Origin of the sequence: Cobetia crustatorum, assembly GCF_000591415.1 — a bacterium.
GTDB classification, from domain to species: Bacteria; Pseudomonadota; Gammaproteobacteria; order Pseudomonadales; family Halomonadaceae; genus Cobetia; species Cobetia crustatorum.
The window spans coordinates 115,344-166,339 of the sequence record NZ_JEMF01000039.1 but is presented as its reverse complement, the minus strand read 5'-3'; the positions used below and the strand labels follow the sequence as shown (position 1 = coordinate 166,339).

46 protein-coding genes and 2 pseudogenes (1 of these 48 only partly in view) are annotated in these 50,996 nt (G+C 59.1%); 34 read left to right on the top strand and 14 right to left on the bottom strand.

Annotated features, from left to right (window positions below; genetic code table 11):
* Nucleotides 1-278, top strand: a pseudogene (locus BF12_RS22215) (IS3 family transposase); the annotation flags it as partial.
* 268 nt (nt 279-546) lie between these two features.
* Here the strand turns inward: BF12_RS22215 and BF12_RS19535 are convergent.
* Nucleotides 547-1,365, bottom strand: coding sequence for an RIO1 family regulatory kinase/ATPase domain-containing protein (locus BF12_RS19535; protein ID WP_024952132.1), 819 nt, complete (start codon nt 1,363-1,365; stop codon nt 547-549).
* Nucleotides 1,366-1,633: 268 nt separating this feature from the next.
* Here BF12_RS19535 and BF12_RS0109835 point away from each other — a divergent pair, with 268 nt between their 5' ends.
* Both BF12_RS0109835 and coq7 read left to right on the top strand, forming a co-directional pair.
* Nucleotides 1,634-1,975: a histidine triad nucleotide-binding protein gene (locus tag BF12_RS0109835; RefSeq protein ID WP_024952131.1), complete on the top strand. Its 342-nt coding sequence runs from the start codon at nt 1,634-1,636 to the stop codon at nt 1,973-1,975.
* Nucleotides 1,976-2,204: 229 nt separating this feature from the next.
* On the top strand, nt 2,205-2,870 hold the full coding sequence (coq7, locus tag BF12_RS0109830) for a 2-polyprenyl-3-methyl-6-methoxy-1,4-benzoquinone monooxygenase (protein WP_035159739.1): 666 nt from the start codon (nt 2,205-2,207) through the stop codon (nt 2,868-2,870).
* 141 nt (nt 2,871-3,011) lie between these two features.
* Here the strand turns inward: coq7 and BF12_RS0109825 are convergent, their stop codons facing one another.
* Complete coding sequence (locus BF12_RS0109825) at nt 3,012-3,365, bottom strand: ABC transporter ATP-binding protein (protein WP_024952129.1); 354 nt, start codon at nt 3,363-3,365, stop codon at nt 3,012-3,014.
* A 304-nt stretch (nt 3,366-3,669) separates the two neighbouring features.
* The gene (locus BF12_RS0109820) at nt 3,670-4,449 is read right to left on the bottom strand and encodes a hypothetical protein (RefSeq protein ID WP_024952128.1); all 780 of its coding nucleotides are present in this window, start codon (nt 4,447-4,449) and stop codon (nt 3,670-3,672) included.
* 231 nt (nt 4,450-4,680) lie between these two features.
* Here BF12_RS0109820 and BF12_RS21160 point away from each other — a divergent pair, with 231 nt between their 5' ends.
* From BF12_RS21160 to BF12_RS0109790, 6 genes are all read left to right on the top strand, one after another.
* Nucleotides 4,681-5,169 carry a PepSY domain-containing protein gene (locus tag BF12_RS21160; protein ID WP_024952127.1) on the top strand — a complete coding sequence of 163 codons (489 nt, stop codon included), beginning with the start codon at nt 4,681-4,683 and terminating at the stop codon, nt 5,167-5,169.
* A 90-nt stretch (nt 5,170-5,259) separates the two neighbouring features.
* Nucleotides 5,260-5,967, top strand: a complete 708-nt coding sequence (locus BF12_RS0109810) for a response regulator transcription factor (protein ID WP_024952126.1) — start codon at nt 5,260-5,262, stop codon at nt 5,965-5,967.
* Complete coding sequence (locus BF12_RS0109805) at nt 5,964-7,328, top strand: sensor histidine kinase (protein WP_024952125.1); 1,365 nt, start codon at nt 5,964-5,966, stop codon at nt 7,326-7,328. Before BF12_RS0109810 ends, BF12_RS0109805 begins: the two co-directional genes overlap by 4 nt.
* 291 nt (nt 7,329-7,619) lie before the next feature.
* Nucleotides 7,620-8,267 carry an ankyrin repeat domain-containing protein gene (locus BF12_RS0109800; RefSeq protein WP_024952124.1) on the top strand — a complete coding sequence of 216 codons (648 nt, stop codon included), beginning with the start codon at nt 7,620-7,622 and terminating at the stop codon, nt 8,265-8,267.
* A gap of 26 nt (nt 8,268-8,293) precedes the next feature.
* Nucleotides 8,294-8,791, top strand: a complete 498-nt coding sequence (locus tag BF12_RS0109795; protein WP_024952123.1) for a hypothetical protein — start codon at nt 8,294-8,296, stop codon at nt 8,789-8,791.
* Nucleotides 8,788-9,348 (top strand): retropepsin-like aspartic protease family protein, encoded by a 561-nt coding sequence (locus BF12_RS0109790; RefSeq protein ID WP_024952122.1) that lies wholly within the window; start codon nt 8,788-8,790, stop codon nt 9,346-9,348. Before BF12_RS0109795 ends, BF12_RS0109790 begins: the two co-directional genes overlap by 4 nt.
* A 113-nt stretch (nt 9,349-9,461) precedes the next feature.
* Here the strand turns inward: BF12_RS0109790 and gnd are convergent, their stop codons facing one another.
* The 3 genes from gnd to BF12_RS0109775 form a co-directional block, all read right to left on the bottom strand.
* Nucleotides 9,462-10,445, bottom strand: a complete 984-nt coding sequence (gene gnd, locus BF12_RS0109785) for a phosphogluconate dehydrogenase (NAD(+)-dependent, decarboxylating) (RefSeq protein ID WP_024952121.1) — start codon at nt 10,443-10,445, stop codon at nt 9,462-9,464.
* A 156-nt stretch (nt 10,446-10,601) separates the two neighbouring features.
* Nucleotides 10,602-11,834, bottom strand: a complete 1,233-nt coding sequence (locus BF12_RS0109780) for a ribonucleotide-diphosphate reductase subunit beta (RefSeq protein WP_024952120.1) — start codon at nt 11,832-11,834, stop codon at nt 10,602-10,604.
* Nucleotides 11,835-12,082: 248 nt separating this feature from the next.
* The gene (locus BF12_RS0109775) at nt 12,083-14,986 is read right to left on the bottom strand and encodes a ribonucleoside-diphosphate reductase subunit alpha (RefSeq protein WP_024952119.1); all 2,904 of its coding nucleotides are present in this window, start codon (nt 14,984-14,986) and stop codon (nt 12,083-12,085) included.
* Between the two features lie 433 nt (nt 14,987-15,419).
* Here BF12_RS0109775 and BF12_RS0109770 point away from each other — a divergent pair, with 433 nt between their 5' ends.
* The 4 genes from BF12_RS0109770 (at nt 15,420) to BF12_RS0109755 (ending at nt 18,667) form a co-directional block, all read left to right on the top strand.
* The gene (locus BF12_RS0109770) at nt 15,420-16,124 is read left to right on the top strand and encodes a winged helix-turn-helix domain-containing protein (protein ID WP_024952118.1); all 705 of its coding nucleotides are present in this window, start codon (nt 15,420-15,422) and stop codon (nt 16,122-16,124) included.
* A 3-nt stretch (nt 16,125-16,127) separates the two neighbouring features.
* Nucleotides 16,128-17,789 carry an ATP-binding protein gene (locus BF12_RS0109765; RefSeq protein WP_024952117.1) on the top strand — a complete coding sequence of 554 codons (1,662 nt, stop codon included), beginning with the start codon at nt 16,128-16,130 and terminating at the stop codon, nt 17,787-17,789.
* The gene (locus BF12_RS0109760) at nt 17,786-18,244 is read left to right on the top strand and encodes a lipocalin-like domain-containing protein (RefSeq protein ID WP_024952116.1); all 459 of its coding nucleotides are present in this window, start codon (nt 17,786-17,788) and stop codon (nt 18,242-18,244) included. The genes BF12_RS0109765 and BF12_RS0109760 overlap by 4 nt, the downstream gene beginning before the upstream one ends.
* 216 nt (nt 18,245-18,460) lie before the next feature.
* Nucleotides 18,461-18,667: a cold-shock protein gene (locus BF12_RS0109755; protein WP_024952115.1), complete on the top strand. Its 207-nt coding sequence runs from the start codon at nt 18,461-18,463 to the stop codon at nt 18,665-18,667.
* 233 nt (nt 18,668-18,900) lie between these two features.
* Here the strand turns inward: BF12_RS0109755 and BF12_RS0109750 are convergent, their stop codons facing one another.
* Nucleotides 18,901-19,812: a LysR family transcriptional regulator gene (locus tag BF12_RS0109750; protein ID WP_024952114.1), complete on the bottom strand. Its 912-nt coding sequence runs from the start codon at nt 19,810-19,812 to the stop codon at nt 18,901-18,903.
* A 507-nt stretch (nt 19,813-20,319) separates the two neighbouring features.
* Between BF12_RS0109750 and BF12_RS0109740 the strand changes: the two genes are divergently transcribed.
* A complete protein-coding gene (locus tag BF12_RS0109740; protein ID WP_024952112.1) occupies nt 20,320-21,540 on the top strand; it encodes a hypothetical protein in 1,221 nt (406 codons plus the stop codon).
* 181 nt (nt 21,541-21,721) lie between these two features.
* Complete coding sequence (locus BF12_RS0109735) at nt 21,722-22,342, top strand: FMN-dependent NADH-azoreductase (RefSeq protein ID WP_024952111.1); 621 nt, start codon at nt 21,722-21,724, stop codon at nt 22,340-22,342.
* A 108-nt stretch (nt 22,343-22,450) separates the two neighbouring features.
* Here the strand turns inward: BF12_RS0109735 and BF12_RS0109730 are convergent, their stop codons facing one another.
* Nucleotides 22,451-23,077: an IMPACT family protein gene (locus BF12_RS0109730; RefSeq protein ID WP_024952110.1), complete on the bottom strand. Its 627-nt coding sequence runs from the start codon at nt 23,075-23,077 to the stop codon at nt 22,451-22,453.
* 44 nt (nt 23,078-23,121) lie between these two features.
* Nucleotides 23,122-23,598 (bottom strand): LexA family protein, encoded by a 477-nt coding sequence (locus tag BF12_RS0109725; RefSeq protein WP_024952109.1) that lies wholly within the window; start codon nt 23,596-23,598, stop codon nt 23,122-23,124.
* Nucleotides 23,599-24,113: 515 nt separating this feature from the next.
* Here BF12_RS0109725 and ccmA point away from each other — a divergent pair.
* The 13 genes and pseudogenes from ccmA to BF12_RS19520 all read left to right on the top strand — a co-directional run bounded on the left by ccmA (nt 24,114) and on the right by BF12_RS19520 (nt 39,810).
* Nucleotides 24,114-24,833 carry a cytochrome c biogenesis heme-transporting ATPase CcmA gene (ccmA, locus tag BF12_RS0109720; protein ID WP_024952108.1) on the top strand — a complete coding sequence of 240 codons (720 nt, stop codon included), beginning with the start codon at nt 24,114-24,116 and terminating at the stop codon, nt 24,831-24,833.
* The gene (gene ccmB / locus BF12_RS0109715; RefSeq protein ID WP_024952107.1) at nt 24,830-25,558 is read left to right on the top strand and encodes a heme exporter protein CcmB; all 729 of its coding nucleotides are present in this window, start codon (nt 24,830-24,832) and stop codon (nt 25,556-25,558) included. The genes ccmA and ccmB overlap by 4 nt, the downstream gene beginning before the upstream one ends.
* A 208-nt stretch (nt 25,559-25,766) precedes the next feature.
* Nucleotides 25,767-26,540 (top strand): heme ABC transporter permease, encoded by a 774-nt coding sequence (locus BF12_RS0109710; RefSeq protein ID WP_439644505.1) that lies wholly within the window; start codon nt 25,767-25,769, stop codon nt 26,538-26,540.
* The gene (gene ccmD / locus BF12_RS0109705; RefSeq protein ID WP_246116440.1) at nt 26,541-26,723 is read left to right on the top strand and encodes a heme exporter protein CcmD; all 183 of its coding nucleotides are present in this window, start codon (nt 26,541-26,543) and stop codon (nt 26,721-26,723) included.
* A gap of 91 nt (nt 26,724-26,814) precedes the next feature.
* Nucleotides 26,815-27,365, top strand: a pseudogene (gene ccmE / locus BF12_RS19525) (cytochrome c maturation protein CcmE).
* On the top strand, nt 27,365-29,356 hold the full coding sequence (locus BF12_RS0109695; RefSeq protein ID WP_024952104.1) for a heme lyase CcmF/NrfE family subunit: 1,992 nt from the start codon (nt 27,365-27,367) through the stop codon (nt 29,354-29,356). Before ccmE ends, BF12_RS0109695 begins: the two are co-directional and overlap by 1 nt.
* Complete coding sequence (locus BF12_RS0109690) at nt 29,353-29,961, top strand: DsbE family thiol:disulfide interchange protein (RefSeq protein WP_024952103.1); 609 nt, start codon at nt 29,353-29,355, stop codon at nt 29,959-29,961. The genes BF12_RS0109695 and BF12_RS0109690 overlap by 4 nt, the downstream gene beginning before the upstream one ends.
* A complete protein-coding gene (locus tag BF12_RS0109685; protein ID WP_024952102.1) occupies nt 29,958-30,488 on the top strand; it encodes a cytochrome c-type biogenesis protein in 531 nt (176 codons plus the stop codon). Before BF12_RS0109690 ends, BF12_RS0109685 begins: the two co-directional genes overlap by 4 nt.
* The gene (gene ccmI / locus BF12_RS0109680) at nt 30,485-31,825 is read left to right on the top strand and encodes a c-type cytochrome biogenesis protein CcmI (RefSeq protein WP_024952101.1); all 1,341 of its coding nucleotides are present in this window, start codon (nt 30,485-30,487) and stop codon (nt 31,823-31,825) included. Before BF12_RS0109685 ends, ccmI begins: the two co-directional genes overlap by 4 nt.
* Nucleotides 31,826-32,037: 212 nt before the next feature.
* A complete protein-coding gene (smc, locus tag BF12_RS0109675) occupies nt 32,038-35,562 on the top strand; it encodes a chromosome segregation protein SMC (RefSeq protein WP_024952100.1) in 3,525 nt (1,174 codons plus the stop codon).
* Nucleotides 35,563-35,821: 259 nt separating this feature from the next.
* A complete protein-coding gene (locus BF12_RS0109670; RefSeq protein ID WP_024952099.1) occupies nt 35,822-37,069 on the top strand; it encodes a cell division protein ZipA in 1,248 nt (415 codons plus the stop codon).
* A 267-nt stretch (nt 37,070-37,336) separates the two neighbouring features.
* Entirely contained in the window at nt 37,337-39,430 is a 2,094-nt protein-coding gene (gene ligA, locus BF12_RS0109665) for an NAD-dependent DNA ligase LigA (protein WP_051510910.1), read from the top strand.
* A 101-nt stretch (nt 39,431-39,531) separates the two neighbouring features.
* Nucleotides 39,532-39,810, top strand: coding sequence for a YheU family protein (locus tag BF12_RS19520; protein ID WP_035159774.1), 279 nt, complete (start codon nt 39,532-39,534; stop codon nt 39,808-39,810).
* 142 nt (nt 39,811-39,952) lie between these two features.
* Here the strand turns inward: BF12_RS19520 and BF12_RS0109655 are convergent, their stop codons facing one another.
* Nucleotides 39,953-41,203: a 2-hydroxycarboxylate transporter family protein gene (locus BF12_RS0109655; protein WP_246116457.1), complete on the bottom strand. Its 1,251-nt coding sequence runs from the start codon at nt 41,201-41,203 to the stop codon at nt 39,953-39,955.
* A gap of 256 nt (nt 41,204-41,459) precedes the next feature.
* Here BF12_RS0109655 and BF12_RS21155 point away from each other — a divergent pair, with 256 nt between their 5' ends.
* From BF12_RS21155 to BF12_RS0109645, 3 genes are all read left to right on the top strand, one after another.
* The gene (locus BF12_RS21155; protein WP_051510902.1) at nt 41,460-42,038 is read left to right on the top strand and encodes a sensor histidine kinase; all 579 of its coding nucleotides are present in this window, start codon (nt 41,460-41,462) and stop codon (nt 42,036-42,038) included.
* Nucleotides 42,039-42,118: 80 nt separating this feature from the next.
* Nucleotides 42,119-43,312, top strand: coding sequence for a sensor histidine kinase (locus BF12_RS19515; protein WP_051510900.1), 1,194 nt, complete (start codon nt 42,119-42,121; stop codon nt 43,310-43,312).
* Between the two features lie 4 nt (nt 43,313-43,316).
* Entirely contained in the window at nt 43,317-44,048 is a 732-nt protein-coding gene (locus tag BF12_RS0109645) for a response regulator (RefSeq protein ID WP_024952095.1), read from the top strand.
* Between the two features lie 38 nt (nt 44,049-44,086).
* Here BF12_RS0109645 and mnmC1 read toward each other — a convergent pair whose 3' ends face one another.
* From mnmC1 to BF12_RS0109630, 3 genes are all read right to left on the bottom strand, one after another.
* Nucleotides 44,087-46,303, bottom strand: coding sequence for an FAD-dependent 5-carboxymethylaminomethyl-2-thiouridine(34) oxidoreductase MnmC1 (gene mnmC1 / locus BF12_RS0109640; RefSeq protein WP_024952094.1), 2,217 nt, complete (start codon nt 46,301-46,303; stop codon nt 44,087-44,089).
* 184 nt (nt 46,304-46,487) lie between these two features.
* Nucleotides 46,488-46,787 carry a YciI family protein gene (locus tag BF12_RS0109635; protein WP_024952093.1) on the bottom strand — a complete coding sequence of 100 codons (300 nt, stop codon included), beginning with the start codon at nt 46,785-46,787 and terminating at the stop codon, nt 46,488-46,490.
* On the bottom strand, nt 46,787-47,371 hold the full coding sequence (locus BF12_RS0109630) for a septation protein A (RefSeq protein ID WP_024952092.1): 585 nt from the start codon (nt 47,369-47,371) through the stop codon (nt 46,787-46,789). The genes BF12_RS0109635 and BF12_RS0109630 overlap by 1 nt, the downstream gene beginning before the upstream one ends.
* Nucleotides 47,372-47,625: 254 nt before the next feature.
* Here BF12_RS0109630 and BF12_RS0109625 point away from each other — a divergent pair, with 254 nt between their 5' ends.
* The 3 genes from BF12_RS0109625 (at nt 47,626) to BF12_RS0109615 (ending at nt 50,357) form a co-directional block, all read left to right on the top strand.
* Nucleotides 47,626-48,648 (top strand): PHP domain-containing protein, encoded by a 1,023-nt coding sequence (locus tag BF12_RS0109625; protein ID WP_422615157.1) that lies wholly within the window; start codon nt 47,626-47,628, stop codon nt 48,646-48,648.
* A 66-nt stretch (nt 48,649-48,714) separates the two neighbouring features.
* Nucleotides 48,715-49,338, top strand: coding sequence for an L-threonylcarbamoyladenylate synthase (locus BF12_RS0109620; RefSeq protein ID WP_024952090.1), 624 nt, complete (start codon nt 48,715-48,717; stop codon nt 49,336-49,338).
* 227 nt (nt 49,339-49,565) lie between these two features.
* The gene (locus BF12_RS0109615; RefSeq protein ID WP_035159737.1) at nt 49,566-50,357 is read left to right on the top strand and encodes a 5'-nucleotidase, lipoprotein e(P4) family; all 792 of its coding nucleotides are present in this window, start codon (nt 49,566-49,568) and stop codon (nt 50,355-50,357) included.
* A gap of 159 nt (nt 50,358-50,516) precedes the next feature.
* Here the strand turns inward: BF12_RS0109615 and BF12_RS0109610 are convergent, their stop codons facing one another.
* Nucleotides 50,517-50,996 carry the 3' end of an ion transporter gene (locus tag BF12_RS0109610; RefSeq protein WP_024952088.1) on the bottom strand. The gene runs 531 nt beyond the window's last position, so the window shows 480 of its 1,011 coding nt (coding positions 532-1,011); its start codon lies beyond the right edge, outside the window; it ends in the stop codon at nt 50,517-50,519.

Here is a 50,996-nt window from a genome sequence, read left to right as displayed (position 1 = left end):
TGTCAGCGGCGCAGCAGTGGGTGACGCGCTTCGTGCAGTGGTACAACCACGAACACCGCCACAGCGCCATACGGTTCGTCACCCCGGGGGAGCGGCATGCCGGCCTGGATAACGAGGTGCTGGCAAGGCGAGACGCCATCTATGCCGAGGCGAAACGGCAACATCCCGGGCGGTGGAGCAGTGCCACCCGCAACTGGACACCGCGCCGGACAGTCTGGCTGAACCCCGACCAGGAAGACCCGCTGGTTCAACAGGATCAGCGATTAGAAGCCGCCTGATTACAGGTTCCAACAAGCTTGACAGACATCGCTGGGTCGTTACGACAAGTTGGGGAAAAAGGCGGCTGCATTGATCCCGGATGCCGAATTGTTCGAGCTGGACAACCTGGGACATTTACCGCAGATCGAGGATTTCGAACGATTTAAAGTGGAATTGAAAAAAGCGCTCATGGCACAGCCCAAGGCGTGAGTGAAGCGACGACAATATCAGGATGAGAAAACCGGCAAGAAGCCTGTTTTCAGGTTCTCTCATCCTCAATATTCAGGGCTACCTGCCTTTGAGGCGCGGCAGAATCTGCTTCTTCCACAGCCGTAGTACGCCATTAAAGCGCTTGCTACGCATGACCAACCGAGCTTCACGGGTGCTGAGTGGCCGCCCCAGTGTACGCTGTTTGAGTTTGAGCGAGTGGCGCAGATCAAAGCAGCGCATCATGCGCGCGAGAGTGGCGGTGCCCGGCAAGCGCGGTAGTCGCACTGCAGAGGTGAAGTCGATCAATACCGGTACGCCATCACGCAGCACCACGTTGGAGCCGCGAATATCGTTATGAGCCATTTGCTGCTGATGAAGTTGCTGCACGATGCGTATCAGCTGCTGGCTCAGCGTGGCATCAGACGTCGATGCGACATCGCTGAGCAGTGGGCCGGGGATATATTCCATTGCCAGTGCCAGTGGTGACAAGCGTGCAATCGCCTGTGGAGCATGTGTCCAGCCACCGAGTTGCTCCAGCATTTTCAGTTCGTGCCGCACCAGCCAGCGCGCCACGAGTGCTGCTGGTGTGCCGGCATAGCGGCGATAGTCCTTGCAGACCACTGATTGGCCGTTGAATTGGGTCAGGTAGACCTCGGCTTTCAGGAAGCCCTTCGCGCGCTGTAGAAAGTGGGCGGACATCTGCCCCGAATATTCATTCTCTAGTGTGCTGGCATCTGAAGTCGCATGAACCGAAGTGGCGGTAAGCCTCTCTGCTGCTGTCTGGGGTGTCTCGTCAGGGGTGAGAGGGGCAGCCGGAGTGGAGGAGCAGGCAAGGCCGGCTTCCAGAGGATGGTGACTCTTGTGCAGGGCGGAGCCAGGACGATTGAGCAGACGCATGGTGGAAGGCTTCTTGTTAGCTGGATAACAATGATTATCCTATCGTTTTCCCATGCCGCCCAGCGGTATGCATGAATCAGTCTGTTGCTCATCGAGCGACATTCGCTCAAGCGCGTCACTATTCATACTGTTCAGGCACCCTATCAAGCACTTGCTCAAGTGCTTGATAGGGTGCCTTTCTCTGCGCACTCTTGGCCCGATCGCCCTTGGGCGCTACGCTTGAAAGCCGCGCTGCCGCAGGCAGCACCATCGTCGAGGGAGAATGTCCATGGACTGTCTGTTCTGCAAGATCATCAACCGCGAGATTCCAGCCGATATCGTCTATGAAGATGATGAGGTACTGGCGTTCAATGACATTAGTCCTCAGGCACCGACGCATGTGCTGATCATTCCCAAGCAGCACATCGCCACGCTGAACGACATTGAGGAATCCCAGTTAGCGACCATCGGCCGACTTCAATTCGTGGCTGCCAACCTGGCGCGTGAGCGTGGGTTTGCTGAGGATGGCTATCGTGTCGTGATGAACTGTAATGAAGATGGCGGCCAGACGGTCTATCATATTCATATGCACCTGATGGGTGGTCGCCGCTTTACCTGGCCGGCTGGCTGAGCCGGTAAAGAGCAGGCGCCTGTACCAGTGGCTGATGGGCAGGTAGCGGCTAGCGATTGAAAGCGTGCGGCACACAGGCGCATACCGGCGGCGACACCTTGGTGTCGTCGCCGGTTTTCGATGGTCGAGAGAAAATAGTTATCTCATCCAGAGCGACATCCTGCCCCTTACTGTCAGGCGATGGCTTGCGTAAGATGAGGGTATTGCTTATGTCGCGCAGGAGCTTCACATGTCGCACCACGATGCTATTCCGGCTCCGCGCCGTCACAGTCGCGCTGATCAGTTGATTCAGCAGTTTGATACCGTGCTGCGCACTCTCGTGCCTCACGCTGCCCAGCCGTCCAGGCCGTCGCCTGCCGGTGATACTCGCGATGACGAGATCAGTGATGAAGAGCGTCAGCACGCTGCTGGCCTGATGCGTATCAATCATACCGGTGAGGTGTGTGCTCAGGCGTTGTATCAGGGACAGGGCTTCACTGCTCGGCTGCCGGAGATTCGCCACCAGATGGAGCTTGCTGCGCAAGAGGAAGTGGACCACCTCGCGTGGTGCGATGCGCGTCTGGTGGAGTTGGATGCCAATACCAGCTTGCTCAATCCGCTGTTTTACATGACGAGCTTTGCACTGGGGGCGGCAGCGGGTGCCATCAATGACAAGGTGAGCCTTGGCTTTGTGGCAGCGACCGAAGAGTTGGTCGGCGAGCACCTTTCAGCACACCAGCAGACTCTGCCGCAGGGCGACCAGCGTTCGCGCGCGGTGCTACGTCAGATGGAAATTGACGAGGCACATCATGAGCAGTGGGCGTTGGAGGCTGGAGGTCATCGTTTCCCCGCTCCACTCAAGAGTGCCATGCGTCTGATGTCGAAGGTGATGACGGCCAGTGTTTATCGGGTATAGGGCATGCAGGTAAAAATCATGCGGGCCTGAGCATCAGTCGCAGGTCTTGGGCATGAAGAAGGCCGCCCTTGTGGGGCGGCCTTCTTGTCTTCAAGTCGAGCGTTTTTAGATAGCATCAAGGGCAGGAATCAACCTCAAGGGTCAATCCTTGACCTGATACTCTCCGTCCAGCGTTGTAGCGTCACTGCCATCTTCGCGGGTTTCAGGGCGTGAATAGTTCTGTCGACCATTGGCCTTGTCCTGAGCTTCTTGCATACGCTGCTGCATCTCACTCATGCGCTTCTTCATGCGGCGACGGATGAAGGGCAGCATGATGATGCCGAGTACCATCATGATCAGCGCTGCAAACAGGCTGAAGACCATGACGATACTGCCAACAATCCATGCTGCGACAAGTTTGAACCCGGACAGACCATTGGAAGGGCGTTGGTTGCCTGCATTGGCCTGCCACTGACGTGCCTGGTTCCATAATGTGTTGTGTTGTTGACCTTGCATATTGATTCTCCGCTATAGATGCCGGGCTGCTAGGCCGGGCAAGGATGACCCGATAGGTGAAAGTGGATGGTCGGGGGTATCGGGCCGGAATTGGGGTCTACTCAGGCTTGTTCATGACTTGGCCATACTGACTGCTGTCTTATGCTATCAGCATCGAAGCTGGCATCGTTGTCGTCAAGGCTGTCCGGCGTTGATGTGTCGGTTTGCGCAGCATCTCTTGTGGTACCTGTCGCGCCGCCTATCATGCTCTCTCTTTACATCAGTCTTGATCAGAATCTGCTGCTCGCCTGCGCTGGCCATTAATCTACCGGTAGCCGGGATAAAGAGACAGCGCACTTGCCAAGCCAATGTTACCGATTGGCAGTGGCATGTTCAGTGACATCTGCTGAGGTTGTCCCTGATGGTCCAAGCCTTTTATCAAGATGCCATCTGCATCAACTTCCACTGTCTGTATGCTTTTAATGCCGTCGCTGGCAGCAAAATTCAAGGTCTCGCGCATGTTATCGCGATCAAGCGCGGCATCATCAGTCGGGGAGGATGCCTTGCGCAGTGCCTCGCTGAGAAGTTCTCCGTCAGCAAGGTTGATGGATAATTCCATCTCCCAGCCACTTCTTCCCCATCCGGTGAACTGCACGTGATCATGGCGGATGTCCATGGTACTGAACTGCAGCATGCCTTGGCGACTGGCGTGCATCATCATCTGTGTCAGCAGCTCCGGCGCGAGTCCAGCGGATAGGGTAGTGCCGTCAGCGTGGCTTGCGGCATCGGCGGAGAGCCATGTAGCGTCACCGTGAGCATGAACGTTATTTTCGCTAGCCCCCTCGCTGTCGGCGGTATTCATCTGAATCGTGTTGCCGGCGCCTTGCGTGCCTGGCATGAGTCCAGAGGCGTTCAGCTGATGGCGGGCCGGAAGGTCCTCTATACCATTGGCATAGGCGGGAGTTGAACCCAGCATCAGTCCAAGAGCGCCAACGCCAAGCCCATGACGCAAGCTCTGTGCTGACTGGCTGTCTAGCCAGAAATAGGCGGCCCGCGACCGAGCGTTTTTTGGCCGAGCAGCACGCGATGCAGAAAGTGTGGACATGAACTCCTCCTCAGGGATGGCTGAGCATGTCACGTAGCATGGCAGAGGCGACCTTGCGCAAGACTGAGAGCTGAATTCATCTGAGGTTCATTGCATCCTGTCAGTCTTTGCGTCATATGGGTGGCTGTCAGTGAATATCTTTCTCTCTGTCTCCTACCTGCCGCTTATCTTTCGCCCGGCACCTCTTTCCCGGCGCGCAGCATGCATAGCCGCATTCCAAGAGGCCCCTTCATGCAGACTTCCCGCAAGGCCCCTGATATTTCCCGGGCATCGTGCTTGGGTCGATTCCGGCATCGACGTACCTGGTTATGTATCGGCTTGGGAAGCTTGCTGGTTGGCTCACTGGCACTTCCGCAGCTGGCGATGTGTGACAGCGAACGCTGGCGCAGTCTGCATGATGAGGTGGCAGCAGGGCGTGTGATTTCATTGTCTCAGCTACTTGATGGCCTCGAGCGTGACTGGTTGGGGCAAGTGGTCGAGGTGGAATTGGACGAAAGTCATGGTGAGCTGATCTATGAAGTCGAGATGCTCGGCCCGCAGGGGCAGATGGCCAAGTTCACCGTGCGTGCCTCTGATGGCAGCCTGCGCGAAGTCCGTGGCATCAATCTTGGAGACATGCGGCGCCATGCTGACGGCACGCTATCTGATGGCAATGTCATGGACGATAACAGTGTCATGGATGATGACAGGGTTATCGATGAGGGTGCCGGGCCACCCTGATGGGCGGTATGCTAGAAGTACTTCCCACGTTGAGCGCAGCGATGCCGTGCCGGCGTCAGGACACCGATTGCGTCAGGAGCCTGAGAGCTGATGAAAATATTGCTGGTTGAAGATGATATGCCGCTAGCCGAGGCGCTGATGGCACGCCTAAGCGAAGCGGATGTGCTGGTCGAGCACGCTACCACCGGGGGTGATGCAGACTTTCTGGTGCAGACTGAGCGCTATGACGCGGTGGTGCTGGATTTAGGTCTGCCGGACGGCGATGGCACCCGCTGGTTGGCACAATGGCGTGAAGTCGGTATCGAAGTGCCGGTACTGGTGCTGACGGCACGTGAGCGTTGGTCTGACAAGGCGGCTGGTTTCTCTGCCGGTGCTGATGATTATGTCACCAAGCCTTTCGAGACTGCCGAAGTTATCTTCCGTCTGCGCGCGCTAGTGCGCCGCTCTCGCGGCCATGCACATCCGGTGCTCAAGTTGGGTGACCTGGCCTGTGATACCCATGGCGGCACTGTCAGTTTGGCCGGACGTCCGGTCTCGTTAACCGCACAGGAAACCCGCCTGCTGATGCATTTGATGCATGCCGTGCCTGGCGTGGTCAGCCGCTCTGAACTGGTCGAGCACGTCTACGATCGCGACCATGAGCCTGATTCCAATGTCATCGATGTGCAGATCAGTCGTTTGCGTCGCAAGCTGGGTGCTGAGCGCATCGAGACCCTGCGCGGTCGCGGTTATCGTCTGCGTGACCCTGATGCCGAGTCGGAAGCAAGCGCGTCACACGATGATGGCGACGACGCATGAAGCCATTATCAGTCGGCCGCCGATTGCTCGGTGGCTCGCTGGTCATTGCACTGATTGTCATGCCACTGACCGGTCTTGGGCTGGCATGGAGTTTCCGTGATGCCGTTACCACTGCTTTCGATCAGCGGCTGCTGTCGTTGTCGAAGGTGCTGATTGCGGCTATCCAGTTTGACCGTGAAAAAGGCCGCCCCGGATTGACTCGCTCGCTGGGTGATCCGCGCTTTGATCAGGCCTATTCTGGCTGGTACTGGCAGATATCCGATCGCAACGGCAACGTACTGACATCACGCTCGCTGTGGGATCAACGGCTGCCTCCGTTGGAAGACATGAGTAATGGCATCGTACAAAGTCGCGATATCAAGGGGCCGCGACATCAGGTACTGCGTGCTATCGAGCGCGATATTCGCCTGCCTGGACGCAACCAGCCACTGCATGTGATGGTCGCTGCCAGCCGTAGCGAGGTAGATGCTGAGGTCGCGCGCTTCGAGTGGCTATTGGCAGGCGCGCTGGCCGCGCTGGCTTCATTGTTGGCCTGTGGTTCTGCAGCGCAGATCAGCTGGGGCTTGGCGCCACTCAGGCGCTTGCGCTCGCGGCTCAAGCGGGTCGCTGACGGAGAGGCCGAGCGCCTTGAAGAGACACGCTTGCCGCCGGAACTTACTGAGCTGACCCGCGCAATCAATGCCGTGCTCGAGCGTGATCAACGCCTGATCGAGCGTGGACGTGCGGCAGCCGGTAATCTGGCTCATGCGCTGAAAACGCCGGTCAGCGTACTCAAGGCGCAGTCTGAACGCTTTGACGGAGATGATCGTGCACGTATCGATGCTGAGCTACGGCGGATCGATGAGGCTGTCCGACATCACCTGGCGCGTGCCAGTGCTGCCGGTGGCGCACACTTGAGTGGGCGTATCAGCTTGCGTGACGCTGCTGGACCCGTGTTTGAAGGCTTGGGTCGTCTCGCTGGCCGGCGTGGTATCACGCTCAGTCTGGCGCTTGAGGATGATGCCAGTGTGCGTGTTGACCCGCAGGACCTGCAGGAGATGGTCGGCAATCTGCTTGAGAACGCACTGCAGTGGGCACAGAAAGAAGTCCGAGTGAGCAGTGAGACTCGCGATGGCGGCGTGTTGCTGATCATCGAGGATGATGGCCCGGGCATGACGGATGAAGAAGGGGCTGCTGCACTCGGCCGTGGAGCGCGCCTCGATGAAGGGCGTTCCGGCTCTGGGCTGGGGCTTGCGATCGTGGATGACCTGATGGCGCTCTACGGTGGTGAGCTGTGTCTGATGCGCTCATCGCTGGGAGGGCTGGCCGCGCGAGTCTGGCTGCCCAGTTCGCCGCTGGTCGGTGCGCATCCGACGGCCTGATCTTACATAGTCACTGGCTATGATAATGATCTTTATAGATGATTGGTCGCTATTATGGTGGCAGCGTACTCTGTGATTGTCCGGCTGGCAGCCGGACGGGCTTCGTTTCTGAGTCTCGTCTGCCGCGCCCTGCGGTGATGACGAACTGGCGCTCCTTCGGGAGCGCCTTTTTTATACCTGTAGAGCGCCACCGTAGAAGGTCTTCCCCTCGCGAACGCTAACAGTCATGCTCAAGATCGCATAGGCTATCAGTCAGGTGTCATGTGACACGTCGGGCGTCAGGAGGTTGTGATGAAGGACATGACAATGTGTGCTCAACATGGCGATCTAGCGGGGCTGGCTGAAGCATTGGCTGCGTCGGATGCATGCGAGCGAGTCAATGACATCGACTATCGTGGTCGCTCACCATTGATGGTGGCGGTGCAGGCCAATCAGCCAGAAGCTGTCGCGGCACTACTCGCGGCAGGTGCTGATAGCGAGCAGACCGATGCCCTGCACGACACGCCATTACTGACTGCGGCGGCTTTGGGGCATCAAGGCTGCCTGGAGCGTCTGTTGGCGCATGGTGCCTCGGCTACCGTGCTCAATCGTTTTTCCTCTACCGCGTTGATGTCAGCGAGTGAGCGCGGCCACAGTGGTATTTGTGAACTGCTGCTGGAGCAGACATCCATCGATGTCGATCACCAGAATACGCTCGGTTGGACTGCTCTGATTGAAGCGGTATTACTGGGTGATGGTGATATCGCCTACCAGCAGGTCGTGCAACATTTGTTGAACCATGGCGCCGACGTCAATCTGGCGGATGCCGAAGGCGTTACACCACTAGCCCATGCACGCTGGCGCACGTTTGAGGTGGTGTGTGAGATGTTGGAAGCGGCCGGTGGGCATGAACGTGGTATCGCCCATGAAGTTGAGCCGCCGACGCCTCATCAAGCATGACGGTAGATCGTCAGAAGGAGCGTCGCATGACCGTGACATGGGGACTGCTGATAATGGGTGTAGCTTTGCTGCTGCTGGGAGGATACCGCTGGCAGCACGCTCAATCCTTTGCGCGAGAAAGCGTGCAGGTGACAGGAGAAGTGATCAACCACGACCGCGCGCTGAATGTGGAGGGGCGCGGGCGCATTCATCTGCCCAAGGGTGGCCCTCTCAGTGAGGATGAAGCGCTGGCGATGGCGGGTCTGCCGCCGGGCGGGCGCTTCAATATCGAGGCCATTCAGTATGCTCCGGTCGTGCGCTATCAGGATGAGCGGGGCGGCTGGCACGAATATATCTCGCCGCTGGCGGTTCCCTCACCGACGCCCGCTGTGGGCGAGAATGTCGTGCTCACCTATCGGCGCAGTGCCCCGCATGAGGCAAGCCTGCCCAGCGCGCGCGGCTGGCTGATAGGGGTGCCGTTCGCACTGGGCGTAGCGCTGTGCGTAGTGGCATTGCGCCTATTGCTGCGCAGTGGTGGCGGATGAGTGACGCTGACCACAACGAACCGACCAAGAATGGCTCTGTCGAGAAAGACCCGAGTCGGCGTTATGGCATTGGCATGTTGGTGCTGTGCTGGGGGCTGATGCTTGGCATGTTGGTCTGGTGGTTTCAAGGGCAGCTTGACGAGAGGAGCCGGCCTAATGCTTCGCTGGCAGGCCAATCACTGGCGGCGCAGCAGCCCTTGACGCTTACGCGCAATCGCGCGGGTCACTTTGTGGCACCTGGAGAGATCAATGGTGCAGCGGTGACCTTCCTGCTCGATACCGGCGCGACCTATGTCTCGGTCTCCGAGGCACTGGCGCAGCGCTTGAATCTGCCACGTGGACGGGATGCGCGCTTCACCACTGCCAATGGTGTCAGTCACGGTGCGCTGACCACGCTAGAAGAAGTCAGTCTGGCCGGGCTTGTGTGGCAAGAGGTGCGCGGTGCTATTGTGCCCGGTATGGACGATGACCTGGTGTTGTTGGGCATGAGCTTTCTGGGTCAGTTCGATATCAACATGCGTGGTCAGCAGATGCGTCTGACACCGATTTCCGACTGATGCACACCTTCAGAAAAGACAGAATACAAAAACGCCCCGCTCAATGAGCGGGGCGTTTTTCATGCAGCAATCATTGGCCACTGCCTGTCACTCCCATCGGAGCGATTGAGCAGTCAGTCCTGACGGGGCGGCTCGACATGGCCACCGAAACCGAAGCGCATCGCCGATAGCAAGCGATTGGCATAGGTGTTTTCCTTGCGCGAGCTGAAGCGCGAGAACAGCGCATTGGCCAGCACCGGCACGGCGACACCCTGCTCGACGGCGGCATCGACGGTCCAGCGACCTTCGCCACTGTCGGAGACGGCGCCGCTGTAATGATCAAGACGTTCATCACCGGCCAGCGCCTGAGCGGTGAGATCGAGCAACCAGGAAGATACGACGCTGCCACGACGCCAGACTTCAGCGATATCCGCCATGTTCAGATCAAAGCGCTGATCTTCCGGCAGGTCTGCGGAGCCCTTGCTCTGCATCAGCTCGAAGCCTTCCGCGTAGGCCTGCATCAGGCCGTACTCGATACCGTTATGTACCATCTTCACGTAGTGACCGGCACCGACCGGGCCTGCATGGATGTAGCCACGCTCGGCGCGCTCGTCCGGGGCATTGCGTCCCTTGGTGCGTTCGAGGTCGCCATAGCCCGGCGCAAGGGTGTCGAATAGCGGCTCAAGGTGATCGAACACTTCTTTCTCTGCACCAATCATCATGCAGTAACCGCGCTCCAGCCCCCACACGCCGCCGGAAGTGCCCACGTCGACGTAGTGCAGGCCTTTCTCCTTCAGGCTCGCTGCGCGACGGACATCATCCTTGTAGAAGGTATTGCCACCATCAATGATGGTGTCGCCCGCTTCCATGATGTCAGCCAGTGCGGCAATGGTTTGCTCGGTGATCTCGCCAGAAGGCAACATGACCCAGATCGCGCGTGGCGCATCGATCTGCTCGACCAGCTGGGCGAGGCTTTCGACGTGGGTCGCGCCGTCAGCCACGAGTGACTGGGCTATGGTGGCGTCGCGATCATGAGCGACCACTTCATGGCCATTGCGCATCAAGCGACGAGCGATGTTGCCGCCCATGCGGCCGAGTCCGATGATACCGAGTTGCATGTTCGTTCCTTTCACGTGAAGCCGGGGGAGAGTCGGGACGGCGCGAAGCCTACCCTGTGAGCTCTTTTGACGCAAAACGGGCCATGTCAATGACATGGCCCGTTAGCACTTTTGTGAGTCGCGTTAGTTACATCAGTACACGACCCTTGGCCAGAATCAATCCCAGCTCAGTGCGCCGCCAACCTGATATTCAGTGACGCGCGTTTCGAAGAAGTTCTTCTCCTTGCGCAGGTCGATGATCTCGGACATCCACGGGAACGGGTTCTTGGCGCCCGGGAACTGCTCCTTGAGGCCCAGCTGTGCGAGGCGACGGTTGCAGATGAAGTGGAGGTATTCCTCCATGATGGCCGCATTCATGCCCAGTACGCCGCGCGGCATGGTGTCGCGTGCGTATTCGATCTCGAGCTGGGTGCCTTCGAGGATCATCTGGGTGACCTCGTCCTGGAACTCGGCAGTCCACAGCAGCGGATTCTCGACCTTGATCTGGTTGATCACGTCGATACCGAAGTTCAGGTGCATGGACTCGTCACGCAGGATGTACTGGAACTGCTCGGCCACGCCGGTCATCTTGTTGCGGCGACCCATGGACAGAATCTGGGAGAAGCCGCAGTAGAAGAAGATGCCTTCGGTGACGGCGTAGAAGCCGATCAGGTTACGCAGGAATTCCTGATCCGTTTCGGTGGTGCCGGTCTGGAAGTCAGCGCGTCCGAGGGCCTGGGTGTGCTTGAGGCTCCAGGCGGACTTGCGTGCGACGGAGTCCACTTCGCGGTACATGTTGAAGACTTCGCCTTCGTCCATGCCCAGTGACTCGATGCAGTACTGGTAGGCGTGAGTGTGGATCGCCTCTTCGAAGGCCTGACGCAGCAGATACTGGCGGCATTCCGGATTGGTAATGTTCTTGTAGACGGCCAGCACCAGATTATTGGCGACCAGCGAGTCAGCAGTGGAGAAGTAGCCCAGCGAGCGCATCACGATCAGACGCTCGTCATCGGTCAGGCCATCCTGACTTTTCCACAACGCGATGTCCGCGTTCATGTTCACTTCTTGCGGCATCCAGTGGTTCGCGGAGCCGTCGAGATATTTCTGCCATGCCCAGTCGTACTTGAAGGGCACCAGCTGGTTGACGTCAGCGCGGGCATTGATCATGCGCTTTTCGTCTACATGAATGCGCTGGGCACCCATTTCCAGTTCTTCCAGCCCCTTGGCGATATCCAGCTCGTCCAGTGCCTGCTGGGCACGCGCGATACGGTCAGCGTCGCTGACCGCATAGCCTTCGCTGTTCTCGACCGCGATCGGTGCTTCGGTCGGTGCCGGAGCGGCTTGCGTCGGAGCCGCAGGCTTCTCGGCGGTCGGCGCTTCATCTTCGTGGAAATCGTCCCAGTTCAACATGTTGCGTTCCTCGTGTTCGTTGGTGGCCACGCGGATGATCAGCGTGACGCAAAAGCGTGAGCGGTGCGTTCTACGACGCAGGCGCCATCGGGTCGCGTGTCTCTGTGTGATGCAAAGGAGACAGGCCGAGAGATGTCAGGAGGCGATGATTGTTAGTGACGGCACAGGACCGAGCGAGGCTCGGTCCTGGTAGGTAGCCGCAGGCTGTCTCCGGTACAGAATCGCATCGGAGGCAGCAAGTCACTCGCTTACTGGCAAGACTCGCAGCCGAGTTCGTCGATGGTGCTGGCGGAGGGGGCACGCTGTCCGCTCTTGCCCTTCAAGAAGTCTTCGATGCCGCGCGGCTCTTGCGCCGTCGGTGCCGTGGCTGCCGGAGCAGGGACGGCCGGTGCTGTCGCAGTGTCGTTGCCAACAGCGTTGTGCTTGCTGCGATCGACAGTGGATTTTTCCACGGCAGTCGCACCCAGAGCACGGAGGTAATAAGTGGTCTTGAGGCCACGGAACCATGCCATGCGGTAGGTCACGTCCAGCTTCTTGCCGGACACGCCTTGGATGTACAGGTTCAGAGACTGCGCCTGATCGATCCACTTCTGACGACGCGAGGCTGCTTCGACGATCCACTTCGGCTCGACTTCAAAGGCGTTGGCATACAGCGTCTTGAGGTCTTGCGGAACACGCTCGATCGGCTGCACGCTGCCGTCGTAGTATTTGAGGTCATTGATCATGACCTCATCCCATAGGCCGCGCGCCTTGAGGTCGTTAACCATGTAGGCGTTGACCACGGTGAACTCGCCAGACAGGTTCGATTTCACGAACAGGTTCTGATACGTCGGCTCGATGGACTGCGAGACACCACAGATATTGGAGATCGTCGCGGTCGGCGCGATCGCCATCACGTTGGAGTTACGCATGCCCTGACTGCGGACCTTCTCGCGGATGTAGTTCCAGTCCTGAGTCTGGCTTTCGTCCATCTCGATGTAGTCAGCGCCACGCTCCTGCTTGAGCTTCTCGATGGAATCGATCGGCAGAATCCCTTGGCTCCACAGTGAGCCGTCAAAGCTCTCGTAACGACCACGCTCGGCAGCCAGGTCACTGGACGCTTCGATGGCGTGATAGCTGACCAGTTCCATGGATTCGTCAGCGAAGGTCACGGCTTCTTCAGAAGCGTAGGCAATGGACTGCGCATAGAGCGCATCCTGGAAGCCCATGATGCCTAGACCCACCGGACGGTGACGCATGTTGGAGCGTCGTGCCTGTGGAACTGCGTAGTAGTTGATGTCGATGACGTTATCGAGCATGCGCACGGCGGTACGAACAGACTTCTTGAGCTTGTCGCCGTCCAGCTTGCCGTCGATGACGTGCTGGGACAGGTTGATCGAGCCCAGGTTGCAGACCGCGATCTCGTCCTCGGACGTGTTGAGGGTGATCTCGGTGCACAGGTTGGACGAGTGCACGACGCCGGCGTGCTGTTGCGGGCTACGGATGTTGCACGGATCCTTGAACGTGATCCACGGGTGGCCGGTCTCGAACAACATGGACAGCATCTTGCGCCACAGATCACGTGCCTTGACGCGTTTGAAGAGCTTCAGCTGGCCCTGACGGGTCATCTCTTCGTACTGCTCATAGCGGACCTGGAAGGCAGCGCCGTACAGGTCGTGGAGATCCGGGCAGTCGGACGGCGAGAACAGGGTCCAGTCGGTGTCATCGAAGACACGCTTCATGAACAGATCCGGCACCCAGTTGGCGGTGTTCATGTCGTGAGTACGACGACGGTCATCACCGGTGTTCTTGCGCAGGTCGAGGAATTCCTCGACGTCCATGTGCCAGGTTTCCAGATAAGCACAGACAGCGCCCTTGCGCTTGCCACCCTGATTGACGGCAACGGCAGTGTCGTTGACGACTTTCAGGAAGGGCACGACACCCTGTGACTTGCCGTTGGTGCCCTTGATGTAAGAACCCAAGGCACGTACTGGCGTCCAATCGTTACCGAGACCACCGGCCCATTTGGAGAGCATGGCGTTGTCGCGGATAGCACCGTAGATGCCATCGAGAGCATCCGGCACGGTGGTCAGGTAGCAGCTGGACAGCTGACTACGACGAGTCCCGGCGTTGAACAGGGTCGGCGTGGAGGCCATGTAGTCGAAGCTGGACAGCAGCTCGTAGAACTCGATGGCGCGACCTTCGCGGTCTTCCTCGTTCAGGGACAGGCCCATCGCGACACGCATGAACATGACCTGCGGCAGCTCATAGCGCACGTCGTCCTGGTGCAGGAAGTAGCGGTCGTACAGGGTCTGCAGTCCGAGATAGGTGAACTGGTTGTCACGCGAGTGATCGATGGCTGCGCCGAGGCGCTCCAGATCAAAGGTGGCCAGTTGCTCATCCAGTTGCTCGAAGGCGATGCCGCTTTCGATATAGGCCTTGAAGGCGACCGGATAGTGCTCCTGCATTTCACCGAACGTCGCTTCGTCAGCGACCTTGAGGAAGCTCAAGGCTTCGCGACGCAGGTTGTCCTGCAGCAGGCGAGCGGTGACGTAGGTGTAGTTCGGGTCTTTCTCGACCAGCGTACGCGCGGTCATCATCAGTGCGGTGGACACGCCATCGATCGGCACGCCGTCGTACAGATTCTTCAGCGAGTCATCGACGATTTTCTGGGCATCGACGTTGGACAGCTCAGCACAGGCATCAAAGACCAGTGTTTCGATACGGCCAAGGTCCAGCGGACGCACGGTACCGTCGAGATGGGTGACATTGATGGTCGGGTGCGGCTTGGTGATGCCATCGTTCTGCGCGCTGCGGGCACGCGTGTGCTCATCGCGGTACAGGACGTAAGCGCGGGCTGCCTTGTGCTCACCGGAACGCATCAGTGCCAGTTCAACCTGGTCCTGAATGTCTTCGATGTGCAGCGTGCCGCCATCAGGCATACGGCGCTGGAAGGCGTCAGTGATCTGACTGGTCAGCTGCTGGATCAGGTCGCGAATGCGCGAGCTGGACTCGACCTGGTCGCCTTCCACGGCGATGAATGCCTTGGAGAGCGCGACGGAGATCTTGCTGGCGTCAAAGGCCGCAACATCGCCGGTGCGCTTAATGACGCGCAGGCGCTGGGGTGCAGTCAGATCGACTGCTGCCTGATCGGTGCTGGTAGTGGTATCCATGACGCCATCCTGTCGTGTCAAACCAGTTCATGAAACGAAAATATCGGCGATATTTCGTACGCTGACTGGTTCCTGTAGGGCTTGACAATCGCGCGCCTAATCTATGGGCGTCGCTGTCGCTAAAACCCTACATATGGGGTGTGTTCTGATTTTGGACACAAGATAGTGTTGTTTGCAGGGGCGTGCAAGTGGATAACTTGTGGGTAACGTGTGGTTGAAAATTCGGCCCTGTGGACAGGCGATGTCAAGACATTGAGCGTTAAATTTTATGCGCCCCGTCAATCCTTGCAGGGTCTGCTCTGCTGGCGCGCAAACGCACAAATTGGCGTATCATTCGTGACAAATCACCCTGAAAAGGTTACGACGTGGCACTGGACAGTAACGACTTGTGAGCTGCCTGCCACGCCGACCCAACGATGCGGATGGAATGCCCTTGGATACCAATGCGCAAGAACATGTACTGATTGTCGAAGATGACGAGCGTCTAGCGACACTGACGCGCGAGTATCTCGAAGCCAATAACTTCCGTGTCAGTGTTGAGCACGATGGCGGACGGGCAGTAGACCTGATCATCAGTCTGCGCCCTGACCTCGTGATTCTTGATCTGATGCTGCCGGGAGAGGATGGACTCTCCATATGCCGCCGTGTGCGTCCACAGTTCTCAGGCCCGATCCTGATGCTGACCGCGCGTACTGATGATATGGATCAGGTGCTGGGCCTTGAGATGGGCGCTGATGATTATGTGCCTAAACCGGTACAGCCTCGTGTACTGCTAGCGCGCATGCGCGCCCTGCTGCGCCGTGCCGATGGCCCGGAAGCATCAGCCGGCGAAACACGCCTGGTGTTCAATGATCTGGAAATTGACAACGCGACGCGTGAGGCATGGTTGTCACGTGAACGTATCGAGCTGACCAGCGCCGAGTTCGATCTGCTGTGGCTGCTGTCATCCAATGCTGGCCGCGTACTGACGCGCGAAGAAATCTTCTCAGCGCTACGCGGCATCAAATATGACGGCCAGGATCGCTCCATCGACGTGCGAGTCTCACGTATCCGACCGAAGATTGGCGATGATCCCAATCATCCGGAGCGGATCAAAACGGTGCGTAGCAAGGGATACCTGTTCGTCAAGGATCTCTGAGTCATGCGGCGTGCCCTGTCCGACAGTATTTTTCTGCGCGTCTACATGGCGTTGCTCCTGGCGTTGATACTGACGCTAGGTATTGCGCTGGGCGGCTTCCAGCTAACCAACATGGTTCGGCTAGAGGCCTACCAGACTCATTTGGGGGCAGCGCCGATGAAGCTGCTGACTCAGCGGGTATCTGCTACGCCAGATACGGAGCGGAGCAAGTTTCTCGCCCGAGTCTCTGGCTTGCTGGATGCGCGTCTTTTACTCGCACCCGTCGAGATGTTCGATCTCAACTGGTGGGAGCAACGACGTCTGGATGCCGGGCGACCACTGGTCAGAGCACACGCTGATACGGGCTGGCAGTTGTTGATGCAGGTGCCGGGTGAGCATCGCGTGCTGGAGCTTCGGTTGCTGCATCTGGCAGAGCGCCAGCTACGCGGTCTGATGGCCTTGCTCCGCGATACGTTGCTCCCGTTGATGCCCGAGCAACGTGGCAGCATGTTGGCGGAGTTGCAGCAGGTCTCCGGGTTATCTTTTGCGCAGCTCCCGGATGTGCCTGACAGTCTCGATGCCCAGCAGTCCAGTCGTATCAATGATGGGCGGGTGGTGCTCAATGTCGCCAGTCATGGCCGGGCGATGGTGCTTTATGCTCGCCTGGGCCACCAGACGCTGCTTAAGGTCGGACCACTACGTGGCTTTGAAACCACCCCACCTGCGCTGATCGCGGCGATGGTGCTGTCCGTCATTACCTTGTTGGGGGGAGTCATCTATCTAGTCGTGAGGTCGCTTGAAGCGCGCCTGACACGTTTGGAGAGAGCGGCGACACGTATCGCTGGTGGTTATCTCGATACGCGGGTACGCATTGAGTCCAACGACTTTCTAGGCCGACTTGGGATGGCCTTCAATGGTATGGCGGAGCGAGTGCAGGGGCTACTGGGGGCTCAGCAAGACATGATTCGCGCTGTCTCTCACGAGTTGCGTACGCCGGTGGCGCGTATCCGCTTTGCCTTGCAGATGATCGAGGACATGGTCGACGACGACTTCGTGCTTCGGCAGGTAAAGGGAGCCGATGGTGATATCGAAGAGCTCGACAAGCTGATCGATGAAATTCTGACCTATGCGCGCCTCAACAATGCGGCAGGTATTCAGCTCAATATGACCGCAGTGGATTGTCGCGAAGTGGCAGAGCAGGTGTGCGAGACACTCGCACCATTACACCCAGAGCTATTGTTGAGTATCGAAGGGGAGTCCCTTGAGGTAGAGGCTGAGGCCCGCTATCTACAGCGTGCATTGCAAAACCTTGTCTCCAATGCCTGTCGCCATGCTGATTCTCGTGTACTGGTGCGCATCACGAATGACCCACAGGTGATACGTATCGATGTTGAAGATGACGGGCCGGGCGTTGCCGAAGACGATCGCAAAAAGGTCTTCAAGCCCTTTGCGCGTCTCGATGATTCACGTACACGCGCTTCGGGGGGCTATGGTCTTGGGTTATCCATCGTTCAGAAGATCATGCACTCGCATGGTGGCAGCGTCGTGGTGGACCACGGCAAGGCCCTCAAGGGGGCGCGCTTCAGTCTGCTGTTGCCACTGACATCGGGGAAATTAGGGCGCGAGATGCCCGTAGTGCTTCCACCTGTTCTACCTACTGTGGCTGATGGAAAGGAGGGCACATGATAGACACTTCAGATACGACGGCACATTTGCATCCAGAGTTGATCGGGTCATGGCAGCTGCAACGTTTCTGGTATGCCTGGCCGGATGGTAGGGAGTTGGAGCCACTCGGCGCCTGCAAGGGACAGCTGCATTACCTGGCAAATGGCTTCATGAGCGTGCAGTTGGTGTCCTGTGAGCGCGAGCCGTTAGGGACGGCGCCTTCGGATGATCAGCTGGTCACAGCATTTCGTAAGGGATTTGCCTATTGTGGCCGCTGGTACTGGGATGGGCAGAGAGAGGAGGTCTGCCATCAGTTGTCGCTGGCAACCATCGCGGATTGGGATGGTGTGACGCTCAATCGGAGTGTCAGCTTCAAGGAAGGCAGTCTGCTGTTAGGGACCGACGCTCCGAATCTTCAGCTGCCAGAAGGAGGCTTTTTAACCTGGTTGCAGTGGCAGCGATTACCGAATCATTAAACTCATTCACAAGAAGGCTTGACGTCAAGGTGGGTTGAAGTGCATAGTAGCGTCTGTTGGATAGCAAGACGCACCACTCAGTCGCCTGCGCAGTTCGGTTTCACGCCTTGAGCGCGCCGAAATGCCTCGCTGATTTGATGCATGGTTTTGCTTTGCCCACGCTCTTCGGGTAACGCCCGTTCTAATTAAACATGCTCATCAGAGAGGATATTTCTCATGGCTACCGGTACAGTTAAGTGGTTCAACGACGCTAAAGGTTTTGGTTTCATCGCTCCGGCAGACGGTGGTGACGACCTGTTCGTTCACTTCTCCGAAGTCCAAGCAGACGGCTTCAAGACTTTGCAGGACGGCCAACAGGTCTCCTTCGACGTCACCCAAGGCCAGAAAGGCCTGCAGGCAGCTAACGTCAAGGCTGTCGACTGATCATCACTCATCGCGGAGTACACTTCGCGTGAGATGATAGATGTCAAAACCGTCCCAGCTTATGCTGGGACGGTTTTTTTGTGCCTATGAAAAACGCTTGGCATGATGCTGTCGCAATATGGTGGGCAGTATCATGCCAGGTAGCGGACATCAAAAAGCCCACCATGCCCGTATTGACTACGTGGCATGGTGGGCTTTTTCAGATCGGTTGCTTTTGATCAGTCAGCGAAGCGTCAGGCAGGCTTCACGCCATCGAGTACCTCGAAAGAGGTCTCGCGGGCGGTACGCAGAAAATCATCCATCCACGGCGTACCTAGTAGATCTTCCCTGACGGCGGCGTAGAGTGTCGCCCAGATGCCGTCGCCCAGTGATAGTCCCCGCACGTAGTCGCGTGACAGGTACTCGGTCAGCGCCCAGTTGGGTAGCGCCGTGACACCACGGCCACTGGCGACCAACTGCATCATCATTACCGTCATTTCGGCGGTGCGTATCTCGCGCGGAGCAACATTGGCCGGTTCCAGAAACTGGGTGAAGACATCGAGGCGGTCGTGTTCGACCGGATAGATGATCAGCACTTCATCACGCAGGTCTTCAGGAGCCACATGCCCCTTGATTGCCAACGCATGCTGACGGGCCACGGCTAGCATGACTTCATAGCGGAACAAGGGAATGTAGCGAATACCCGTCATTTCCACCGGGTCTGCAGTGATGACGAGGTCCAATTGCTCGCGCCCCAGTGCACTGAGCGGCGCGAAGCTGTGTCCCGAAGGTATGTCGACTTCAATTTCCGGCCAGTGGTCACGAAAGCGATCGACGGTTGGCATCAGCCACTGGAAGCAGCTGTGACATTCGATGGCCATGTGCAGCCGCCCTTGTTCGCTGCCGGCCATGCGTGTGATGTCACGCTCCGCCATGCGGAATTGTGGCAATACTTGCTCTGCCAGCGATAATAGTCGCTGACCAGCGCGTGTGAATTCTACCGGCCGCGTCTTGCGCACGAACAGCAGCGTGCCGAGTCGTTCCTCAAGATCTTTCAGCTGATGCGAGAGAGCAGACTGGGTGAGGTGGATGCGCTCGGCAGCCTCGACCAGCGAACCGGCATCACGTAGAGCTAGCAGGGTACGGAGATGACGTAATTCGAGCATGGTGAGTGTTGCTCATGTTGATGATTAGATTAATTAGTTTTATTCAATTTTTGGCGGACACGAGACTGAGGTCAATCGCCTAGACGTAAAAAGGCGCACAAGAAAACCATTCTAAATATAAATGATGCCGCCACGAGGGTGCTGATGGAGCACACTCATGACACTGTCTCACACTCTTGGCTATCCGCGTATCGGTGCCGATCGTGTACTGCGCTTGCGTCTGGGCTGATCAGTCATGCCTTGATTCAGTCATCTATGGGTTGAGTCGTCTATAGAGAGAGAGCGATGCCTTGGCATCGAAAGCGTCGGGTATCATGCCAGGCGCTTTTTTATGCGCGCCATTTCTCTTTTGTGCAGGCCCACAAGACGTGAAAGTCTTGATAAACTTTCTGCAAGGCGCGCCAGGACGGCGTCGTCATCTTCGCCTTCGAGTCCAGTGGCGGCGCCGATTCTCTTTATGGAGTTACCGCGCCTTATCCTGCACCCAGGCATGCCCAGGGAGGGCTCATGTCCCGTCAGCGCTGTCATCGTTTCGTTGCTATCTCTGCCTCCTGCAAGAGAGAAGGCTTTGCTCTCGCCCAGTTACGTAGAGTCGCTCCTCTGGCGCTCGCGGGGACGGCGCTTGTCATGGCAGGTTGTACCTCGTTGCCATGGAGTCATGATGCCGACAAGGCGTCGCGTGGCCATCCGATCCCACTCAAGATACCTGCCCCTGTCAGTGATCCACGCCCCGTCGTCAGCAAGGCACCTGCAACACCCGCGCCGCCGGCTCCCAGTGCTGAAGATCTTGGGCGAGCGCCGGCTATCAAGTTGCCGGGCGCTTTCTTGCCGCCCGTGAGCGCGCGCGAATATCAGGTCTGGCGCTGTACGCCAGCTCAGGATTTGCTGATGGCTTTCGGTCAGTCGGCTGCAGGTGCGACATCAGGCCATCATGATCAGCCCCAAAAGGACAGGCTGCATCTGTGGTCACGCGACCATGCCTACACGCTGGAGCACGTGATCAGCGCCTCAGGGGCACGTTATCAAGCGGAAGGTACGGCACCGATGTCAGAGGGCAAGATCGAGCACAGGGCTGAAAAAGAGGCTGAAAAAGAGGCTGATAAGGACAGCGGGCAGGAGAGAATGAAGAAGAAAGCGAAGCAAAAGGAGGTGGAAAGCGGCGGCGAGAAAGGGCTGGAAGTCTGGTTCAAGGGCACGCAAGCTACGCTGCGCAATGCGCGTGGCAGGCTTGAATGCGAGCAGGATGATCGACGCCAGATCCGCCCGATAGCCAGTGAACCGTTGCTGGTCGCACAAGGCAATGAGCCCGGTTGGCAGGTCAGCCTGGATAAAACGCGTAATCTGCTGACATTGACCGCTTCCGCGGGTCTGCTAGCCTCGGCTCATGGTGACAGCCTGGTAGCTCGCTCCGCAGATTCGCCAGAGGAGTTACTCATTGCGCGGTCTGATGTGCTTGCAGACGAATCGATCGTGGCTGCAATGCCTGCTGTAATCGCCTCCACTGCTACGGTGCTGACGTTGCCCTACCGTGTAGCAAAAGATGACGCCGGCGAACGAGTGCTCAAGGCTACGTTGCCGAAAGGTGCCAGTGGCGTGGAGCACCTACAGTTTTCTGTTACGCCGGGGGCTTGCTTTGATTCCATGCAGGGCGCTCCCTATCCGCTGACGGCAAGCCTGACACTGGATGGCCGTACGTTGGGCGGGTGTGGTGAGGCATTTCGCTATTGAGGTGGTGATAGAATCATTCGGTTTTATCACATGATTCGCACAATAATTGTCGCTTTTTGTACAAGTGGATTCACTTATGATGGCAGCACGACGAAGCGAGCTTTGAGGCATTCAGCATTGATGCTGGCTCACTGATTCAGTCGCTCGCTTGGCTACTCATCTGCTTAAAGGGAATCTGCTCATGTCTACTGCGCCGCTCAATGTCTTGTTGGTATCCGCTTCACTGTTCGATGACAACGGTAACTCTCGTGTACTGGCAGCCTCATTCGTCCGTGCGCTGGAGGCGTCCGGTCTTCAATATAAGCTGACACATCATGATCTGGTCGAACGTGATCTGCCGCATCTCGGAGCGGCAGAAATGCAGGCATGGATGACGCCAGCAGATGAGCGCACTGCAGCGCAGCGTGAGCTAGTCATGTTGTCAGATACCTTCCTCGCCGAGCTGCGAGCAGCCGATCTGCTGGTAATCGCCGCCCCGCTTTATAATCTGGGCATACCGAGTCAGATGAAGGCATGGTTCGATCGCGTGCTACGTGCCGGTGAAACCTTCAATTATACGGCGCAAGGTCCAGTCGGCCTGCTGGAAGGCAAGCAGGCATTGGTACTGGCAGCGCGTGGAGGGGTTTATGCCGGTAGCGAGCTGGACTCTCAGACACCGCACCTCAAGTCCATGCTGGGATTGATGGGCATCGCAGACCAGCATTATGTTTATGCAGAAGGACTCAACATGGGCGATGAATATAAAGCCAAGGCCATGACAGAGGCGCAGTCAGGCATCGCGAACTTCGTTGAAATGCTATAAAGATCATCGCTCAGTGAGACTCTGCACACGACAGCGCCGCCCTTGGGGGCGGCGCTGTCGTGTGCAGGTCAGTCACTCAACTGTTCGATATGTGCGCGGAACGTATGCTCAGCTCGTCTCATCAAGCACTTGCAGTGCTCCCTTGAGTCGGGCACGTAGCTCCTCAAGCGGTGGGGGAGTCCCACCCAGAGGCCATCCCGCCGTCAGTATCACGCCGTCAGCGGTATAGTCACCACCATCGATCGGTACTCCGTAGCCGCTTAACCAATGGCGTATATCGGCTTCGTGAGCAAAGCCGACCTTGAAACGACGTGGGGTACGTGGAGTGAAGGTCGTGGTCGGTAGCTGTTCAAGCCCTTCAAGTACGGAACGACTGTAGGCGCGTGCCAGTCCGCCAGTACCGAGCTTGATGCCACCAAAATAGCGGATGACCACGCACGCCACCTGGCCGACACCGCTGCCTTCAAGTACCTGATACATCGGCCGACCGGCAGTGCCGCCGGGCTCCCCATCATCGGAGAAGCCAATCGCATTCTGCTCATTTGGTGCACCGGCAATGAAAGCGGTGCAATGATGGCGTGCATTGGGGTGTGTGAGATGCGCTCTGGCCAGCAGTCGGGCCATGCCATCAGAGGTGGGCGCATGCGCGAGCCAGGCAATGAAGCGGCTCTTCTCGATTTCGATGCTGTGCTCGTGATGCGCCTCGGGCGCCAATGCAGGTATCAGATAGCTCATCGTGCCATCTTACCGCAGTCACGCCACCAATGAGGCGCAGGATCTCAATGCGTCACAGCATTGCCGCGCACGACTCCCATCACCATGCCGAGTACTTCGATGTCTGCATTCTTGAGATATATAGGTGCCATGCTGTCGTTGGCCGGTTGCAGGCGCACACCGGACTTCTCGATATAGAGCTTCTTCAGCGTCACTTCCTGCTGGTTGATCATGACCACGGCTGTTTCGCCATTCTCGGCACTTTCACTACGCTCGATGATGATGATGTCGCCATCATGGATGTTGCAGTTGATCATCGAGTGGCCACGTACACGCAAAGCATAAGTGTTGCGGCGCACCATGCGCGACGGTACGGAAATGGTGCCGCAGTCGGCGATGGCTTCAATGGGCACTCCGGCGGTGATGTTGCCCAGCAGCGGGATATCCATCAGATGGCAAGCTTCGATTTCTTTCCAGGCTGCATCATTGAGCGGCAGATTATGAAGGCGCTGAAGGTAGTGCGGAGTGTGAAGTCGTGACATGAGCTATCCCCTAATGCCATGCGGCCGGTGCAGTATGTGCGTTGGCCTGCGGTGCAGCGTGGAGGGTCGTCAGGCTAAGTTCATCTGTGGCCTGCTAGGCTCTGCGAACATGATGACAACGCGATAGAGCCGACCCGATCAGTCTGCTGCCTGCGGTGTGGCAGGCATGCGATGAAGGTACTGTATGGATACTGTTTTTGTATACAGTGTTTGCATCATAGCAATCTCTCACGACGAGGCAAGAGGGAAGAATGTCGGGATGGATATTTGAGCATCTTTGTGTCGTATGAATATGCATCAGTTTTGTCTAATTTAATATACTGACCATTGACGCTGCCTTGAGTTTGCACTGCCTTTGCCCGTGGCGGCATTTGGCTAGAAGGCTGCATGGGCCGGTGCTGGAAAGGTACATCGGTGGTCAGTGTCGGCCTCAGCTCGTAGAATGGCGACCAGTGATCGACACGGGTTGATCACTGTTGTCGTACTCCACGACGGTTCAGCATCGGGATTGTGAGATGTCCATTCAGCCTGCTACTGATGCCGCTTATTCTGCACCGCCTCTGTTGGCGGTAGAGGCGTTGAGCTGCGAGCGTGATGAGCGCTGGTTGTTCCGCGAACTCGATTTCATGCTGTCTGGCGGAGAAATTCTGCAGATAGAAGGCCCCAACGGCAGCGGCAAGACCACGCTACTCAAGATTCTGTCGGGTCAATTCAATGACCATGAGGGCGAGGTATATTGGCGAGGACAGCCAGTGTCGCGTGCGCGCGGTGATTTTCTGGCATCACTGCTTTATCTGGGGCATCAGCCCGGTATCAAGGGTGCCCTGACGGCGCTCGAGAATCTTGCCTGGTATCAGGCGCTCGGCGGGGTTGTAGACCGTGTAGCGGGTGTTGATTCTGTGAATGCACCGTGGGCAGCACTCGCGGCAGTTGGGCTTGCAGGCTTTGAAGATGTTCCGGCCCAGCAGCTGTCGGCGGGTCAGCAGCGACGTATCGCGCTGGCTCGGTTGCATCTCACGCCGCGGGCATTGTGGGTGCTTGATGAGCCATTCACTGCCATTGATATCGAAGGTGTGGCAGCGCTGGAGCAATTGCTGCTCGCGCATGCCGAGCGCGGCGGTAGCGTCGTGATGACGACTCACCATCGCTTTTCGGACCCATCGCGGTTACGGCGCATTCAGCTCGGTGGCAATGTCGATGGTCAGAGACCAGCGCTTGATGAGGAGTCCGCATGAGGCGCGAGCCACTGATACCACTGGCGGAGAGCAACGCTGCGAGCACGGGGTCACTAGGAGCAGCGATGGCCGCCACGCTCACGCGTGATCTGCGTCAGGCATTGCGACGACGGAGTGAGCTGATCAATCCACTGGCCTTCTTCGCGTTGGTGATCACGCTATTTCCGCTGGGAATCTCACCGGACAAGGCGCTATTGGCGACGCTGGCACCGGGGCTGGTCTGGGTCGCTGCGCTATTGGCAACATTACTGTCGCTGGATGGCCTGTTCAGACAGGACTTCGACGATGGCAGTCTTGAACAGCTTTTACTGACCCCGCAGCCGTTACCGCTACTGGTCTTGGCCAAGGTGGTGGGCCATTGGCTGTTGACCGGCTTGCCGCTGGCGTTGATGGCGCCGCTACTGGGTGTGATGCTGGGTTTGCCGAGCGCTGCCTTCGGCGTGCTGATGGCATCGTTGGCACTTGGCAGCATGAGCCTGTCATTGATCGGTGCGATCGGCGCCGCACTGACAGTCGGGTTGAGACGTGGTGGTGTGCTGCTGTCCTTGATCATCCTGCCGCTGTATATCCCGGTACTCATCTTCGGGGCGGGCGCAGTACAAAGCGCCGTGGCAGGGCTACCCAGCCTGCCACATCTGGCCATTCTGGGTGCCATGCTGGCACTGGCGCTGTTATTGGCACCGCTGGCTATCGCAGCGGGCCTGCGCTTGAGCGTCAATGGCTAACCTGATGCGATCACTCGATTTCACTGCGGCATGTGGCCCTGGGGCACCTGCCGGCATGAACCCTGACATGAGGTCTGCGTGAACGCCGAAACTGACTCTCACAACGCTGGCTCTCGTAAAGCGCCTGCGCGCCAAGAGCCTTCCCCCCCGTGAGCGTACCGCTGAGGTACGTCCGCGCAAGGGTGGGCTGTGGCCGTGGCTACACCGTATGAGTGCGCCCGCGACCTTCTTCGCAGCGAGCTCACGCTGGCTGCCGTGGCTGTGGTCATTGGCGATCATCATGCTGCTCATCGGCAGTGTCTGGGGGCTGGCCTTTGCTCCGGCGGACTATCAGCAGGGCAACAGCTTCCGCATCATCTATGTACACGTGCCGGCGGCCATTCTCGCCCAGTCGTGCTTCATGTTGCTGGCGGCTTGCGCGGTGATCTTCCTGGTCTGGAAGATCAAGCTGGCGGATATGGTCGCCACTGCCGCCGCACCCATTGGAGCGCTGATGACGGCGCTGGCACTGTTCTCCGGTTCCGTGTGGGGCATTCCCACCTGGGGTACCTGGTGGATCTGGGATGCCCGCCTGACCTCGATGCTGATCCAGCTATTTCTTTACCTCGGGGTGATCGTGTTGCGCGGCGCCTTCGCCAGTCGTGATAGCGGCTCACGCGCCGCCTCTATTCTGGCCTTGGTCGGTATGGTCAATATCCCCATCATCAAGTATTCGGTGGACTGGTGGAGCACACTGCACCAGCCTGCCACCTTCACGTTGAGCGAAGCACCGCCGATGCCGGCCAGCATGTGGATACCCTTGTTGCTGATGGTGATGGGTTTCTATGCCTTCTTTACGGCGCTGGTGCTGATGCGTACGCGGGTGGAGGTGTTGCGGCGCGAAAGTGCCAAGCAGTGGGTGCGCCTGCTGCTGAATATCGTGCCTGAGCGCGCCTCATCAGTTCACGCTGCATCAGTCCAAGCCAAAGATGAGAGGCACTGAATGATGGCCTTTACGAGTGTCGCCGACTTTTTCGCGATGGGCGGCCATGCCGTTTATGTGTGGTCCGCCTGGGGACTGACGACCGCTGGGCTGATGGGATTGGTAATCTCCACGCGCTTGTCTCGCCGCGCAGTAGAAGCCGATATTCGTCGTCGCGTGCGTCGTGAGCGCTCCCACAGCTGATGTCGTTTTAATCTCCGGCTGACGGTCAGTTGGTCTGGCGTTATCTGCTTCCTGTTGCTTGTCTGCCCCTTGCCCTGATTGAGTCTTGACCATGAACCCCAAACGCAAGCAGCGCCTGTATATCGTCACGGCCATCGTGCTGCTGGCCTCCCTCGCGGTGGGCCTGACGCTCTATGCCCTGCGCGCCAATATCAATGCCTTCTACACACCGACCCAGATTGCGAGCGGCGAGGCGCCCGAGGGGCGTCAGATTCGTGCGGGCGGCATGGTGCGCGAGGGTAGCGTGAGCCGCGATAACGAGACGCTGGACGTCATCTTTACCGTCACCGATTTTGATCGCGATGTCACGGTGCATTATCAGGCATCCTGCCGGACCTGTTCCGTGAAGGGCAGGGTGTGGTGGTGATGGGCACCTTTGACGGCGAGCATCTCGAGGCCAGCGAAGTGCTGGCCAAGCATGATGAGAAATACATGCCGCCGGAAGTATCGGCAGCGCTCAAGGCCTCTGGTCGCAGCGTGTCGGGCGACAAGGTCATTGAGAAGGACATGGGAAAAGGCATGGAGAAAGGAAGTAATAGCGACAGAGACAGCGCGCAGAGCGTTGAGCCAGCCAGTGACGTGACACCGCAGGAGACACCGTGATGGTGACGCAACTGTTGCCGGAAATCGGTCATTTTGCGCTGATTCTGGCCGCCTGTCTGGCCTGTGTGCAGGCGGTCGTACCGCTCGTTGGAGCGGCCACGCGTCGTCCGCTATGGATGAGTTATGCACAGCCGATGGCGTGGGGGCAGTTCCTGTTCGTCTTGTTGGCCTATGCCTGCCTGACGGCGGGATTCATGCTCGATGATTTCAGCGTCGCCTACATTGCCAATAACTCGAACAGCCAGTTGCCGTGGTACTTCAAGTTCAGTGCGGTGTGGGGCAGCCATGAGGGGTCAGTGCTGCTATGGAGTCTGATTCTGGCCGGTTGGGGATTTGCCGTCTCACTGGGCGCGCGTCATCTTCCGCGTGACATGCTGGCCCGCGTGCTGGGCATCATGGGGCTGATCTCGACAGGTTTCCTGGCGTTCATACTGCTGACCTCCAACCCATTCGCGCGCCTGCTGCCAGACATGCCTACCGATGGCGCGGACCTCAATCCGCTGCTGCAAGACATAGGCCTGATCATCCATCCGCCGATGCTCTACATGGGCTACGTCGGTTTCTCGGTGGCGTTTTCCTTCGCGATGGCCGCCTTGTTGGGCGGGCGTCTCGATGCCGCCTGGGCGCGCTGGGCACGACCGTGGACCAATATCGCCTGGGCGTTTCTCACCGTCGGCATCGCGCTGGGCAGCTGGTGGGCCTACTACGAGCTTGGCTGGGGTGGATGGTGGTTCTGGGATCCGGTCGAGAATGCCTCCTTGATGCCGTGGCTGGCTGGTACCGCACTGATCCACTCGCTGGCGGTCACGGAAAAACGTGGCGCCTTCAAGAGCTGGACGGTGCTGCTGTCGATCTTCGCTTTCTCGCTGTCGCTGCTGGGCACCTTCCTGGTGCGTTCCGGCGTGTTGACGTCAGTGCATGCCTTCGCCAGTGACCCGGACCGCGGGCTGTTCATCCTTGTGTTGCTCGGTATCACCGTCGGCGGCTCGTTGCTGCTGTTTGCGCTGCGTGCGCCACGTGTACGCTCGACACTCGGCTTTCATTGGCTGTCGCGGGATGCCTTCCTGCTGGTCAATAACCTGATTTTGCTGGTGATGATGGTCACCGTGCTGTTGGGTACCCTCTATCCGCTGGTGCTGGATTCGCTGAATCTGGGCAAGATCTCGGTGGGCCCGCCGTACTTCAATGCGCTGTTCGTCCCGCTGACCACGCTGCTGTGTGCCTTCATGGGGCTGGGACCTTCTTCGCGCTGGAAGCAGATGCAGGGCCGCGAAATCTTCCGTCGTCTGGCACTGTCTGGTGTTGCCGCGCTTGTCATCGGTGGACTCCTGCCGCTCACTCTGGATATCGCATGGAGTGCCTCGGTGGCGCTGGGTCTGGTGATTGCACTGTGGGTCGTGTTGCCACTGTTGCGAGACCTGTGGGACAAGAGCGCCTCGAAGGCCGGCCGTCTGGCGGGCCTCAAGCGGCTGACACCCAGCTACTGGGGCATGCAGCTGGCGCACTTGGGAATCGCGGTCACTATCGTCGGCGTGACGTTGGTCTCCAATACCGAGGTCGCTGAAAACGTGCGCATGACACAAGGCAAGGTGGTCACGGTAGGCGGCTATGAATTCAACATGACGCAGCTTGGCGAATATCGTGGTCCCAATTACCTGGCTAATCGCGCCACGGTCGAGGTCAGCCGTGAGGGTAAGCCCGTCACCGTGTTGCATCCGGAGAAGCGTCTGTTTCTGGCCAGCGGCATGCCGATGACTGAAACCGCGCTGGATGCCGGCTTCACGCGCGACCTCTACGTTGCCATGGGCGAAAAGCTTGATGATGGCAGTTGGGCCGTGCGGATTCAGGTCAAACCCTTCGTGCGCTGGTTGTGGCTGGGGGCGTTGCTGATGGGGGCGGGCGGTGTGATTGCGGTGCTGGATCGTCGCTACCGTCGTCGAGTCGACCCGCGCCCGACATCACTCACGACCGAGCGGGAGGTGTCCGTATGAGCATGCCTCGTCTAGTGCTTTTCGTGCCGCTGCTGATCGTGGTGGGATTGGGTGCCTTTCTTTATCAGCGCCTCGATGATGACCCCTATGCGCGTGATTCCGCGCTGCTGTCGCGTGACTTCCCCACCTTTACACTGAGCACGCTGGAAGACCCTGACGCGCGTGTCAGCGAGTCGCTGCTCAAGGGGCAGGTCAGTCTGGTCAATGTGTGGGGCGAATGGTGCCCGACCTGCAAGCACGAGATGCCACAGCTGCTGGATCTCGCGGATCGTGGCGTACGCATGATCGGCGTGGATTACAAGGACACGCGCGACAAGGGCCGTACCTTCCTTGAGGAATTCGGCGACCCCTTTGAGATCAATATATTCGATCCCGAGGGCACGCTGGGCTTTGATCTGGGCGTCTACGGCGCACCCGAGACCTTTCTTGTCGATGCTCAGGGCGTGATCCGCTATCACCACACCGGCTATATCCGCCCTGAAGATGTGCGCGAGATCATCTTGCCGACACTGGAGCGCATCACAGCTCCGGCGGCAGGCGGTAGTGATGGTGGCAGTAATGGTAGTAGTGGTAGTGGTAGCGATGGCGAGGAGGAGACGACATGAGTCGACTCAAGCATTCACTCGCCAGTGTCGCTGTTCCGCTGGTTCAGGCGTTGGTCGTGTTGCTGTTCCTGTCATGGCTGGCGGCTGGCAAGGCGCAGGCCGCCATCGAGATGCATCAGTTCAACAACCCGGTGCTGCAGACGCGCTATGACAGCCTGACGGCCGCGCTGCGCTGCCCCAAATGTCAGAACCAGGCGATTGGCGACTCGGATTCACCCATTGCTGGCGACATGCGTCAGAACGTGGCGGACTTGCTCAATGACGGGCGCAGCGACAGCGAGATCCAGAATTTCATGGTCGATCGTTTCGGCGAGTATGTGCTGTATAACCCGCGCCTCGATGGCCGCACCTGGTTGTTGTGGGGTGGGCCGGCCGTGTTGATTCTGCTCGGGCTTGGCGGTGTGGCACTGATCGTACGTGCCAGGCGCCGTGCAAGTGTGCGTGCGCTTGACCCTGACGAACAGGCCAGAGTCTCTGCGCTGCTGAAGGCTCATGGTCGCCCTCGAAATGGAAAGGAATCTTCATGACGCTGCTATGGCTGGCGATTGGCCTTTTATTGATCCCTGCCGCCTGGTTGCTGCTGTTGCCGCTCCGGCGTGCTCGCGGTACCCATGCGGCTCAGCAGGCCTTTGAGAGTAATGACGGCCTTGAGGCCGAGAACGTGCGCGTCTATCAGAGCCGTCTTGCGTCGTTGGAGCGCGGTCACGCACGCGGAGATATGGACGATGCGGCGTTGGCAGAAGGGAGGGTCGAACTGGAGCGTAGCCTGCTGGAAGACGCCGAGGCAGCCCGCCGTGCGCCACTAAAGGCTGCTGTCAGTGGACGCTTGCTGGTACCGCTGCTGGTCGTGAGTATGGCGGTAGGCTCGCTGTACTGGTATCAACTCGAGGGCGCGAGTGGTGATCTCGCATTGACGGCCGCCATCGAGGCGACGCCGATACATGATGCCGCCAGTTTCAAGGCACGTATCGCCCGTTTGCGCGCTGAAGCCGACGCGCAGCCGGATAACGCCAAGGTATGGATGGCGCTGTTTCCGCTATATCGTGATGCGGGTCAGCTCAACGAGGCCATGCAGGCACTGGATGTGCTGATACGTCTTGAAGGGCGAGTGCCAGCATTGCTGGCGCAGATGGCGCAGCTCAAGTTCTTTGCCGCTCAGCGCACGCTGACGAATGAGGTACAGGCGCTGGTCGATGAGGTACTGGCCGTAGACCCGCGCCAGCCAACAGTGTTGGGGCTGCTCGGTATCGATGCATTCGATCATTCCCGCTATGAGCAGGCCATTGATTACTGGCGCAAGGCGATTGCAGGCATGGAGAACCCCGGTGCAGCCAAGGCGCTGCGCGAGGGGATCAGCGCGGCACGTGCCCGCATGGCACAGGCCGGTGAGGTAGATGCTTCGGTCGCCTTGAGTGAATCAGCACTAGGCGATGCCAATGACAGTGATACTGTCGATGACAGTGCCAAGACCGTTGATGCCGCGCAGCTGACACTGACCGTTACCCTGGCACCTGCACTCAAGGCATCATTGGCAGGAAATCCCGGGGCGACGCTGTTCATCGTCGCGCGTGATAGCGCGGGTAAGCTACCCCCGCTGGCGGTCGTGCGGACCACGGCGGATCAGCTGCCACTGACGGTTACGCTATCGGATGACAACGCGATGGCTCCGATGGCGCGTTTATCAATGGCTGATGAGGTGAATCTCGTCGCCCGTATCTCGGCCTCTGGCGCACCAGCCGCTCAGGCGGGTGACCTCGAGGGGCGGCTGTCCGACGTGACGGTCACGCGTGGTGATACGGCTGCCGAAACGCCATTGGCTCTGCATATCGATCATGTGGTGGGCGCCGCGGCCACCACTCCGTAGGGGATAGGCCGGGCCGCGTGCAATGCACTGCCTTGTTGCAGTCTATTGCTAGTGCCTGGAATCACGACTCGGCCTGCAGTGTGGATGACACGCTGCAGGCCGTCGTGGTTGGGGCCACCGGCGCTTTTGGGTAGACTGCGCGCTGGTTTTTCAAAATTATCTTCGTCAGACCCTTTTTTCACGTTTTAGACCTCAAGGACGCGCCAGGCGCAATGCGGCTCAAATCGATCAAGCTGGTCGGCTTCAAATCTTTTGTCGATCCAGTCACCGTGCCTTTTGATAGCAACATGACGGCGATACTCGGCCCCAACGGCTGCGGTAAATCGAACGTCATCGATGCTGTGCGCTGGGTCATGGGTGAGTCCAGCGCCAAGAACCTGCGTGGTGAGTCGATGACAGATGTCATCTTCAATGGCTCCACCGGCCGTAAGCCGGTCGGTCAGGCCTCCGTCGAACTGACCTTCGACAATGCTGACGGTAGTCTCGGAGGTGCCTGGTCCGAGTATGCCGAGATTTCCGTCAAGCGTCTGGTGACACGCGAATCCCAGTCCGGCTACTTCCTCAATGGCCAGAAGTGTCGCCGCCGCGATATCGCCGATGTTTTCCTCGGCACCGGCCTTGGGCCACGTTCCTATTCCATTATCGGGCAGGGGATGATCTCGCAGTTGATCGAGGCACGTCCCGATGATCTGCGCGGCACCCTCGAAGAAGCGGCCGGCATCTCCAAGTACAAGGAGCGCCGCCGCGAGACCGAAAGCCGCATGAAGCGCACCCAGGAGAACATGGAGCGCCTTGATGATCTGCGTGAGGAACTCGACAAACAGCTCGAGCGCCTCAAGCGTCAGGCCGAAGCGGCGCGGCGCTATCAGACGCTCAAACAGGACGAATATCGCCTCAAGGGTGAACTGGCTGTGCTGCGCCGTCGTGGGTTGCGGGCACAGCAGCGCGATCAGCAATCTCGTGTCACCGAACTGGAAACTGGCGTCGAGCGCGAGATTCTCGGCCAACGTCAGTGCGAAAGTCAGTTGGAAGAACAGCGCTACCAGCACGATGAACTCGCGGGTGAGTTGGAAGTTCATCAGGCGGCCTTTTACGAGACGGGGGCCAAGATCGCGCGTCTCGAGCAAAGCCTGGAGCACGCCCGTACGCGTGAGCAGCAGCTGGCGGCAGACCTTGAAGTCGCACGTCGCGAACTCAGCGATGTGCAGCGTATCGAGGGCGAGGATGGCGAGCGTCTGGAGATGATCGACGCACGTCTTGAGGACATTGCACCCGAGCTTGAGATGGCGCGCGAGACGCTCGAAGGGCTTGAGCTGTCACTGGAAGAAGCCGAAGAGCGGCGTCAGGACAGTCAAAGTGAGTGGGAGCGTTTCAGCCAGGCAGATAACGAGGCGCAACGTGGTGCTGAGCGTGCCCAGAGCGAGATTCAGCGTCTGGAAAGCGCAATTGGTGAAGCGGAGCGTCAGCGCGAGCGTCGCCGTCAACAGCTCGGCGAGTTGCCAGATGTGGCAGAACTGCGTGAGGCCCGCGAGGAGCTCCGTGAGCAACTCGATGAGGTGATGCTCCAGGGAGAATCTCTCGAGTCACGCCGCGAGCAGGCCAGTGAAACGCGCGAACAGGCGCAAGCCAATCGGCTGGCACTGGACGCCGAACGTGACCAGTTGCGCCAGCGGCGTAATGTGCTGCAAGGCGAGAAGGCCTCGCTTGAAGCGCTGATAGAGGCCGCGTTGCGTGATGACGATGACTCACTGGCCGCGCATCTGGAAGCACATGGTCTGTCACAGGCACCTGCGCTGGCCGAAGGGCTGGAGGTCGATACTGGCTGGGAGTCTGCCAGTGCCTGGGTGCTGGGGCCTTTCCTGCGTGCTCGCATGGCGAGTGCTGATCAGTCGCCGCTGGCAGGGTCGCTGTCAGAATTGCTGGCGGCGCTGCCCGGTGGCGAACTGTCGATGGTCGAGACGGCCAGTGCTGAGGCTGCACCGACGGGCACACTGGCTGCGCGTATCAGTGGTGCTGCGGCACTGAATGGCTGGCTGGCCACTATCCAGTGCGTCGAGACGCAGGCAGCCGCCTGGCAGCAACGTGACTCACTGGCGGCTCATGAGAGTGTGTTGACGCCTGATGGCCTGTGGTTAGGCCGTGGCTGGAGCCGCCGTCAGGTTGCCGGTGAACGTGCTGACAGCGTGATTGCTCAGCGTTCGCGTCTTGAGCAGGTCACGCTGGAGCTAGAGGCACTGGATGCCCGTCTTGAGGACATTGAGGCACGGCTGGCAGAAGCCTCCGAGCAGATTGCTGTCGCCGAGGCTGCGCTCGAAAATCTGCGTGTCGAGGAGCGTGAGCTGGGTGAACGCCAGCGTGAGCTGAGCCTCAAGGAAGCGGGGCTCGCCAGTCGCCTTGAGCATGTTGATGGTCGTGCGCGTGAGCTCGATGAAGAGCTCGCACAGCTGGCAGAGACACGTGAGGGCCACGCGCTGGCGCTCGAAGAAGCCCGCGAGCGCTGGCAGCAGACGCTGGAGTCGGTCGAGAACAATGCACAGGCACGTGAGACGCTGGAGCAGTCGCGACGCGATCACCAAAGTGCACTGGCTGGATTACGTGCACAGCAGGCACCGGCGCGTGAACAGGTCAGCCGTCTCGACATGGAGCGCCAGCGCCTGGTGACTGAGCGCGATGGCATGCAGGGTCAGCGTGCGCGTGCGAGCGAACAGCGCGAAAAGCTGGCAGAGCGAATCGAATTGCTTGAAGCCAGCCGTGAAGAAACGACGTTGCCGCAGGAAGAAGAGCGTGAGCAGCTCGAAATGTTGCTCGAAACTCGGCTTTATCAAGAAACCAAGCTAAACGCCTGTCGTGATAAGACTCATGAATTAGTCGAACAGATGCGTCAGGCAGAGCAGTCGCGCCAGACCCATGAACGTAATCTGGAAGGCATCCGTCAGCGGCTCGAAGAAGGGCGCATGCAGGTGCAGGCATTGACACTTAAGGCCGATGCGCAGGATGAACAGCTGGTGGAGCTGGGCTATGACGAGACCGCAACGAGCCTTCTCGAAGACGGTCTTGACCCCAATGCCACCGAGTCTGCCTGGAGCCATAACCTCGAGCAGGTTGGTGAGCGCATCAAGCGGCTTGGCGCTATCAACCTGGCGGCCATCGAGGAATACGACCAGCAGGCTGAGCGCCGTAACTACCTTGAGGCTCAGCATGCCGAGCTGACCGAAGCGTTGGAAACGCTCGAGCGTGCCATCCGTAAGATTGATCAGGAAACACGGGTGCGATTCAAGGATACCTTCGACAAGGTCAATGCCGGAATCCAGACGCTTTTCCCGAAGATCTTCGGTGGTGGGGCCGCGTGGTTGACGCTGACAGGCGATGATTTGCTGGAGACGGGAGTCGCGATCATGGCGCGTCCTCCCGGCAAGAAAAACTCCACCATCCATCTTCTGTCAGGAGGCGAGAAAGCACTGACAGCACTTGCATTGGTGTTCGCTATCTTCCAGCTCAATCCGGCGCCATTCTGTATGCTTGATGAAGTTGATGCGCCGCTGGATGATGCGAACGTTGGCCGTTATGCCAGACTGGTGAAAGAGATGTCAGAAAGCGTACAGTTCATCTATATCACGCATAACAAGATAGCGATGGAAGCGGCAGATCGGCTTATGGGCGTTACCATGCAGGAACCAGGTGTCTCGCGACTGGTCTCTGTAGGGATAGAAGAAGCTGCGGTACTCGCCGAAGCCTGAGATAAAAGCCGTGCAAGAGGGCAAGGTCATCCTCACGCACGGCAGCCAGTAGCCGGACTTGCGGCCTAGTTGGCAAAATCTTGTTGCACGGAGTGATCGAAAGCACTACGACTTTGCGTCATAGTGTCAGTCAGGGATAATTGAAGGGCGATTGCGTAGGTCACCACCACAGGATTGACATTCGAATAATGTCCCCTTTTTCTGCAATCGCGCTATGCTGTTTACGTGCATGGTGCCCAAGCAAACAGGCTAATGACCCATGGAATTGAGAGAGTGGCTCATCTTGTTGGGGTTGGTGCTGGTCGCAATCATCGTCGTTGACGGTGTGCGTCGGCTCCAGCGTCAACGTCGAGTACCCCGTCTAGATAGAGTGGGTACGATGGATTCTACCGATGCTGCAGATGCGGCTGCGGGAGAAGAAGACGTAGTAGTGGATAAACGCGACAACTGGGAGCTGCCGAACGGCGGTTACCGGGTGATCGGTGATACTGAGCAGCATGACGAGGCAGAGGAAGACGATTCTGTGCTCGATAATGCTCACGGTATCAAGGCATCGCGGGTGACTCAGCCGAGTCGTCCCGCGGAGCGTATGGAGCGACGTGAATCACCGGAGCGCAAGGGCCTTGGCCAACGTGCTGCGGCGTTCGGTGCGCGCGCCAGTCAGTCGATGCGTGACGTGACCGCCAGCTTGAGTGCGCGCCGTGAAGATGAAGAAGATACCGTTCACCGTGAACCAGCGCTGCATGATGAACAAGGCGACCCCGCCGATCATGATGCCGTCTCGCATGAATCTGAAGACGATGTGAGCATCTCTGCTTCGCGGGCCGATAATATCGAGCCGATGGCAGAGATTCCGGAGACAGAAGGCTCGACCGCGTCGGCATCGGACATGCCTGATGCCAGCACGACCTCTTCTCGTAAAGAGCCGATACTTGAAACGGAGTCTTCTTCTAGCGCCACTGCGCAAGAAGAAGAGAGTGAATCTGTCGATGAGCGTCATCCGCTGGTGATTCGTGCCGAGCGCAACAAGGTCGATGATGGGCTAGCCCGCGACATGCTGGCGGATGCCAGTGAAGTCATTATCATTTCCGTGATGGCGCGTGGTGATTCAGGTTTCAGCGGCGAGGATGTGCTGGGTGTATCACTGGCCTGTGGTCTGCGTCATTCCAACATGGGGCTGTTCTTGCGCCATGAAGAGGAAAGTGAAGACAGCCCGCTGCAGTTTGCGATGGCCAATGTAGTCAAGCCGGGTATCTTCGATCCTGAAGAGATGGTCGATAGTCAGCTGGATGGTGTGACCTTCCTGATGCCGCTGCCAGGTGCAGACGATACGTCTGCTGCGTTCGAGACAATGGTCGAGATCGCCATGTTGCTGGTACGTCGCCTGGGCGGTGAGCTGAAAGACGAGAACCATAGCGTGATGACCGCGCAGACCATCGAGTTCAAGCGCCAGCAGGTACACGAATTCGAACGCCGCAATCGTCTGCACCGCTATCAAGCCAATTGAGACAGGCCAATTGAGTGTCTGAGTCAGCAAGTCTGTCATGACGCCAACGGCGACCTTCGGGTCGCCGTTGGCGTTTCTGCCATGTGCAGCGTTTGGGTACAATGGCAGCATCATGGCGATCCACTCGGTATCGAGTTGGTGTATCGTCACCCGCTTTTCAGGTCGTCCAGTGTCTGCAGACTTGCTGCACTGGCAAGGCCACTGTTTCGAGTGAATGTCATGTCAGCCCAGGATGATCTGTTTTCCGCCTCTCTCGTCGATGGGGCGATGCCTGATGAGTCGGCCGCTGCGCAGGGTGTTCCCGATGATGTGCTGCTCGAGGTCGAGCGTCTGCATGGCGAGCTGCTCGAGGCTAACCATCGGTACTACGTGCAGGACGATGCGACACTGACTGATGCTGACTACGACACGCGTCTGCGTCGTCTGGAGCAGCTTGAAGCCGAGTATCCGCAGTTGGTAACGCCACAGTCGCCTACGCAACGGGTCGGCGCGGCACCGGCGACCGGCTTCGAGGAAGTGCAGCACGCCGTGCCGATGCTGTCGCTCAACAATGCTTTTGATGGTGATGAACTACGTGCCTTCGTGCAGCGGGCCGCCAAGACGCTGGAGCTGCGTGATGGCAGCCAGCTAAGCTTTTGTTGCGAACCCAAGCTCGATGGCCTGGCGGTATCGCTGATCTATGAAGATGGCGTGTTCGTGCAGGGTGTCACGCGCGGCGATGGCCGCACGGGTGAAGGCATTACTACCAATCTGCGCACGATTCGCTCTATCCCGCTCAAGCTTCGTGGCGAGAACCTGCCTGCGCTGCTTGAGGTGCGCGGTGAGGTCTATATGAGCCATGCCGGCTTCGAGGCGCTCAATACGCGTGGCCGTGATGAGGAGGGCAAGGTATTTGCCAATCCGCGCAATGCCGCAGCGGGTAGCCTGCGTCAGCTGGATTCGAAAATTGCCGCATCGCGGCCATTGGAGTTCTGTGCCTATCAGGTCGCGCGCCTCGACGAGTCACTGCTGGCCAGTGATGCTGGCAGTCGCCACTCTGGTTTGATGGCACTGCTCAATGATTATGGCTTCCGCACCAGTCCGCAGCTCGAGGTGGTCAGCGGGGCCGAGGGCATCATCAACTATACGCAGCGCCTCGGTGAACGGCGTGATGGGCTTGATCACGATATCGATGGTGCGGTCATCAAGATTGATGAGCTGCGTTTGCAGCGCGAGTTGGGCTTCGTGGCACGCGCCCCGCGCTGGGCCATCGCTTACAAGTACCCGGCGCAGGAGCAGGAAACCACGCTGGAAGGCGTCGACTTCCAAGTGGGGCGTACCGGCGCGTTGACCCCCGTCGCGCGGCTGGCGCCGGTGCAGGTGGCAGGTGTGGTGGTCTCCAATGCCACCCTGCACAACATGGATGAAGTCGAGCGACTGGGCGTGCACATCGGTGATCGAGTCATCATTCGTCGTGCAGGCGACGTCATTCCGCAGGTTGTACGCGTTGCGCAAGAAGGTGAGAGTCGTGAGGCTATCGTGCTGCCGGACGGCTGCCCGGTGTGTGGCTCCGAGATCGAACGACTTGAAGGTGAAGTCGTGGCGCGCTGCGCCGGTGGCTTGATCTGTGCGGCCCAGCGCAAGGAAGCGCTCAAGCACTTCTCCAGCCGCAAGGCACTGGATGTCGATGGACTTGGCGAAAAGCTGATCGAGCAACTGATCGAGCGTGAGCTGGTCAAGACACCTGCTGATCTATTCGCACTGGATGCCGCGACGCTGGCCGAACTGCCGCGCATGGGCGAGAAGTCAGCCACCAATCTGGTCGCATCGCTCGACAAGAGCCGTCATACCACGCTGGCACGCTTTGTCTATGCACTGGGTATCCGTGAAGTGGGTGAGGCTACGGCCGCAAGCCTCGCCGCGCATTTCGGTACGCTTGAAGCATTACGTGCCGCGGATCAGGTAGCACTGGAAACAGTGGATGACGTAGGGCCTATCGTAGCGGCGCATATCCATACCTTCTTCGCACAGCCGCATAACAATGAGACCCTTGAGGCCTTGTTGGCCTGTGGACTGACGTGGGAAGAAGTCGAGATTGGCGAGCGCCCGCAACCGCTGGCCGGCCAGACCTGGGTGCTGACGGGTAGTCTGGAGAGCATGACGCGTGATGAGGGCAAGACGCGCCTGCAGGCATTGGGAGCCAAGGTGGCCGGCAGCGTCTCGAAGAAGACCGCTGGCGTCGTCGCTGGTACCGCCGCAGGCAGCAAGCTGGAGAAAGCCATGCAACTGGGTCTCACCGTATTGGATGAAGACACCTTCGTCGCGCGGCTCGCTGATTGGGAGTCGGGTGACATGAATGAATCAGAAGGAACGGACGCATGAGTACGGATACGCTGAATGAGCCGCTACAGGAACTCCCTGTCTCTTCCCACAGCGCCACCCATGATCAGGAGGTGCCCATGAGTCAGATGCCACTCGACCAGATGGACCCGCGCGAGCGTTTCATCGAGGTACCGTCACGCATGCTGCCCGCTGAGACACGCCGTGCCTTGCTGGAGACCTTTGTCACCCGTCAGGGCTACGACACCACTGATGTGGGGGAAGGCATGGCGGGTTGGGTCGCGGAGCTGGAAGGTCAGCTATCACGCGGCAAGTTGCTGATCGTCCACGACATCGGTACTGAATCCACCGAAGTGATGACGCTGGAGCAATGGCAGTCTTTCGGTCGCCAGTTGGCAGATGATGAGGAAGAAGGTGACTGAGTAGAGTCCGTAGCCTGATTCACGCTTGAACAATAGCTGAGTCATCTCTGAGCCATGTCTTAAAACCGACAACGGCCCTGGCGTGAGCCAGGGCCGTTGTCGTGAGTGGTGTTACCGTGAAGCAGATAAGCGTAGAAAAGTGCTACGCGAACCACATCGGCACGACCAGACTCGAGATCAGCAGAATCAGCGCGCCGCCCAGGCGAGAAGAAATCTGGGCGAAAGGCATCAGCTGCATGCGATTGGCGGCCGACAGTACGGCGACGTCACCGGTACCGCCCATGTTGGCCATACACAGCCCGGCAGTGATGGCTGATTCGATGGGGTAGAAGCCGACCAGCTTGCCGACGATACCGGCGCCGAAGGCTGCGCCTGCGACAACCCCGAACACGATCACTACGTAGGTGATGGTAATGGCATCGATTACCTGACCGAGGTCGGTGTAGGCCACGCCAATGCCGAACAGTAACGCGAAGGTCCAGTTGCCGGCCACGAAGCGGAACCACTGGGCGGCGGCCTGATTGATGCTTTCCGGCACCAGGTTGGCGCACTTGAGCACTGCCACGGCGATGATCATCAGCGCATATGGGTGCAGCGGGATGACCTTGCCGATGATCTGGCTGGCGACGAAGAAGCTCATGGCGATCACCATGCCGATGCCCAGCTGGGAAAGATCAGGTGCGCTCTTCTCTTCACGTACCTCGACGCCCGGCATCATCTGGCCACCGCCGGTGAGGGATGGGAAGCGCTTGCCAAGGCCGTTGAGCAGGCCAGCAATGATGATGGCGAAGACATTACCCAGTGCCAGTGCCGGCACCAGAATCGAGATGTAGTAGCTGGCGGGTTGTCCCAATAGCTGCTCGTAGATCTGGCTCATCGGCACGGCACCAGCACCCATGCCGCCCCCCATGATGGGCAGTGCGATGATCATCACCGCGTCCTTGGGCGAGAAGCCCATGATCCAGCCGACCAACATCGCAAACAGCGCCGCGAACAGCACGGAGCACAGCAGCGGCAGAGCGAAGCGCGCCCCGACCTTGACCAGCACGCGGGAGTCCATGCCGAGGATGCTGCCGGTAATCAGTGCCGCGATGTAGAAGTTGAGGAAGCCGCCGGCTTTCATGAACTCGCTGACATTGGCTGAGACGTCCTGTGGTAGCCAGCCCATATAGATCAAGGTTGCGGCACCGAAGATGGCGAGGATGGCACCGCCGCCCAGATAGCTGCTGATGATCGGCAGGCGGTCGCCGAGAAAGCCGAGCAACTCACCGAGAATCATCATGACCAACAGCGCACCGATCATGCCAGTGGGCAGGGTATCCGAGGCGATGGCACCGATCAGCACCAGTAGCGGTAAGGCAAACATCGGCAGGGACATGCCGAAGATCTGCATCCCGGGACGAGAGGCCTCAACGGTAGGCGAGGCTGAGGCGGCCTGAGTGGCGTTTGTCATGCGTGCTCCTCATCCTGCGTGGACATGCCGCAGGACGTATTGTTATGCCGTGATGCGCAGGCGTGGCATCACGATCAGGAAGGACATTCGTCTCTCGTGTCACAGTGCACGTGAGACGGAGACTCGTCACAGGCGAGCTTACGGCGTACGCCCCGAGGGCCAAGTTTTGCGAACTAAAAAAAGCCTTTTGAAACTTATGAAAGTGCGCGGCGATGACGGTTCACGGCGTGGTGAAATTGACCATGCCACCAAGGGTGCAAATGAGCTGCTTGATGTGTTGCGTCATCCTCAACCGAGCCTGAGCACGCTCACTTCATTGCTGGCGGCTAGCATGGTGATCGTGAGCCTGGTCGTGGCGGCCTGGTTGTTCAGCGCTCAACTGGAGCGCACACAGCACGACATTCAGGGCCGGCGTATTGCTGCGCTGACCCAGCATATTGCACGCTTGCCTGAGGTGCGGGCAGCGCTGATGGCATCGGACTCCAGCACCGCTCGGCCGTCCGCGGCCAGCCCGCTCGCGAATCACATCGAGCGTTTACGGCGTGAAAATGGTGTCGATTTCATCGTGGTGATGCGTCCTGACGGACTCCGGCTGTCGCATCCCGACCCTGCGCGGATCGGCCAGTCGTTTCAAGGCGGCGATGAGCGACAGGCGCTGGCGGGCGCGACCTATCTCTCTGAGTCGCGTGGCAGTCTTGGTGAAAGCTTGAGGAGCTTTGCCCCTGTCACACTCCCCTCGATCGCTGACGGGAACCTGCGGTTATCGGTGCGGTAGCCATCGGTATCACGCTGGAATCACTGGGGCGTCGTCTCGCCAGTGAAAAGCGCCAGTTATTGCTGGGACTGGGGGTGTTGATGCTCTTTGGTACGCTGGGCGCCCTGGGGTTGGCCCGCTACCTGCGTCGACAGCTCAAGGGACTGGAGCCAGTAGCCATCGCGCGATTGGTCGAGGAGCATCAGGCAGTGCTGGCCAGCCTGGAGGAAGGCATCATTGTCGTGGACCCCACAGGGCGTATCACGTTGATCAATGCTGCTGCACACGGATTGTTGGTCCCTCCGTTGGCGCTCGGTGAGATGCTTGATGATGGGCTGCCGGGCACCGGCATGACCGAGCAACTGGCGGGGCAGTCAGTAGCAGTACCGGATGCCGCGCGGCGCGTCAGCCATGGTGGCCAGCGCTTGCTGGTGCGCTGTCAGCTGGTGCGTGATGGCGAGCAGTTGATGGGGGGCGTTCTGGTACTGCGTGAGCATGACCGCATGCAGCGTCTCGCCGAGGAGCTGACCGGTGTACGTCGCCAAGCCGAAGCGCTACGTGCCTCGCGCCATGAATTCCGCAATCGTCTGCATGTGCTGTCAGGCCTGACCTATATGGGCGACCTGGTCGGCCTGCGTGAGTATTTGGCGGTGTTGGTTGAGCACGAATTGCCTGCCGACACCCCCGCTGCCGAGCAGATTGCTGATCCACTACTGGCGGGGTTGCTGATTGGCAAGCACAGCGAAGCCCGTGAACGCAGCATCATCTTGACGGTCGAGCTTGAGAGCGCACTTGAGACTGAGGGTGAGCGTACGCATGAGACAAACGCGACTCCCCATCTTCCGGTGCTGGAATCTAGCCTGAGTCATGATCTGGTCAGCGTGATCGGCAACCTGCTCGATAACGCCTTTGAGGCGCTGGAGAGCGAACGAGGGGGCGCATGCAAGGACACGCAAGAGGCACCCCCGCGTGTCACGCTCAGTCTGATGCTGGAATCCTCGACGGCACCCGCGGAGGTGCAGTTGTTGATCAGCGTGGCTGACAATGGCCCCGGCATGCCGCCCGCTCTATTGGAGAGAGCACGCGAGGCCGGTGTCAGCAGTCGCGGCGAAGGCCGCGGATTGGGGCTGGCGCTGGTGCATGACATCGTGACGACACGCGGCGGAGAGTGGCATTTATACTCACTGCCCGGCGGCGGTACCCTTGTCGAGCTGGCGTTGCCCTGTCCTCAACCATCCTGTCCGCTGCTGTCTGAGTCGCAGCGATTTTCTGACCAGCCTGACCTCGGAGCCTGAGCGTATGCGTGTGTTGATCGTCGAAGATGACCCTATGGTCATGCGTCTCAACGTCGAATATCTCAATCGTGTCGCAGGCATGCGTCTGGTCGCCCAATGCGAGGACGTTGCGTCGGCACTCGATGTGCTGGCCGCGGAAGAGGTGGATCTGGTGTTGCTGGATATCTATCTGCGCAGTCGCAATGGGCTTGAGGTATTGCGCTGGCTCAGGCGTCATGCGGCACCGGAGATACAGGTAATCTTGATCACGGCAGCCGGTGAGGCAGAGACCGTACGCAGCGCCCATGCCCTTGGCGTGTGTGACTATCTGATCAAACCGTTCAGTTTTGCGCGTTTTCAGCAGGCACTGGCACTGGCCAGTCATGGGCGACAGCAGTTGGCCAGTCTGGACGGCGAGGTCAACCAGCATCAGCTGGACCGCTTGTTTAGCCCTCAAGCGGAAGGTGCAGCGCCGTCAGTCGATGATGGACGATTGCCCAAGGGAGTGACGGCGGTGTCTCTGGCACTGGTCGCGGGCGCCATTCAGGCCTTGCCGCGTGATGAGGGCAGCTTCACCAGCGAGGCGCTGCTGGCCACTACCGGTATGTCGCGGGTCACCATTCGCAAGTATCTGCGCCATCTGGCGACCCGAAGTCTGCTCAGTGAAGCCTTTCACTATGGGCAGGTGGGCCGCCCATCCTTCACCTACCAGGTCGTTGATCGTCCGGCGTTGGCTCGCTTGTGTCGCGAGTGCTGAGCAGTACTGCGCAATGCATCATGCGTACTGCCACCTGTTCAGCGACGCTGAATGATATCGCGGATCAGGCGACGGCCCGGATGCAGATGCTCGACCAGTTCACGCTCCAACGGCAGTGGCTCACCACACATCTGGGCGGCGATCAGTTCAGCACAGAGTGGCGCTGTCGTGAAGCCGCGCGAGCCATGCGCCGTGGACAGCCATAGCCCCGGCAGGTGAGCGCCGCTGAGCTGGGGAACGCGTCTCTTGGCATCAAAGGCCAGCGCTGCGTAGTCAGTACGCCATGCGTCAGCATCGGGGGCGGGGCCGGCAAGCGGGCTCTTGTCGGGGCTGGCGGCGCGCCAGGCGACGCGTCCTCGCCAGTCATCGGCTTCCAGCGGTGTTCCGCGTGCATGCTCCCAGTCACTGACGAAGGCGGGCAGGGCGCTTCTCAATTCCGCGACGTTCGCGTCATGATCCACCTTGCGTACTGCCTCATCCTCATCACGTGGCGCAAACGTCGCACCGAAGCTCAAGGTCATGCTGCCATCAACATGCTGCTGGCAAGGCGAGATATAGCCGCCAGCGCAGACCACGCAATCAAGCGATGGCAGTTCGGCCGTGTGTTCGGCTGACACCGTGATCTCGCTGACCTGGCCACGAATCGGCTGCAGCGGTAGATGCGCCAGTGGCGCCAGCAGGTTAGTCCGTTCGCCCATCGCGACGATCAGCTGATCGACCTCGATATGATGCCCTTCGCTATCTTCCAGCTGCCAGTGCGTGCCCTGTGCGTCATCCTGCTGACGGATGGCATGAATGCGCGCCTGATGAAAGCGTATGCCGTCTGTCGCAGCAAGGTGCTGACATAGCGCTGCAGGGCGCACCCAGCCCGCGACCGGATAGAAGAGGCCAGCATGGGCGATATCACTGCCGGCCAGCTGGCTGGCTTCTGCGGCGCTCACACCCTTCACCAGTGCATCGGGCAGCGAGTGCTGTTCCAGAAAGCGCTGTTGACGCTTTAGCTCGCGTGGGCTGGTGGCAAGCTGCAGCACACCACTGGCTGACCACAGGCGCTGTTGCGGGTCGAGCTGCTCCAGCCAACGGCGACTGTACTGCAGTGCCGCCAGTTGGAAGCGGCTGGCAGGATTGGTTTCAGCCGCCAGTTTGACGTAGAGCGCTCCTTGAGAATTACCCGACGCGCGTGCGCCCGGCGCCTCTGCATCGATAAGCGTGACCGTGAAACCACGCCGCGCGAGCGCCTCGGCGCAGCTGGTGCCGGCAATGCCCGCCCCCAGTACCGCGATACGTGTCTGGGTCGTGATAGGGGCTGGCTGGGGTGGCTGAGTCCACGGCTGTTCGGTCCGCAGCGGATGCAGGGCGCCGCGAATGGCGCATGCTTTATTCGGGACTTCATCCTGCACATCATCCGATTGCAGCCCCATCAGTTCGGCGCGTGCCGTGGCGGTCACCTCGTCCAGTTCTCCGCAGATCATCTCGCGCTTCATGCCGTGGCCGGCCACCTTGCGCCAGACAAAGCCTGCAGCGCGCAAGCCCCGACGCACGAAGCCAGCCGCCGTGAAGGTGGCGAAGGTCGCGCTGGGGCGTGATACGCCAGCCATGGCTGCAAACAGCTCGGGCGACCACATCTCGGGATTCTTCGACGGTGAAAAACCATCAAGGAACCAGGCATCGACACCGCCTTCCAGTCGCGACAGCCGCTCGACGGCATCACCGAAATGCAGGTCCAGCGTGATACGCGCATCGAGTTGTAGGCGGTGTACGCCCAATATCGAGGCTGGCCATTGTGCGGTGAGCGTCTCTGCCAGCAAGGCGAGGTCCGGCCATGCCGACAGTGCACGGCGCAGGTCATCGGCGCGCATCGGGTGTTTTTCCACCGAGATGATATGCAGGCGTGCCTTGGGCGGGGCGGTGGCCAGAAAGCGTTGGGCAGCACACAGGATATTGAGACCAGTGCCGAACCCCGTCTCGCCGATCACGAAGGGACGCGAAGACTGCCAGCCTGCAAAGCGCTCACTCAGCCGATTGCTGTCGAGAAAGACGTGCACTGTCTCGGCGCGGCCATCGTGGATCGAGAAATAGACATCGCCGTACTCCGTCGCCTGTGGCGCGGTGTCGTCCCACTCAAGCTTGGCCTCTTCCAGCGCTGCCAGTGGTGCCAGTACCGTTTTTGGCACAATGCCGGGGGCGGTCACCGACGGGATGGCGTCGGGCGCCTTGAGAGAAGGCGCAGGCGAGGAGATAGGTCGATCGTTCACGGGCGTTCCTGAAAGGGAAGGGCTTGGGAAGGAAGAGCAAGAGGGGAGCTGCACGGCAGGCAGCGCTGACGGCTCAATGCAATCGACTACATGTCATAGGCTGCAACGCAGACGACGGACGGCAAGGCCGTCCGTCGTCCAGTGAGATCCAACACGACTGAATCTCGGGGTGATGCGTGAAGGCCTAGGGCAGTGTCTGCTTGAAAGGCTTCACTTCGGCGCTGGCGTAAACACCGGCGATGACGAAGGGGTCGGCATCGGCCCATTTTTGCGCATCTTCCAGCGAGGCGAATTCGGCAATGATGACGCTGCCACTGAAGCCGGCTTCACCCGGGGCTTCGCTATCGATGGCCGGATTGGGGCCAGCGATGGCTAGACGGCCCGCATCACGCAGTGCTTCAAGACGCGCCAGGTGTGGTGGGCGAGCTGCCATGCGCGCTTCCAGGCTACCTTCAACGTCCTGACAAACAATGGAATACAGCATCACGAATCATCCTTTTGGCGGGGAGAATTAGAGCTTGAGGTATCGTCCTGTGGCGCCTGTACCATGTGGCGAGACAGATAGACGCCTTGAATGAGCACGAACAGCAGGGTCAGGCCGAGCATGCCGAACAGCTTGAAATCGACCCAGACATCTTCGGAATAATGACTGAAGACATAGATATTCAGGCCGCCCATGGCGAGGAAGAATACTACCCACGCCAAGTTGAGGCGGTGCCAGATGGCGCGTGGCAGCTGAATGGCCTTCTCCATCATGCGTTCCACCAGCGGCTTGCCACCAAATAGCGGCGAAAGCAGGAAAGCGACAGCGAACAGCCAGTTGACCACGGTGGGCTTCCACTGAATGAAGGAGCTGTTACCGAACAAGACGGTTGCGCCGCCCAGCACCACAACCAGTGCCAGCGTCACCAGCTGCATTTTCTCAACCCGTTTATGGCGCCAGTAGATATAGAGCACCTGAGCGAGCGTCGCGGGAATCAGTACCGCGGTAGCCATGATCATGTCGCCGGTCGTCTTGTAGACGACGAAGAAGATCACGATCGGCAGAAAGTCGAGCAACATCTTCATGGGGATCACACACTCCTGAACACGACGGCACAGCCGTCGGGAAGGCAAGGGCTTACGTGAGTGGTATCCTATGGATATCGACGGCGAGCCCTTGCCTGCATGTGCTCATTCTGCCGCCATTGCTGCCTGCTGACAAAGCCCGTGTAACGCGAGAGTTCACGTGGCGGTCAACACTGCCCCTGACGCCTGCCTTTGCTGCCTGCTCCTGACGCGGGTATTCCAAGGCGAAAAGCGTTTATCCCGAGAGGTTCCCCGTGTCCGACGACGTGTCTGCTATTTCACCGACGTCCCCGTCATCCGAGACTCATGATATCGATGTGGCGCCTGAGTCTTCACAAGCGCCGCTGCGAGTGCAACCACGACCGCTGCCCAAGCGTTTTGAGTCCGACATCGACGTGCCTGATATCGATCTTCACATGCATTCCACAGCCTCTGACGGTGGTATGGCGCCTGCTGATCTGGTCGCGTTGGTCGCCCGCCGTGGCGTATCGCGCATGTCGTTGACCGATCACGACAGCATGGAAGGGATTTTCGAGGCGCAGCAGGCTGCCGCCGCGCTGGGAGTCACCTTGATGCCGGGCTGTGAGCTGTCGGTACGCTGGCGCAATCAGACCATTCATATCGTGGCATTGATGCCAGATGGGGCGGGCGATGCGCTTAGCGCAGGCCTTGTCCAGCAGCATGAAGCGCGCGAGCGCCGCAGCCATGAGATAGCGGCGCGCATGGAGAAAATCGGCCTCGATAACGCCATGGAGCGTGCCCGCGAGCAGGCCACATTGAATGGCTCCGGTGATCGTCCGCTCTCACGGCCTGACTTTGCGCGCGCATTGGTAGAAGCGGGCCTGGCGCGCAACCTGCAAGACGCCTTCAAGCGCCACCTTGGCTCCGGTCAGAAGGGTGACGTCAAGGCGCACTGGCCTGAAATGGAAGAAGCGGTGGGCTGGGTGCGTGCCGATGGTGGAGTCGCAGTGATGGCGCATCCGATGCGCTACAAGCTGACCCGTACCAAGCGGGGCGAGCTGTTGCGAGACTTCATTGCCGCCGGTGGCGAAGCTGCCGAGCTGGTCAGTGGCTTCCAGAACATTGATCGCGCGCGTGATCTGGCGCGCCAGCTTGATGAGCTGGGCATGTATGCTTCGGTTGGCAGCGATTTTCACTTCCCGGGTGGGCCGCTGGCACCAGGTAGCATGAGCCCGCCGCCGCGCACCAAGGTACCGCCAGTATGGTGTCATCCACGGCTGGCGACCTTTTTTGATGCTCCCATCGCCACCATATGATATCGAGAATCTTCTGAGACCTGCATGTCACCGTCAGACATGCAGTCCTGACGCAAGGAGCACTACATGGGCCAGTTCTTCCAGATTCATCCTGATAACCCGCAGAAGCGCTTGATAGATCAGGCTGTTGCCATCATTCAGCAAGGCGGCGTGATCGCCTACCCGACCGATTCCGGCTACGCGCTGGGCTGTCATCTGGGTGAAAAGAAGGCCATCGAGCGCATCAAGCGTCTGCGTCAGCTCGATGACAAGCACAATTTCACGCTGATGTGCTCTGATCTTTCCGAGATCGGTACCTACGCCAAGGTCGACAACGCTGTCTTCCGTCTGCTCAAGAGTCACACGCCAGGCGCCTATACCTTCATTCTGCAAGCCACCACCGAAGTGCCGCGGTTGTTGCTGCATCCCAAGCGTCGCTCCATTGGGGTACGCGTGCCAGATCACGCCATCACCCATTCACTACTGGAAACGCATGGTTCAGCACTGATGAGTGTGACGTTGATTCCCCCGGGTGAGGAGTTGCCGATGACTGATCCGGAAGAGATTCGTGAGCGCTTCGGCCACGCGCTGGACCTGATCATCGATGGTGGTGCCTGCCGTCTGGAAGCCACCAGTGTGGTTGACCTGCGTGAGCTGCCACCGGTCATCGTGCGTGAAGGGCGTGGCGACACCTCGCATTTCACGGAGTGATGCTTCACGCGTGAGATACGTGAGATACGTGAGATACGTGAGATCTGTGAGATACGTGGAAGGTTGCGAGGCGTGCCAGCAAGCCAAGCTAGCCGGTGTGCGTGCATGGCGCGAAGCGAGCGCGAGTCGTCGGATGTCGCGCGCAGAGAGAACCATGAACATTAATGATAACATTCACATGTTTTCATAATTTTATGGAATGAATCTTGCGCCGCGGAGGGCTATCCATGTTGAACACTGTCTCACGTCAATTGAGTGTCTTGCTTGTTGCTGGAATGGGCGTTGCGGGGCTGAGTCTATCGGCTGCTAGCCAAGCGGATACGACGACGGATGCCACGGCTGAACACTGCGCCCCGGCAGCTTATGCCATGGCGCTGCGCTATCAGCAGCAATCTGCTGAAGTGGCTGCTCTGCAGCGTCAGAGCTATGTACTGGCCACGCATCAGTTGGAGCAGCGGCTGGCCGCGCGTGATAGCAGCAAGCCTGCCGCGATCATGACCGACCTCGACGAGACGGTGATCGATAACTCGGCGCTGCTGGTGCGTGACCTCAAAGCCTGCCATGACTTTACTGGCTGGGATACCTGGAAAGCGTGGGAGCGTGAGGGCACGCCGAGTCTGATTCCCGGCGCCAAGGATTTCCTTGAATATGCTGCCTCAAAGGATGTGGCGATCTATTACGTGTCTGATCGCTATGAGGAGAACAAGGACGCTACGCTGGCCACTTTGCGTGCGTTGGACCTGCCTGAAGTCGATGATGAGCATGTTCGCCTGCTGGGTCCGAGCAAATCGGTACGCCGTCAGAGCATCGCAGAAGACCACGATATCGTGATGCAGTTGGGCGATAGCCTGCACGATTTCTCTGATGCCTTCTCCTCCAAGGAGCCTGAGCAGCAGAAAGCGCTGGTGGCTGAGCAAGCAGCACATTTCGGCAAGGATTGGATCATGTTGCCGAATGCTTCCTACGGTAGCTGGAGCAAGGCCTCGTTGACGTCTTGGGATAAGCCGCTTTCCCAGTAAGTCGTCTTTGGCAGCAGCGTGTCAGCATCTGTCTTTCAGTGCTTATCCTTCAGTACTTGTCCTTCAGTGCTGGCTTGTGACGTGAAACGCCCCGCGACCTTTCGGTCGTGGGGCGTTTTCGTGTCTGGCCGTTGCCAACATCCAGCACCGCCAGTGTGGTCAGCTGCGATCCAGGTTGGGCGGTTCTGCTGCTGGAGGTTCGGATTCATCGGCCGACTGCTGCTCGGGCTCAGGCTTGGGTTCGAGGTCAGACTCGCGTGGGTCGCGGGTATCTTCATCCAGCCAGGTCCCGCAGTGCTTGCAGTACTTGGCATTGCGGTCATGGCCTTCACGGCCACAGCCCGGGCAGGCTTCATCGCTGGTTTGTTGCATGCGCAGGCCATTGATGACTTCCGCCGAGAACACACCGGTCGGCACCGCCAGAATCGAGTAACCGAGGATCATCATCATCGCCGAGATGAACTGACCCAGTGGGGTGATCGGCGCAATATCACCGTAGCCAACCGTAGTCAGTGTCACCACGGCCCAGTAGAGCGCCTTGGGGATGGAGGTGAAGCCGGCTTCTGGCGGCTCAATCAGATAGATGAGGGCACCGAACACCGTGATGATGCTGAGCACGGTGATGAAGAACAGCAGAAT

What these genes read in the sequence shown, in the direction of transcription:
- BF12_RS19535 (WP_024952132.1), bottom strand. Translation starts at nt 1,365, where the DNA reads ATGCGTCTGCTCAATCGTCCTGGCTCCGCCCTGCACAAGAGTCACCAT.
- BF12_RS0109835 (WP_024952131.1), top strand. Translation starts at nt 1,634, where the DNA reads ATGGACTGTCTGTTCTGCAAGATCATCAACCGCGAGATTCCAGCCGAT.
- coq7 (WP_035159739.1), top strand. Translation starts at nt 2,205, where the DNA reads ATGTCGCACCACGATGCTATTCCGGCTCCGCGCCGTCACAGTCGCGCT.
- BF12_RS0109825 (WP_024952129.1), bottom strand. Translation starts at nt 3,365, where the DNA reads ATGCAAGGTCAACAACACAACACATTATGGAACCAGGCACGTCAGTGG.
- BF12_RS0109820 (WP_024952128.1), bottom strand. Translation starts at nt 4,449, where the DNA reads ATGTCCACACTTTCTGCATCGCGTGCTGCTCGGCCAAAAAACGCTCGG.
- BF12_RS21160 (WP_024952127.1), top strand. Translation starts at nt 4,681, where the DNA reads ATGCAGACTTCCCGCAAGGCCCCTGATATTTCCCGGGCATCGTGCTTG.
- BF12_RS0109810 (WP_024952126.1), top strand. Translation starts at nt 5,260, where the DNA reads ATGAAAATATTGCTGGTTGAAGATGATATGCCGCTAGCCGAGGCGCTG.
- BF12_RS0109805 (WP_024952125.1), top strand. Translation starts at nt 5,964, where the DNA reads ATGAAGCCATTATCAGTCGGCCGCCGATTGCTCGGTGGCTCGCTGGTC.
- BF12_RS0109800 (WP_024952124.1), top strand. Translation starts at nt 7,620, where the DNA reads ATGAAGGACATGACAATGTGTGCTCAACATGGCGATCTAGCGGGGCTG.
- BF12_RS0109795 (WP_024952123.1), top strand. Translation starts at nt 8,294, where the DNA reads ATGACCGTGACATGGGGACTGCTGATAATGGGTGTAGCTTTGCTGCTG.
- BF12_RS0109790 (WP_024952122.1), top strand. Translation starts at nt 8,788, where the DNA reads ATGAGTGACGCTGACCACAACGAACCGACCAAGAATGGCTCTGTCGAG.
- gnd (WP_024952121.1), bottom strand. Translation starts at nt 10,445, where the DNA reads ATGCAACTCGGTATCATCGGACTCGGCCGCATGGGCGGCAACATCGCT.
- BF12_RS0109780 (WP_024952120.1), bottom strand. Translation starts at nt 11,834, where the DNA reads ATGTTGAACTGGGACGATTTCCACGAAGATGAAGCGCCGACCGCCGAG.
- BF12_RS0109775 (WP_024952119.1), bottom strand. Translation starts at nt 14,986, where the DNA reads ATGGATACCACTACCAGCACCGATCAGGCAGCAGTCGATCTGACTGCA.
- BF12_RS0109765 (WP_024952117.1), top strand. Translation starts at nt 16,128, where the DNA reads ATGCGGCGTGCCCTGTCCGACAGTATTTTTCTGCGCGTCTACATGGCG.
- BF12_RS0109760 (WP_024952116.1), top strand. Translation starts at nt 17,786, where the DNA reads ATGATAGACACTTCAGATACGACGGCACATTTGCATCCAGAGTTGATC.
- BF12_RS0109755 (WP_024952115.1), top strand. Translation starts at nt 18,461, where the DNA reads ATGGCTACCGGTACAGTTAAGTGGTTCAACGACGCTAAAGGTTTTGGT.
- BF12_RS0109750 (WP_024952114.1), bottom strand. Translation starts at nt 19,812, where the DNA reads ATGCTCGAATTACGTCATCTCCGTACCCTGCTAGCTCTACGTGATGCC.
- BF12_RS0109740 (WP_024952112.1), top strand. Translation starts at nt 20,320, where the DNA reads ATGTCCCGTCAGCGCTGTCATCGTTTCGTTGCTATCTCTGCCTCCTGC.
- BF12_RS0109735 (WP_024952111.1), top strand. Translation starts at nt 21,722, where the DNA reads ATGTCTACTGCGCCGCTCAATGTCTTGTTGGTATCCGCTTCACTGTTC.
- BF12_RS0109730 (WP_024952110.1), bottom strand. Translation starts at nt 23,077, where the DNA reads ATGAGCTATCTGATACCTGCATTGGCGCCCGAGGCGCATCACGAGCAC.
- BF12_RS0109725 (WP_024952109.1), bottom strand. Translation starts at nt 23,598, where the DNA reads ATGTCACGACTTCACACTCCGCACTACCTTCAGCGCCTTCATAATCTG.
- ccmA (WP_024952108.1), top strand. Translation starts at nt 24,114, where the DNA reads ATGTCCATTCAGCCTGCTACTGATGCCGCTTATTCTGCACCGCCTCTG.
- ccmB (WP_024952107.1), top strand. Translation starts at nt 24,830, where the DNA reads ATGAGGCGCGAGCCACTGATACCACTGGCGGAGAGCAACGCTGCGAGC.
- BF12_RS0109710 (WP_439644505.1), top strand. Translation starts at nt 25,767, where the DNA reads ATGAGTGCGCCCGCGACCTTCTTCGCAGCGAGCTCACGCTGGCTGCCG.
- ccmD (WP_246116440.1), top strand. Translation starts at nt 26,541, where the DNA reads ATGATGGCCTTTACGAGTGTCGCCGACTTTTTCGCGATGGGCGGCCAT.
- BF12_RS0109695 (WP_024952104.1), top strand. Translation starts at nt 27,365, where the DNA reads ATGGTGACGCAACTGTTGCCGGAAATCGGTCATTTTGCGCTGATTCTG.
- BF12_RS0109690 (WP_024952103.1), top strand. Translation starts at nt 29,353, where the DNA reads ATGAGCATGCCTCGTCTAGTGCTTTTCGTGCCGCTGCTGATCGTGGTG.
- BF12_RS0109685 (WP_024952102.1), top strand. Translation starts at nt 29,958, where the DNA reads ATGAGTCGACTCAAGCATTCACTCGCCAGTGTCGCTGTTCCGCTGGTT.
- ccmI (WP_024952101.1), top strand. Translation starts at nt 30,485, where the DNA reads ATGACGCTGCTATGGCTGGCGATTGGCCTTTTATTGATCCCTGCCGCC.
- smc (WP_024952100.1), top strand. Translation starts at nt 32,038, where the DNA reads ATGCGGCTCAAATCGATCAAGCTGGTCGGCTTCAAATCTTTTGTCGAT.
- BF12_RS0109670 (WP_024952099.1), top strand. Translation starts at nt 35,822, where the DNA reads ATGGAATTGAGAGAGTGGCTCATCTTGTTGGGGTTGGTGCTGGTCGCA.
- ligA (WP_051510910.1), top strand. Translation starts at nt 37,337, where the DNA reads ATGCCTGATGAGTCGGCCGCTGCGCAGGGTGTTCCCGATGATGTGCTG.
- BF12_RS19520 (WP_035159774.1), top strand. Translation starts at nt 39,532, where the DNA reads ATGGACCCGCGCGAGCGTTTCATCGAGGTACCGTCACGCATGCTGCCC.
- BF12_RS0109655 (WP_246116457.1), bottom strand. Translation starts at nt 41,203, where the DNA reads ATGCAGATCTTCGGCATGTCCCTGCCGATGTTTGCCTTACCGCTACTG.
- BF12_RS21155 (WP_051510902.1), top strand. Translation starts at nt 41,460, where the DNA reads ATGAAAGTGCGCGGCGATGACGGTTCACGGCGTGGTGAAATTGACCAT.
- BF12_RS19515 (WP_051510900.1), top strand. Translation starts at nt 42,119, where the DNA reads ATGCTCTTTGGTACGCTGGGCGCCCTGGGGTTGGCCCGCTACCTGCGT.
- BF12_RS0109645 (WP_024952095.1), top strand. Translation starts at nt 43,317, where the DNA reads ATGCGTGTGTTGATCGTCGAAGATGACCCTATGGTCATGCGTCTCAAC.
- BF12_RS0109635 (WP_024952093.1), bottom strand. Translation starts at nt 46,787, where the DNA reads ATGCTGTATTCCATTGTTTGTCAGGACGTTGAAGGTAGCCTGGAAGCG.
- BF12_RS0109630 (WP_024952092.1), bottom strand. Translation starts at nt 47,371, where the DNA reads ATGAAGATGTTGCTCGACTTTCTGCCGATCGTGATCTTCTTCGTCGTC.
- BF12_RS0109620 (WP_024952090.1), top strand. Translation starts at nt 48,715, where the DNA reads ATGGGCCAGTTCTTCCAGATTCATCCTGATAACCCGCAGAAGCGCTTG.
- BF12_RS0109615 (WP_035159737.1), top strand. Translation starts at nt 49,566, where the DNA reads ATGTTGAACACTGTCTCACGTCAATTGAGTGTCTTGCTTGTTGCTGGA.